This is a genomic window from Sulfitobacter sp. 1A13421 (assembly GCF_043557285.1).
Taxonomy (GTDB): Bacteria; Pseudomonadota; Alphaproteobacteria; order Rhodobacterales; family Rhodobacteraceae; genus Sulfitobacter; species Sulfitobacter faviae.
Genome location: NZ_JBIFFQ010000011.1, coordinates 1 through 55,360, shown reverse-complemented (window position 1 = coordinate 55,360; position 55,360 = coordinate 1). Strand labels below are relative to the sequence as shown.

Sequence of the window (55,360 nt, the reverse complement as noted above, 5' to 3'; positions counted from 1 at the left end):
AGACGGCGATGCGGTCGGACATCGACAGCGCCTCGGTCTGGTCGTGGGTGACGTAGATGACGGTAAAGCCAATCTGCTTGTGCAGGCGGGTGATCTCAAACTGCATCTGTTCGCGCAGGTTCTTGTCGAGCGCGCCCAGAGGTTCGTCCATCAGAATGAGCGTCGGCTGGAAGATCATCGCGCGGGCAAGCGCCACGCGCTGCCGTTGCCCGCCCGAAAGCTGCCCGGGGCGACGGTCGCCAAAGGCGGAAAGCTCGACCAGCGACAGATACTCGGCCACACGCTCTTTGATATCCGCCTTGGACATTTTCCGCACGCTCAGCGGATAGGCGAGGTTTTCGGCCACGGTCATATGCGGGAACAGCGCGTAGTTCTGGAACACCATGCCGATGTTGCGCTTGTTCGGCGCGGTCTTGTTGATCGACCGGCCATTGATGGCGATATCGCCCGAAGTGACGCTTTCAAACCCCGCCAGCATCATCAATACGGTGGTCTTGCCCGAGCCCGAGGGGCCAAGAAGGGTGATGAACTCCCCCTCCTGCACATCCATGTCGAAACCTTTGACGACGAGATTTTCCTGATCGTAGCTCTTCTTTACGTTATCGAAACGCAGAAAAGTCTCTGCTTTGGTGTCTTTCATTGTGTCGCGGCTCTCCCTGTCGCTGGGGGGAGTTAAACAGGTGCGATGATTCTAAACAATATGTTGCACCATTTAAGAGAATCGCACCCTTCCCGGCGCTTATCGCATGGGCATTTAGCCCCCGGTGATGGCAAGATCGGCGGCTTTCGCCACGTTCTGCGAGAAATCGGTGATAGAGCACCTATGTAGAAAGCTGACCACGCGGGCAGACTGTCCGGCAGGCGAAACCGATCAAAAGGAGAGGCACCGATGGGCAAGCGTATCGCAATCGTAGGGGGCGGCTATCTGGGGGCCGAACTGGCCAAGGCGATGGACCAGATCGCCGAGGTGACCTTGATCGAGCCGCGCAGTCATTTCGTCCATGCCTCCGCGATGATCCGCGCCGTGGTGCAGCCCAGTTTGGTCGAGGAATCGCTGATCCCCTATGACCGGTTGCTGAAACGGGGCCGCGTCGTCGCGGCGCGGGCGACTGCTGTCGATGGCGAGGGTGTCACGCTGGAGGACGGCACGCGGGTCGAGGCGGATTATATCGTCGTCGCCACCGGCTCGGACTATGCGACGCCGTTCAAACCCAAGGGCGCAGATATCGACGGGCTGCGGGCCGCGAACCAAGAGACGCGTGAGAAGCTGCTGGCGGCTAAGACCGTAGGCATCATCGGCGCGGGCGCTGTCGGGGTCGAGCTTGCCGGTGAGATCGCCCATGCCATGCCCGACAAAGAGATCACCCTGATCACCAAAGACGACAAGCTTTTTGCCGGAAAGCCCGACAGCCTCGGCGCGTCGTTGAGCAGGAAGCTAAAGCGCGCCGGGGTGGAGCTGATCCTTGGCAAGAAGGCCAAAGGGCTCGCCTCCATGACAGAGCCACATGCGGGCAGCCTCACCCTCGACGGCGGGGCGGAGCGGAGATTCGATCTGATCTTCCCCGTTTTGGGCGCGCGCGCCGCGTCAGAATTGTTGAAGAACCTGCCGGGGGCCGAAGTCACCGCCGCGGAGCGGATCAAGACCGATGGCTATCTGCGCCCCTCATCCCTGCCCAATGTCTTTGCCGCAGGGGATGTGGCGGACCCGGGCGACAATATGACCATCGTCGCGGTCAGCCGGCAGTTGCCATGGCTGCGAAAGACCCTCACCGGGCTGATCACGGGCCGCAAGCTGGCGGATATGAAAACCTATCGCCCTTGGGGCGCGGAGGCGCCGATTCTGCTGCCCTTGGGGCCGGTGCGCGGCAATAGCTTTTTGATGCTCTTCACCGCGGGCGATTGGGTGACGCAAAAGATGAAGGGCGCGCATCTCTTTGTATCGAAGTACCAAAAGCTGCTGAACAGGCATTAGCCGCAGCCCGAGGGTGGGGCGCTCTATACCTTAGAATAGGGCGCTTATCCCGACGCCAGCAGGCATTGGGTGGCGAGATGTGTGAAGGTTGAGGCAAGTCAACTCAGGAGCACAAGCCATGTCCATTCAGTTCAGCAACAGTTTCGACGCCGCACAAGCCGTTACCGAAATCACCCCGATCACCGCCTGCGTCAGCATGGGCAAATACGCGACCGCACAGGGGGAGCTTATCTGGCAAAGGGGTGAGATCGCCTGCGTGCGTTCCGACTCGGCGATGTTCGTCGGCAAACGCATTTAAGCATTCACGTCATATTAAGTCTCGCACCACTAGGGTGGCCCTTGGGGCGTGATTAAAGTGTAAGGCGGGGCGTGATGAACTGGAATGCTATCGTTATCGACGATTCTGAAATCGCGCGACAGTTCATCCAAGCGTCTCTCGCCGAGGTCGGGTTCTCATGCGTGGCAGATTATGGCTGCCCCGCCCAAGCTCTGGTCGCGCTGGCTCAGGAGCGGATCGCGACGGATGTGATCATCACCGATTTCATGATGCCCGCGATGGATGGGCTTGAGTTCTGTAGCCATGTCAGGGGCCTGCCGTTCTATCGGGGCATCCCGGTCGTCATGATCTCGACCCGGAAAGACGCCGATCTGCTACGCCGCGCTTTGGCGGCGGGGGCAAGCGATTGTTTGAAAAAGCCTTTCAGCTTGACCGAGCTTGCTACGCGGCTACAGCTTTGCCTGCAAAATGCGGGTGTCCGCGTCCAATAGGGCCGTGCGTGACCGGCGTGGCTAAGCGCCCCCGAAGGGGTGGTGCGTCGAGGCCGTTTAAGGCCTGATCTTTAGTCAATCATCTGTCGGGGAATATGGTGCCCAGGAGAGGACTCGAACCTCCACACCGTTGCCAGTACTAGCACCTGAAGCTAGCGCGTCTACCATTCCGCCACCTGGGCACGTATCGTGTGGGGTGCTCTAAGGCTCAGCCGGGTGACTGTCAATCGCAATTTGTGCGAAAATCGGAAAATCCTGCACCCGAGGCGCTGCAACCGGGGGTTTGGCCTTGTGACAGGGGCGGTGCGCAGGTACATCCTGTCAGAGAATTTATCTACAGGAGCGGCAGAATGTCTAAGCTGGTCACGATTTATGGCGGTTCGGGGTTTGTCGGACGCTATATCGCGTATCGCATGGCCAGAGCTGGTTGGCGGGTGCGGGTGGCAGTGCGCCATCCCAACGAGGCGCTCTTTGTGCGGACCTATGGTGTGGTCGGCCAGGTCGAACCTGTTTTGTGCAACATCCGCAACGATGGCTCCGTGGCCGACGCGCTGCGCGGCGCGGATGCGGTGGTGAACTGCGTGGGCATTCTGGTCGAGACCGGCAAGAACAGCTTTGACGCCGTGCAATCCGAAGGGGCCGAGCGTATCGCGCGCATGGCCGCCGCCGAAGGGATCGGTCATTTCGTCCATGTCTCTGCTATCGGCGCGGATATGGAGGCCGAAAGCGACTATGCCCGCACCAAAGGCGAGGGCGAGGCTGCCATTCTCAAACATATGCCCCATGCCGTGATCCTGCGCCCCTCGATCATGTTCGGGCCAGAGGACGAATTCTTTAACCGTTTTGCAGGCATGACCCGCACCGGCCCGATCCTGCCGGTCGCCGGGGCCTCGACCCGGTTCCAGCCCGTGTTCGTCGATGACGTGGCCAAGGCGGCGGAAAAAGCACTGGAGGGGCAGGTCCCTTCGGGCGTCTATGAACTCGGCGGCCCCGATGTGGATACCTTCCGCGGGTTGATGCAGCGCATGCTCAAGGTGATTCACCGCCGTCGTCTGGTGCTCAACATGCCGTGGTTCCTTGCCAAGATCGTCGCCTTTGGTTTCGACATGGTGCAGACGGCTACCTTTGGGCTGTTCACCAACAAGATGCTGACCCGCGATCAGGTCAAGAACCTGCGCAAGGACAATGTCGTAGCGGAAGACGCGCGCGGCTTTGCCGAGCTTGACATCACCCCCACCGCGATGGATGCGGTGCTCCCCGACTATCTCTGGCGGTTCCGGCCCTCGGGGCAATATGACGCCATCAAAGCATCGGCACGTAACCTGCGGCAGGGATAATGGAACAATCGACCACTCTGATCGCCGCCTTTCTGGGTTTGCTGGAGGGGCTGACAGAGTTCATCCCCGTATCTTCGACCGGGCATCTTTTGTTGGCCGGTCATTTTCTGGGTTTCGAAAGCGCCGGACGGACCTTTGAGGTCGTGATCCAATTGGGCGCGGTGCTGGCGATCCTCACGGTCTATTCCGCGCGGCTTTGGGCGGTCTTCTCGGCCGCGCCGCATGATCCGCAGGCGCGGCGGTTCATCTGGTCCGTGCTTCTGGCCTTTCTGCCAGCGGTCGTGATCGGCGTTTTGGCGCATGACTTCATCAAAACAGTCCTTTTCGAGACGCCCTTGCTGATTGCTGTCATGCTGGTGTTGGGCGGGGTGGTCCTGTTGGTCGTCGACCGCATCGCCCCTGCGCCGACCCATTCCGATGCGACCAAATTCCCGCTCTCGATGGCCTTCAAGATCGGCGTGATCCAATGCCTCGCCATGGTGCCGGGCACCTCGCGTTCGGGGGCGACAATCGTTGGCGCCCTGTTGCTGGGCGCCAGTAAGCGGGCGGCGGCGGAATTCTCCTTCTTTCTGTCGATGCCGACGATGGCGGGCGCTTTCGCCTATGACATCTATAAGAACCGCGATGTGCTGGATGCCTCGGCCATGGGCGAGATTGCCGTGGGCTTCGCCATGGCCTTTATCTCTGCCGTTTTCGTGGTGCGTTGGGTGCTCGATTACATCAGCCGCTATGGATATGCGCTTTTCGGATGGTGGCGAATCCTTGTGGGTGGGGTGGTTATCCTCGCGCTTTGGGCTGGGTTTTAGTAGGTAGGTCCGCATCGGACCTTAAATGATGCATAAAAATGATTGCCGAGCCGCTCATTTGCTCGGAAAGAAGTAAATAGGTCAGCATTGCTGGCTTTTATTTACTTTGACGCTTTCGTATACGAGCCTTCTGACGGAATTTGTCGAAGGAACGGGTATATGGCGAAGCAGGTCATGCTAAAATTTACAGACGTTGCGCGGGATATGCCCGAAAAACGCCCGCCCGATTTGCGCCGGACGGATTTCGATGAAATTTACGCCGAATATGCGGATGCAAAAGCGGCCGAGCAATCGAGCCGGTGCAGCCAATGCGGCGTGCCCTACTGCCAAACCCATTGCCCCCTGCACAACAACATCCCCGACTGGCTGCGCCTGACCGCCGAGGGGCGTCTGCAAGAAGCCTATGAGATCAGCCAGGCGACCAATACCTTCCCCGAGATCTGTGGCCGTATCTGCCCGCAGGACCGCCTCTGCGAAGGCAACTGCGTGATCGAACAGTCGGGCCATGGCACCGTCACCATCGGCTCGATCGAGAAATACATCACCGACACCGCTTGGGAGCAGGGCTGGGTCAAACCCGCCGCCCCGCGCGAAGAGCGGCCCGAAAGTGTCGGCATCATCGGCGCGGGCCCGGGCGGTCTGGCGGCGGCGGATATGCTGCGCCGCGCGGGCGTGCAGGTCACCATCTATGACCGCTACGACCGGGCGGGCGGCTTGCTGACCTATGGCATCCCCGGCTTCAAGCTTGAGAAAGACGTGGTTGAGCGCCGCAATGCGCAGCTTGCCGAAGGTGGCGTGACCTTTGAGTTGAACTGCGATGTCGGTGTCGACATCAGCTTTGGCGCGATCCGGGGCAAGCATGATGCCGTGATCATCGCGACCGGCGTCTACAAAACCCGTGAGATCGAAGCCCCCGGTGTGGGTGGTTTCGGCGTGGAACGGGCGATCGACTTCCTCACCGCCTCCAACCGCAAGAGTTTTGGCGACACGGTCGAAGAATTCGAAAACGGCCGTCTGAACGCCGCGGGCAAGAAGGTTGTCGTGATCGGCGGCGGCGACACGGCGATGGACTGCGTGCGCACCTCGATCCGTCAGGGTGCGGAAAGCGTCAAATGCCTCTACCGCCGCGACCGGGCCAATATGCCGGGCAGTCAGCGCGAAGTGCAAAACGCCGAGGAAGAGGGCGTGATCTTTGAATGGCTGAGCGCGCCCAAGGGCTTCGTCGGCGATCCGGTGACCGGTGTGATGGTCCAAAAGATGCGCCTCGGCGCGCCTGACGTGACCGGGCGCCAGTCGCCCGAGGTGATCGAAGGCGCCGACTATGTCGAAGACGCCGACATGGTGATTATGGCCCTCGGCTTTGAGCCCGAAGACCTGCCGACGCTTTGGAACGAGCCGGAGCTGCCGGTCAACCGCTGGGGCACGATCAAGGCCGATTACGTCACCGGGGCCACCGCGCTCGACGGGGTCTATGCCGTGGGCGACATCGTGCGCGGGGCGAGCCTTGTGGTTTGGGCGATCAAGGACGGGCGCGACTGCGCGCAGGCCATCCTTGACGATTTCAACGGCGCGCAGCGCATCGCGGCGGAGTGATGGTATCGGGGCGGCCCTGCCGCCCCGCGCCCTGCGGCGCTGCCCGCGACCAAGAGTGAAATAGACGTGACGCCCGACGGCCCTGCCTTTGCCAGCGCGCACGAGAACAAAACCAAGGCCCAAGTCAAAGCAGGATTTGCGGCGTTTGTGGAAGGAACCAAGCCATGACCAAATATGATGACGCCTGGGTGGCCCGCGAAGAAGCCAAACGCGCGATGATGGCCGAAAAGGGCATGTATAGTTTCGAGGAAGAGCATTCCTCCTGCGGCGTGGGCCTTGTGGTCAACATCAACGGCGAAAAGACCCGCGAGGTCGTGGTCAACGGGATCAACGCGCTCAAGGCGATCTGGCACCGCGGCGCGGTCGACGCCGACGGCATGACCGGCGACGGCGCGGGCATCCATGTTCAGATCCCCGTGCCCTTCTTCTATGAGCAAGTCCGCCGCACCGGCCACACCCCGCGCGAGGATGAGTTGATCGCGGTGGGTCAGGTTTTCCTGCCGCGCACCAATTTTGCAGCGCAAGAGACTTGCCGAACCATCGTGGAGACCGAAGTGCTCCGCATGGGCTACTACATCTATGGCTGGCGCCATGTGCCGGTCGACATCTCGGTGCTGGGTGAAAAGGCCAATGCGACCCGGCCCGAGATTGAGCAGATCCTGATCTCCAACGCCAAGGGCGTGGATGAAGAGACATTTGAGCGTGAGCTCTACGTGATCCGCCGCCGCATCGAGAAAGCCGCCATCGCGGCGCAGGTGCCGCAGATGTATATCGCTTCGATGTCCTGCCGTTCGATCATCTACAAGGGCATGATGCTGGCCGAACAGGTGGCGGAGTTCTATCCCGACCTGAAGGACGACAAATTCATCAGCGCCTTCGCGATCTATCACCAGCGCTATTCCACCAACACTTTCCCGCAGTGGTGGCTGGCGCAGCCCTTCCGCATGTTGGCCCATAATGGTGAGATCAACACCCTCAAGGGCAATATGAACTGGATGAAGAGCCATGAGATCCGCATGGCGAGCGCGACCTTTGGCGAGATGGCCGAGGACATCAAGCCGATCGTGGCCTCCGGCTCCAGCGACTCCGCGGCGCTTGATTCCGTGTTCGAAGTGCTCGTGCGCGCGGGCCGCTCCGCGCCGATGGCCAAGACGATGTTGGTGCCGGAATCCTGGTCCAAACAGGCTGTGGAACTGCCGCAGGCGTGGCGCGACATGTATTCCTACTGCAACTCCGTCATGGAGCCTTGGGACGGCCCCGCCGCCTTGGCGATGACCGATGGCCGCTGGGTCTGCGCCGGGCTTGACCGGAACGGCCTCCGCCCGATGCGCTATGTGGAGACGTCCGACGGCATGTTGATCGCCGGTTCCGAAGCCGGGATGGTGCCGCTGGACGAGGCGCGCGTCGTGGCCAAGGGCGCGCTTGGCCCCGGCCAGATCATCGCGGTGGATATGGCAGAGGGCAAACTCTTCCATGATACTGAAATCAAAGACAAACTAGCCGCCAACCAGCCCTTCGGCGAATGGGTCGGCAAGATCACCGAGATGGATGGTGTCCTTGCCGGTGTCACCGAAAAACCGCTGTTCGAAGGGGCCGAGTTGCGCCGCCGTCAGGTGGCCGCGGGCTATACCATCGAAGAGCTGGAACAGATCCTCGCGCCGATGGCCGAGGACGGCAAGGAAACGCTGGCCTCGATGGGCGACGACACGCCTTCGGCGGTGCTCAGCGGCCAGTACCGCCCACTGAGCCATTTCTTCCGCCAGAACTTCAGCCAAGTCACCAACCCGCCGATCGATTCCTTGCGCGAATTCCGGGTGATGAGCCTCAAGACACGGTTCGGCAACCTTAAGAACGTGCTCGACGAAGACAGCTCCCAGACCGAGATCATCGTGCTCGACAGCCCCTTTGTGGGCAATGCGCAGTTCGATGAGCTGATGGCCCAGTTCAAAGTGCATACCGTCACCATCGACTGCACCTTCGAGCCCGGTAACGGCAACCTGAGCGCCGGTCTGGCGCGCATCCGGGCCGAGGCGGAAGACGCCGTGCGCTCGGGCGCGGGGCATCTGGTGCTGACCGATCAGCACAGCGGTGCTGACCACGTGGCGATGCCGATGATCCTTGCCACCAGCGCGGTGCACAGCCACCTCGTGCGCAAGGGGTTGCGGACCTTTACCTCGCTCAACGTGCGCTCTGCCGAATGTGTCGATCCGCATTACTTCGCCGTGCTGGTGGGCTGCGGTGCGACCGTGGTGAACGCCTATCTGGCCGAGGATTCACTCGCCGACCGGATTGAGCGCGGTCTGCTGGACATGACCCTGACGCAGGCGGTGCAGAAATACCGTGAGGCGATTGACCAAGGTCTGCTCAAGATCATGGCGAAGATGGGGATTTCCGTGATCTCGTCCTATCGCGGCGGTCTGAACTTCGAGGCGGTCGGTCTGTCCCGTGCCATGTGTGCCGAATACTTCCCCGGTATGACCAGCCGCATCTCGGGCATCGGTGTCGTTGGCATCCAGCGCAAGGCCGAGGAAGTTCACGCCAAGGGCTGGCAGGGCGACGGTGTCGTGATGCCCATCGGTGGCTTCTACAAGCTGCGCCGCTCGGGTGAGAAACACGCTTGGGAGGCGAGCAGCATGCACATGCTGCAAATGGCCTGCAACAAAGCGTCCTACCAGATGTGGCAGCAGTATTCGAAAAAGATGCAGAGCAATCCGCCGATCCATCTGCGCGACCTTTTGGACATCAAGCCGCGCGGCAACCCGGTGCCGTTGGAGGAGGTGGAAAGCATCACCTCAATCCGCAAGCGTTTCGTAACGCCGGGCATGTCGCTGGGGGCGCTGTCGCCCGAGGCGCACAAGACGCTGAACGTGGCGATGAACCGCATCGGCGCCAAATCCGACAGCGGCGAAGGCGGCGAAGATCCGGCGCATTTCGTGCCTGAGGCCAATGGTGACAATCCCTCGGCCAAGATCAAGCAAGTCGCCTCGGGTCGCTTTGGTGTGACGGCGGAGTATCTGAACCAGTGCGAAGAGTTGGAGATCAAGGTCGCACAGGGCGCCAAACCCGGTGAGGGCGGCCAGCTTCCGGGTATGAAGGTCACCGACCTGATCGCGCGGCTGCGCCATTCGACCAAGGGCGTGACCCTGATCTCGCCCCCGCCCCACCATGACATCTACTCGATCGAAGATCTCGCGCAGCTGATCTACGACCTCAAGCAGATCAACCCGCGCTGCAAGGTGACGGTGAAGCTCGTCGCTTCGAGTGGCGTCGGCACGATCGCGGCGGGCGTGGCCAAGGCCAAGGCCGACATCATCCTGATCTCGGGCCATAACGGCGGCACTGGGGCATCGCCTGCGACCTCGATCAAATATGCGGGTCTGCCGTGGGAGATGGGCCTCACCGAAGCGCATCAGGTTCTGTCGATGAACAACCTGCGCGACCGGGTGACCCTGCGCACCGACGGCGGGCTGCGCACCGGGCGCGACATCGTCATGGCGGCGATGATGGGGGCCGAAGAATATGGCATCGGCACCGCCGCACTCATCGCCATGGGCTGCATCATGGTGCGCCAGTGCCAGTCCAACACCTGCCCCGTCGGCGTCTGCACGCAGGACGAAGCGCTGCGCGGCAAGTTCACCGGCAATGCGGATAAGGTCGTGAACCTCATCACCTTCTACGCACAGGAGGTGCGGGAAATTCTCGCCTCCATCGGGGCGCGCAGCCTTGATGAGGTCATCGGCCGTGCGGACCTGCTGACGCAGGTCAGCCGAGGCTCGGCGCACCTTGATGATCTGGATCTGAACCCGCTGTTGATCACCGTCGATGGCGCGAATGAGAACGTCTATGACCGCGACAAGCCGCGTCAGGTCGTGCTCGACACGCTGGACGCGCAGATCGTCCGCGATGCCGCGCGCTTCCTTGAGGACGGTGAGAAGATGCAACTGTCCTATGCCGTCCAAAACACGCACCGGACCGTCGGCACGCGGGTGTCGAGCCATATCGTCAAACGCTTCGGGATGCGCAATTCGCTGCAGCCGGACCACCTGACGGTGAAGCTGACCGGCTCGGCTGGGCAGTCGCTGGGGGCCTTCGCGGCGCCGGGGCTCAAGCTTGAAGTCTCGGGCGATGCGAACGACTATGTCGGCAAGGGTCTGTCGGGCGGCACGATCGTGGTGCGGCCTTCGATGGCGAGCCCGGTGGTGGCGTCGGAGAATACGATCATCGGCAACACGGTGCTCTATGGCGCGACGGGGGGATACCTCTTTGCCGCGGGCCGGGCGGGCGAGCGTTTTGCGGTGCGCAACTCGGGCGCGCATGTGGTGATCGAAGGCTGCGGCAGCAACGGGTGCGAATATATGACCGGCGGTGTGGCGGTGATCCTTGGTGAAATCGGCGCGAACTTCGCTGCCGGGATGACCGGGGGGATGGCCTATCTCTATGATCCCGAAGGCTCGGCCCATAAGTTGATGAACGCCGAAACCATCGTGACATGCCCGGTCAGCGTCGATCATTGGCTCGATCAGTTGCACGGTCTGCTGGAACGCCATGTCGCCGAGACCAAGAGCCGCAAGGCCGCCGATATCCTTCAGCATTGGGAGACCGAGAAGCACAACTTCTTGCAGGTTTGCCCGAAGGAGATGTTGGTGCATCTGCCCGCGCCGCTCAGCGTGGAAGAGGCGGCGGTTCCGGCGGAGTAACCTTTGCCCCGCGCGGCTCCGGTCGCGCGGGGAGGGCCATCGGCTTGCTTCCGGGCCGGGGTGGTAGACGGAACGGGATGCGCTACCTCCTCCGCATCGGAGGACTCCATGCATAAAATTCTGATCGCCCTCGCCCTAGTCACCGGCCTTGCCGCTTGCACCGACACCGCCCCGCGCGGCGGGGGTGACATCCTCGTCTTGGGCGATTCCATCATGGCGTGGAACGGGGGCCGCGCCATCCCTGATGTCATTGCAAACCAAACTGGCCGCATTGTCACCAGCCGCGCCGTGCCGGGCGCTCAGTTCGACAATGCCTCGACCGTGGCCTCTGCCGTCGGCTTTGACATCCAGCAGCAGTTCCCCGGCGGGCGCTGGAACTGGGTGGTGGTCAATGGCAGCGCGAATGACCTGAACGCCGATTGCGGCTGTGGCGCCTGCGGGGCCGCTGTCAATGCGTTGATCGCGCCGGATGGTCAAAGCGGCAGCATCCCTGCCTTCCTGCAACGTCTTCGCGCCCAGACCGGCGCGCAGGTCATGTGGATGGGCTATTACGCAGGCTCCGGTTCGGGCGCCTTCGCGGGCTGCCGTGATGATCTGGTCGAAATCGAATCCCGCATCGCGCGCTTCGCCGCGAACCGCCCCGGGGTCCATTTCGTCGATTCCGAAGATGTGATCGACCGGGGGGATCGCGGGCTCTTCGCTCGCGACAATGTGCACCCCTCGGCCCAAGGCTCTGCCCGGATCGGGGCCTACCTCGCGCAAGAGATCACCGCGCGTGAGAGCCGTTCACAAAATCCCGCAGACGGCCTATAGCTGATCTATGGCGACACGGAAAAAGACCGCCCCCAAGGGTAAGAAATCGAGCAAGAGCAGCCCCTCGCTCAAGAAACGCGCGCGCCGTTGGGCCTTGCGCGCCTTGGCGCTGGCCTTTCTCTTGGCGGTGCTGTTGGTGCTGCTATTCCGCTTCGTCAATCCACCCACGGGTTTCTACATGTTCTCGGAATCGCGCCGTTTGGGCGGGGTGCAGCGGGACTGGGTGCCGCTGGAACAGATCGCCCCCGTGATGGCCCGCGCCGCCGTGGCGGCGGAGGATGCGAATTTCTGCAATCATTGGGGCTTTGACATGCAGGCGATCCGGACCGCGATCGAAAACGGGTCGGCCCGCGGGGCGTCGACGATCAGCCAGCAGACGGTCAAGAACGTCTACCTCTGGCATGGCCGGTCGTGGCTGCGCAAAGCGCTTGAGGCCGGGATGACCCCGCTGGTCGAAACCCTCTGGCCCAAGCGGCGGATCATCGAGGTCTATCTGAATGTGGCCGAGTTCGACGAAGGTGTCTTTGGCGTTGGTGCGGCGGCGCCGCATTACTTTGGCGTCGCGGCGGCAGACCTGAGCGCCACGCAGGCCGCCCGCCTTGCCGCGATCCTGCCCGACCCGAAAGAGCGTTCCGCCTCGCGCCCCGGTGACTTTACCCGCAAGCGTACGGCGCAGATCATGGACGGGGCGGCGACCATCCGCGCGGACGGTCGCGCCGCCTGTTTCGAGAGTTGAAAATCCCTCCGCCAGCAGGCATGGAAGAGTGCAATCCCTTTAACCACACGGACTTTATATGACGGCTCGCTTGTTTCACGTTCCCTTGTCCCCCTTCTGTCGCAAGGTGCGGCTTAGCCTTGGGGAGAAGAAGATCGAGGTGGAACTGGTCGAGGAGCGCTATTGGGAACAAGACCCCGATTTCCTGCGCCGCAACCCGGCGGGCAAGGTGCCTGTGCTGCGGCTCGACGGGATCATGATGGCGGAAAGCGCCGCGATCTGTGAATATATCGAAGAGACCCGCCCCGAGGCGTCTTTGCTGCCCAGTGACCCGGTGCAGCGCTTGGAAGTGCGACGTTTGGTCAGTTGGTTCGACGACAAATTCCATGACGAGGTGACCTCGAAACTGCTGTATGAGCGGGTCAACAAGAAGGTCACCAAACAGGGCTACCCGGACAGCAAGAACGTCAAGGCCGGGGCCAAGGCGATCAAATATCACCTCGATTACATGGCGTGGCTGCTGGATCACCGCCGCTGGCTGGCGGGCGACGTGATGACGCTGGCCGATTTCGCCGCCGCCGCGCATCTGTCCTCGCTCGACTATATCTCGGACGTGGATTGGAACCGCTCTGACGTGGTCAAGGATTGGTACGCCAAGATCAAGTCGCGCCCGGCTTTCCGCTCGATCCTCGCCGATCAACTGCCGGGCTTCCCGCCTCCGCTGCATTACAACAACCTCGACTTCTGATGCCTGCCGCCCCCCGCGCCGAAATCGGGCCGGAGGCTCTGAAGGCGCGGGTGGTGGCCCGGGCGCTTGAGGAAGGCTTTGTCGCCTGCCGCATTTGTCGCCCCCAAGACGTGCCCGAAATGCCCGAACGGCTCGCCCGCTTTGTCGAGGCCGGGTTTCACGGACAGATGGGCTGGATGGAAGAGCGAATGCATTGGCGCGGCAATCCCGCCGCCCTCTGGCCCGAGGCGCGGTCCGTCATCATGCTGGCCGAAAGCTACACCCCCGAACATGACCCCCGCGCGGTGTTGGAGCATCCCGACAAGGGCGGGATTTCGGTCTACGCACAGGGGCGCGATTACCACGATATCGTCAAGAAACGGCTGAAGCGGCTGGCGCGGTGGCTGATGGAAGAGGCCCGCGCGCTCGATCCGGAGGTGAAGGTTTTCGTCGATACCGCCCCGGTGCCGGAAAAGGCGCTCGCGCAGGCCGCGGGGCTCGGCTGGCAGGGCAAACACACCAACCTGCTTAGCCGGAAGTTCGGCAATTGGGCTTTTTTAGGCTCTGTTTTCACCACCCTCGATCTGCCGCCCGACGACCGGGAGGTGGACCACTGCGGCTCTTGCCGGGCCTGTCTTGAGGCTTGCCCAACGGATGCCTTCCCCGCGCCCTATCAACTCGACGCACGGCGCTGCATTTCCTATCTGACGATCGAACATAAAGGGCCGGTCGATCTGGACCTGCGCGAGAAGATGGGCAACCGGATCTATGGCTGCGACGATTGCCTTGCCGCTTGCCCGTGGAACAAATTCGCCGTGGCGGCCAGCGATATGCGCTATCACGGTCCGGCGGTGCAACCCGCCGATCTGGCCGAGCTTGCGGGCCTTGATGATACCGCCTTCCGCGCGCGCTATTCCGGCTCTCCGATCAAACGGATCGGGCGGGATCGTTTCGTGCGCAACGTGCTTTATGCCATCGGCAATTCCGGGCTGGCGCGGCTGCGCCCCGTAGCGCAATCTCTGACCGAAGACGCTGACCCCACCGTGGCCGAAGCCGCGCGTTGGGCGGCAGCGCGTTTGGCATAGGAGGCACGCCCATGGCGGTGTTATTGGGCGTCGACACGGGCGGCACCTATACGGATGCGGTGCTGATCCGCGATGAGACAGAGGTGATCGCCACCGCCAAGGCGCTGACCACCCGCGCCGATCTGGCCGTGGGCGTGGGCAATGCGGTCAGCGCGGTTTTGGCACAGTCCGGCGTGGCGGCGGAAGAGATTGGCATGGCCTCCCTCTCCACCACCTTGGCGACCAATGCGCTGGTCGAGGGGCAGGGGGGACGCGTGGCGTTGATCTATGTCGGGTTTCGCGCGGCTGACCTTGAGGCGCATGGGCTGTCGGAGGCGCTGCGGGGGGACCCTTGTCTGCTGCTCTCCGGCGGGCATGATCACGCGGGGGCAGAGGTGGCGCCGCTGGACGAACCGGCCCTGATCGCCTTTTTAGAGACACATAAGGCCGAGGTCAGCGGCTTTGCCGTGGCCAGCCAATTCGCCACGCGCAACCCCGCGCATGAGCAGCGGGTCGCGGAACTGGTGGCAGAGGTCACGGGGCGTCCGGTCTCGGCCTCTCACAGTCTCTCAGCCAAGCTGAACGGGCCGAAACGGGCGCTTACGGCGCTGCTGAATGCGCGGTTGATCGGCATGATCGACCGGCTGATTGGGCACGCAGAGGATCAATTGCGCCATCTGGGTATCCACGCGCCGTTGATGGTGGTGCGCGGTGATGGCGCCCTGATGTCGAGCGCGCAGGCCCGCGAACGGCCCATCGAGACCATCCTCAGCGGCCCTGCGGCATCGCTGGTGGGCGCGCGCTGGTTGACCGGGGCAGAGACGGCGCTGGTGTCTGATATCGGCGGCACGACGACCGATGTGGCCCTATTGCGCGACGGTCGCCCAGCGATTGACCCGGCAGGCGCGCAGGTCGGTCCCTATCGAACCATGGTCGAGGCGGTCGCGATGCGCACCCACGGGCTGGGCGGCGACAGCGAGGTGCATTTCACGTCTCAGGGTCTAACCGCGGGCGTGACCCTTGGGCCGAAGCGCCTGCTGCCGATCTCTCTCATCGCGGTCGACGCGCCGGAGGTGGTGCATAACGCTTTGGACGCGCAACTGCGGCGGAGCGTCGTGGCGGAGCATGATGGCCGCTTTGTCCGCGCCGTAGAGGGGCAGGGGGCCGAAGGTTTAGCCCCGCGCGACATGGCGCTGTTGGAGCGGATCGGCAGGGATGTCTGGCCCTTGGGGGATGTGCTGCGCAATCGGGTCGATCAAAGCGCTTTGGCGCGGTTGGTGGCACGCGGGCTGGTGCAACTGGCGGGGGTGACGCCTACGGATGCGAGCCATGTGGCAGGGCATCTTTGCGCATGGGATGCCGATGCCGCGCACAAGGCGCTGACCCTGTTCGGGCGCAAGCGCGGCGGTTCGGGGCTGCGGTTCTGCGCCGATCCTGATGACCTCGCCCAGATCATCCTCGACCGTTTGACCGAACAGACGACTTTGGCCCTGTTAGAGACGGCATTCGCCGAGGAACCCCCCGGTTTCGACCTGCCGCCAGAGGTCTTGGCGCGCCATGTGTTGATGCAGCGCGGCCTGTCGGGCCATCGCGGCGTGCTGCGGATCGATGCGGGGCTGAACTTACCTGTCGTGGGATTGGGCGCCTCGGCGGCGACCTACTACCCGCCAGTGGGCAAAAGGCTGGGCAGTGAGATGATCTTGCCCAAATACGCCCATGTCGCCAATGCCATAGGCGCAGTGGTGGGCCGGGTCATCATGCGCGAAAGCGCGACCATCACCGTTCCGAAAGAGGGGGTGTTTCGCCTCCACCTCGCCAATGGCCCGCAGGATTTTCCGACCGCTGAACGGGCCTTGGCCCATGGGGAGCGCGCTTTGACCGAAGCCGCCCGCGCCCGCGCATTCGCAGCCGGGGCGGCGGAAATCGAATGCCATGTGACACGGGATATCCGTCTGGCGGATGTCGAGGGGCGAGAGGTTTTTGTCGAAGCCGCGCTGACCGTCGAAGCCTCGGGCCGCCCCCGGGTGGCGGTGGGCTAACCCCCGGCGCGGGGCCGGGGGCCGCGGTTCATTCTGCGGCGTTGCGCTTGGGCAGCACCCAATCGGCGCGCGGGAAGTGGCAGGTGTAGCCGTTCGGCAGCCGCTCCAGATAATCCTGATGCTCGGGCTCGGCCTCCCAGAAGTCGCCCACCGGCTCAACCTCGGTCACCACTTTGCCGGGCCAGAGGCCAGAGGCTTCGACATCGGCGATGGTGTCTTCGGCCACGGCTTTCTGTTCGTCGTTCACATAGTAGATCGCCGAACGGTAGCTCATCCCGATGTCGTTGCCCTGACGGTTCACCGTGGTCGGGTCGTGAATCTGAAAGAAGAATTCCAGCAACTCGCGGTAGGAGGTCTTCGCGGGGTCGTAGGTGATCTCGATCCCCTCGGCATGGGTGCCGTGGTTGCGGTAGGTCGCATTAGGCACGTCGCCGCCGGTATAGCCGACGCGGGTCGAGACCACGCCGGGGCGGCGGCGGATCAGGTCCTGCATGCCCCAGAAGCAGCCCCCGGCCAATACTGCGCGTTCGGTTGTCATGTCACATTCTCCACTTGGTTGAGATATTCGCCATAGCCTTCGGCTTCCATGTCGTCACGGTGGATGAAGCGCAGGGAGGCGGAATTGATGCAATAGCGCAGCCCGCCCCGGTCGGGCGGGCCATCGGGGAAGACGTGGCCAAGGTGGCTGTCTCCATGTTTGCTGCGCACTTCCGTGCGAACCATGCCGAGCGAGGCGTCTTCCAACTCTTCAACGTAGGCAGGCTCGATCGGTTTGGTGAAGCTCGGCCAGCCGCAGCCGCTTTCGTATTTGTCGGAGGAGGCAAAGAGCGGCTCGCCCGAAACGATGTCGACGTAGATGCCCGGTTCCTTGTTGTCGAGGTATTTGCCGGTGCCGGGGCGTTCGGTGCCGCTGCGTTGGGTGACGTGGAATTCTTCGGGGCTCAGCGCGTCAATTGCGGCGTTGGTTTTCTCGTATTGGGGCATGGCGTCCTCCGTTCATGGGCTTGGCCTATTAGATGGGGTGTGGCGGTGAAATTCAAAGGGGGGGGCGCCTCACACTGGCGTTATGCCCTGCGCTGGCGCGAGACTTGGACGGCGAGGATGCCGCCCGCGATGATCGCAACGCCAAGGATGTCGCGCGGCCCCAGCGTTTCGCCCAGCAGCAGCGCTGCGATGGCCACGCCGAAGAAGGGGTTGAGGAAGTGAAAGGTCGCCGCCCGCGTGGCGCCGATGCGGTTGACCAGCCAGAACCAGACCACAGTGGCGGCAAGGCCGGGCACGAGGCAGGTATAGGCGAAGGCGAGCGTCAGGCGCAGGCTGGGGTCGATCCGGGGCGTTTCGAACAGCGCGGTGGCGATGGAGAGGGCCACGCAACCGACGAGCATTTGCAGGCCCACGACCATCAGGAAGTTGCCGCCCGAGGTCGCGCCGCGCACCAGCAGGGTGGCGGCGGTGAGGGCCACAACGCCGATGGCGCAAAGGATGAGGCCATAGAGGTCTACTTGCCCGCCCAAGCGCGCGCCCATGATGATGGCGACGCCGATGACACCGGCAAACAGCCCGGCGATGCCTAGAGGGCGCAGTTTTTCACCCAAGAAGGCCCAAGCGGCAAAGCCGACGAGCAGCGGCATGGTCGAGGCGATGATCGCGGCGAGGGACGCCTCGATGGTCTGCATGGCGATGAAGTTAAGGCCGAGGTAGACCGCGTTTTGCAGCACGCCGAAGATGATCGTCGCCCGCCATTGCGCGGGGGTGAGCCGCCAGCTTTGTCCCAAGGCCAGCGCAATGCCGACGCCGATCAGGCCAGAGATCAGGTAGCGCAGGGAAAGGGCCAGCAGGGGCGAGGCGTCCATCACGATGATGCGGGCTGAGGTGAAGGCCGAGGACCACATCACGGCAAAGGCCAGCCCCATGAGAATTGCGCGGATGTCCATGAAATGCCCCCTGTGCTGAACTTGCTAAGGAATGGCGGGTTTGTGGGGGGAGGGCAAGGTGGGTTTGGTGGGATATGCCACCCGGCCCGGAATCAAGCCGTAGGCGATGGCCCTCCATCAATCCCCCAACAAAAAAGGGCCGCCCGAAGACGACCCTTTCGTAAACGCTCATCCCAAGGCTTACTCGTTCACGCTGTCCTTCAGTGCCTTCGCGATGGTCATCTTGACCACTTTGTCGGCGTCTTTCTTGAACTGTTCGCCAGTGGCGGGGTTGCGGACCATCCGCTCGGGGCGCTCACGGCAATAGATTTTGCCCACGCCCGGCAGGGTCACGGCACCGCCGGCGGACACTTCACGGGTGATCAGGTTGCAAACGGCGTCGAGCGCTGCGCCTGCGGATTTCTTGTCGGTGTCCATCTCTTCTGCCAGAGCAGCAACGAGCTGGGTCTTGGTCATCGGTTTTGCCATTTTATTCTCCTTAGACTGCCCGCTTTTTAGGGCCTCATGGCCGGAATGTAACGGTATGTTGTGGGATAACACAACGAATTGTGGCGCTATAAACGCGAAAACATGCGATTTTCCGCTGTTTCCAGCCCTATAGGAACGCTGTTTCGTCGAAGGATCGAAGTTTCCGGCTGTGGATCCGCTCCAGCGGCATGCGGCGCAGCAACTCCATGGCGCGGATGCCGATCATCAGATGGCGGGCGACTTGGGTTTTGTAGAAGTCCGAGGCCATGCCGGGCAGTTTCAACTCCCCATGCAGCGGTTTGTCCGACACGCATAGCAACGTGCCATAGGGCACCCGGAAGCGATAGCCATTGGCGGCGATGGTGGCGCTTTCCATATCCAGCGCCACGGCGCGGGACTGGCTCAGCCGTTGCACCGGGCCGGACTGGTCGCGCAGCTCCCAATTGCGGTTGTCGATGGTGGCGACGGTGCCGGTGCGCATGATGCGTTTCAGCTCATAGCCCTCAAGCTGGGTGACCTGCGCGACCGATTGCTCCAGCGCGATCTGGATCTCGGCCAGCGCCGGGATCGGCACCCAGACCGGCAGGTCGTCGTCGAGAACGTGATCCTCGCGCAGGTACCCATGCGCCAGCACGAAATCACCCAAAGCCTGCGTGTTGCGCAGACCGGCGCAGTGGCCGACCATCAGCCAGGCATGGGGGCGCAGCACGGCGATATGGTCGGTTGCGGTCTTGGCGTTGGAAGGCCCGACGCCGATGTTGACCAGCGTGATGCCCGACCCATCCGCCCGCTTGAGGTGATAGGTCGGCATTTGCGGCGTCTTCAGCGTCTCGGCCAAGGGCGCATCGGGGTCGGTGATCTCGGCATTGCCGGTCGAGACGAAGGCGGTATAGCCGCTTTCCGGGTCGCGCAGCATCTCGCGGGCGTATTGCTCGAACTCCGTCACATAGAACTGGTAGTTTGTGAACAGCACATGGGTCTGGAAATGCTCAGGATCCGTGGCCGTGTAATGCGCCAGCCGCGCGAGGGAGTAATCGACCCGCTGCGCGGTGAAGGGCGCCAGCGGGCGCACGTCATCCTCAGGCACATAGGTGCCATTGACGATATCGTCATTGGTGGTCGACAGATCCGGCACGTCAAAGACATCGCGCAGGGTGAAGTCCGCCGCCCCCTCCTGCGGCACGTTCAGCGCGTTGTCGCCGGACATGGCGAAATGCACCGGGATCGGCGTGGTCGAAGGGCCGACAATCACCGGCTGGTCGTGGTTTTCGATCAACAGGCCGATTTGCTGGATCAGGTAGTTCCGAAACAGATCGGGCCGGGTGATCGTCGCGGCAAAGGTGCCGGGAGAGGAGACATGCCCGAAAGACAGCCGCGTATCCACATGCGCATAGGAGGAGGTGCGAAACCGCAGCTCAGGGTAAAAGGCGCGGACGCGGGCATCGGGGGCCGAGCTCTCCATCGCCTTGGCAAAAGACTCCCGCAGGAAGGTGGTGGCTTGCTGATAGAGTTCGGTCAGACGGTCCACGGCAGCGGTCGCATCGCGGAAGCTTTCCGGGTTCGGGGTGTCCGGGGTCAGGATCGTTGTCATGTTTGCGGCTCTAACAAAGGTATGATTTCAAATTTCTGCACATCGACCAGCCCAAGGTCCGAGATCCGCAGTTCGGGGATCACCACAAGGGCCAAGAGCGAATGCTGCATATAGGCGTTGTTCAGCTTGCAGCCACAGTCGATCATCGCCTGAACGAGGGCTTCGGCATCGGCGGCGACCTCAGCGGCGGGACGGTCGGACATCAGCCCGGCGATCGGCAGGGCGACCAGCGCCATCTCCTCGCCCTCGCGGAAGATGGTGATGCCACCGCCCACCTCACGCAGACGGTTGGCCGCGCGGGCCATCTCCTCGGCATCGGTGCCGACGACGATCATATGGTGGCTGTCATGCGCCACGGTCGAGGCCATCGCCATGCGCCCCTCGTAGCCGAAGCCCGAGACGAAGGCATTGGTCACCGTGCCGGTGGCGCGGTGGCGCTCGACCAGCGCGATTTGGCAGACCTCGCCGGTGCCCTGCACGCGGCCTTCGGTCACCGGCAGTTCGAACTTCAGCGCCCGGGTCGGGGCTTGGTTCTCGACCACGCCGATGACATTGGCGGTGACGGCATTGGCGCCCTCGGGGGCGGGAATGTCGAAGTCCGCCGCCGCGAGGTCGCGTGCCATGTTTACCGTGTTCCGGGCGCTGCCGGGCCAATCGTAGTGCGGGCAGTCGACGATGCATTTGCCGCCCTCAGCCACGACCTCACCACGGGCAATCACCATCTCCACCGGGAAGGACACAAGGTCCGAGGTCAGGATCACATCGGCGCGGCGTCCGGGGGTGAGCGAGCCGATTTCGCGTTCCAGCCCGAAATGCGTGGCGGTGTTCAGCGTCGCCATCTGCAGCGCCACCAGCGGGTCGCAGCCGCAGTCGATGGCATGGCGCAGCACGCGGTTCATGTGGCCCTCGTTGGTGATCGTGCCCGAGTGGCTGTCATCGGTGCAGAGGATCATGTTGCGCGGGTCGAGCCCCTTCTCGGTGATCGCGGTGATCTGGGTCTTCACGTCGTACCACGCGCTGCCGAGCCGGATCATCGAGCGCATGCCCTGCCGCATCCGCGCCACCGCGTCGGCCTCGCAGGTGCCTTCGTGATCGTCCGCCGGGCCACCGGCCACATAGGCGGCGAAGGCGGGGCCAAGGTCGGGCGAGGCGTAATGCCCGCCCACGGTCTTGTTCGCGCGTTGCGTGGCCGCGATCTCAGCCAGCATCTGCGGATCGGCATTGCTGACACCCGGAAAGTTCATCATCTCCCCCAGACCGACAATGCCGGGCCATGTCATCGCCTCGGCCACGTCCTCGGCGGTGATCTCAAAACCCGTGGTCTCAAGCCCCGGGGCGGAGGGCGCGCAGGAGGGCATCTGCGTGAAGATGTTGATGGACTGCATCAGCGCCTCGTCATGCATCATGCGCACGCCGTCGAGACCCAGCACATTGGCGATCTCATGCGGGTCGGTGAAGGCCGAGGTCGTGCCATGCGGGATCACCGCGCGGGCGAACTCGGCGGGGGTGAGCATCGTGCTCTCGATATGCATATGTCCGTCGCAAAGGCCGGGCGCCATGTGGCGACCTTTGGCCTCAATGATACGCGTGCTCTCGCCCCGGCAATGGCTGGCGTCGGGACCGACAAAGGCGATGCGCCCGGCGGCGATGGCGATGTCATGGTCGGGCAGGCATTCGCGGGTGTGCACATTGACCCAAATGCCGCCGGTGATGATCGTGTCGGCCGCGCGCCGTCCGGCGGCGACCTCGACCAATTGCGCGGCCACATCGGGCCAAGAGGGGAACGTTTTATCTGTCATGTCCAAAGGTGACATAGGGCCGGGGGAGGTTCAAGCGATCACGCCATCGGAAAGGGCGCGCGATGTTGCCAGAGCGCGCCGCTTGCGGCTAACTGGCGCGCAAGGAATTTACGGAACGATTATATGAATTTTCTCTTTGTGCACCAGAACATGCCCGGCCAATACCGGGAATTGATACAATGGCTGGCGCAGGCGGGCGGGCATCGCATTTATTTTCTGACCCAACGTCAGAATGCGCCGCAGCTGCCGGGGGTCGAAACCCGTGTCTACCGCCCCCATCACCGACCGGACGAGAAGGCCTATGGTCTCTCGCGCATTTGGGAGGAAGCCTCAGGCAATGGGTTCGGCGCCGTCAACGCCGCCCAGCAGATCGAAACGCGAGAGGGGTTTCGCCCCGACATCATCATCGGCCACGTCGGCTGGGGGGAGTTGAGTTTCTTCAAACAGCTTTGGCCGGATGTGCCGATCATTGGTTATTTCGAGTATTACTATAACATGACCGGCGGGATGGTGGGCTTCGACCCAGCCGAGAAAATCTCGGCCCATGCGCCCTACCTCAACCATGCCCGCAACATCGTACCGCTGGCCAATATCGAAACCGTCGATCTGGGCCATTGCCCGACCTATTGGCAGCGCGACCGTTTTCCCGAGAGCTTTCACCGCAAGCTCTATGTCTGTCACGACGGCATCCGCACCGATCAGCTTTTGCCCGACCCGGATGTGAGCCTGCGTCTGGGGCGTTTGGCGCGGCCCGTGACGCGCGAGGATGAGATCATCACCTATGTCGCGCGCAATCTGGAAAAGACGCGCGGCTTTCACACGATGATGCGCGCCCTGCCGCGTATCTTGGCCGAGCGGCCCCATGCCCGGGTGGTGATCGTCGGCGGCAATGAGGTCTCCTACGGCAAGCAGAGCGATCATCCCGGCGGTCTGCGCGGAGAGATGGCGGCGGAGTTGAAGGATAGGGTCGATTGGGATCGCGTGCATTTCGTGGGCAAAGTGCCCTATCCCGACTTCAAGAAGCTGGTGCAGATCAGCCGCTGCCACATCTATCTGACGATGCCCTTCGTGCTGTCTTGGTCCCTGCTCGAGGCCATGTCGATGCAGGCCACGATCGTCGCCTCTGATGTGGCCCCGGTGCGCGAGGCCGTGACCCATGGTGAAACCGGCCTGTTGGTGGATTTCTTCGACCCCGATGCGCTGGCAGCGCAGGTGGTAGAGGTGCTCGCCCATCCGCAGGATCACGCCCATCTCGGCCCGGCGGCGCGGGCCCATGTGGTCGAGAATTATGATTTCCTGACCCGCTGCCTGCCCGAACACCTCGCGCAGATCAACGCATTGGTGCCCGAGGGCAAGCGGATCGGCTAGGGTCAGTTGCTGAGGTTTCCGGCGGTATTCACCAGTCCGAAGACCGATCCGACAAGACCCAGAATGGTGCGGGTGTCCGACAGCGGGCTTTCCGTCGCGAGCACCAGATCGCCGGATTGAATGTGGAAATTCCGCGCCGAGAACAGCCCGTCGGATGTGGTCAGGTCCAGCGTGAACACCACCCGCGTGCGGCGCGGGCCGCGCACGCCCGCACTCACCGCGCTGGCGGGGTATTCGCGCAGGATCAGGATGCCTTCGGGATCGGCGCGGGATTCGTTCACCCCGCCGATGATCGCCAATGCGTCCAGCGCCGAGACTTCGTCGCGGTTGAAGGGAAACTGTGCCTCGCGCCCGGCGGCACCCAGCGACAGGAAGTAGCGGCGGTCATTTTCGATGATCAGCTTGTCGCCCCCTATCAGCCGGGTGTCGAGGCTTGGGTTCTCATAAAGCCGGTCGATCGAGGTGGTATAGATATTGGCGCCGCGCAGCAGTTTGACCTGCGGGTTTTCGATACCGGAGAGCACGCCGCCGCCAGCTGAGATTGCAGCGAGAACGGTGAAGTTGTTGTCCGGCATCAGGATGTTGCCGGGCTTGTTCACCCCGCCCACGAGGTCCACCGAATTGCCGCGTCCTTCGGTCATCGCCAGTTGCACCTGTGCGGAAGGCACGATCCCCTCAAGCTGCCGTTGAAGCAATTGACGGGCCGAATCTGGCGTGCGGCCAGAGACTTTGATCTTGCCGATATAGGGCATGAAGATGGTCCCGCTTTCCGAGACGCGAATGCCGGGCAGGGTGGCGACTTGTTGAGCCGGGGAGGTCAGCAAGGAGTTATCGCCGCTGTCCCAGACCAAAAGGTCCAGCCGATCGCCGGGGCGGATGACTTGGGCATTTGACCCCCGGCTGGCGCCGATCCAACTATGGCGCTTACTATCGGTACGGGGCCATTGGGCGACATGGGGCAGAAAGGCATGGGTCACCGGATAGACAGCGATATCCGCATCCGGCGTCTCCGCCGCCCGTGTCACCTCTTTCTGAATGGCGGCACCGCGCGGAAGGTTTGCGCAGGCCGCGAGAGAAGATGCCAGCAGGATCGAGAGGAACAGCTTGCTGAGGTGCTTCATAAGATGCGCATCGCTTCCGAATGTTTTACCGGCAAACCGGGGTATTTGATCAATGTCTAATGTAAAATAACGGGTCTCGCAGGATACTGCCTGCACGGCCTATGATTACAATTCTAATTCGGCAGGATAATGACTGAACCTATGGCGTCAATGATTTCAATGGGCAATGCGGCTTCGGGCAGGGGGTTGGCATCTGGCGATGTGCTTTTGCTTGGCGCGACGGGGCGGCTGGGCGGCATGCTGCGCCGCCATTGGCCAGAGCCGGAGGCGCTGCGCAGCCATTCGCGGGCACCGTGCCCCGGTTTTTATGATTTCGATTTGCCAAGTGCAGAACAGAGCCCAAGCGATGCGGCCCTCGCAGCCGCGCGTGGGGCAAGGGCGATCATCTCTTTGGCGGGTGTGACACCGGCCCGCGCGGGTGCTTGTGATGCCGCTTTGGAAGACAATGCGACCCTCGCCTTAGCTGCGTTGAAACTGGCAGAGACGGCGGGGGTCCCGCGGCTTCTCGTCGCCTCATCGGCGGCGGTCTACGGTGCAGAGGACGGCCCGCTGCAAGAGGACCTGTCCTGCGCTCCGCTGTCGGATTACGGCAGGCAGAAGCTTGCGATGGAAAAGGCGGTGCAAGAGGCGAGCGGCGAGACCGAAGTCACTGCGCTACGGATCGGCAACGTAGCGGGGGCGGATGCGATCCTCGGCGGTTGGCGGCCGGGCATGCAGATTGATCGCTTCCCCGATGGCCGCACGCCAAGCCGCAGTTACATCGGGCCGGTGACCTTGGCGCGGGTGCTGTACGCGCTCTGCCGAGCAGACAAACTGCCGCCCATTCTGAACATCGCGGCCCCCGGCGCGGTGGAAATGGGCGCGTTGCTGGATGCGGCGGGGCTGTCGTGGCAGCCCAAACCCGCCCCTGCCGCTGCCATTCCCGAGGTGCGGCTGGATACGAATGCACTTGAACGCCACGTCGATTTCACGCCAGAAACTCAAACGCCCGCCGGTTTGGTGCATGAATGGCAGCAGGATATGAACAAACGATGAAGACCCATCAATGACTTGGCGCAAGCGCATTTTCGATCTGTTCTTCGCCAGCCTTCTCGTTGTCATCTTGGGGCCGATCCTGCTGGGCTTGCTGGTCTGGCTGCTGGTCAAAGAGGGGCGGCCACTTTTCCATGTGGCCGAGCGGATGAAAACGCCGGAAGAGAGTTTCAAGCTCTGGAAACTGCGCACAATGACCGTGGCAGAAGAGGATCAGGGCGTATCGGGCGGCAACAAGGCCGCGCGCATCACCCCCACGGGCGCATGGCTCAGGGCGCGTCGCTTGGATGAGTTTCCCCAGCTGTTGAACATCCTGCGCGGAGATCTGAGCTTTGTCGGCCCCCGCCCGCCGCTGCGCGAATATGTTGAGCGTTTCCCCGAGGTCTATGCCGACGTCCTGAAATCCCGGCCCGGCGTGACCGGTCTGGCCACGATCCGCTTTCACAAACATGAAGAACGGCTGCTGTCACGCTGCGAGACCGCGGCAGAGACCGATCGTGTCTATTGTCGCACCTGCGTCCCGCGCAAGGCGCAGCTTGACCTGATCTATCAGCGCCATCAAAGCATCTGTTTTGACTTTGCCCTGATGCTGCAAACCGTCCAGAACTTCTTCAGCCGTGGTTAACGTTTTCAGTCGTCGGGCGAGACGCCGCTGAGCACATGTGTTAAGAATTGGTTTTGTTAACCAAAGCGTGGCATTGTTTGCTGCATATTTAAGCAATTGTAGATTCGGATGGCGATGTATTATGCGCGTTTGGCCGTTTTCCCCCTTAGTGTGGTGCATCGGCGCCAAGGACAGAAGATGGTAGTGCGCAGGTGGGGAACGCAGTGCATTCTCGAATACAGCCGTAAACAGGGGAGCGGCGCATGTTGAGCATTATCAAGTCGCTGACCAAGCGGCAAAAGCGCGTAATCATGCTGACGCTCGATTCCTGTTTGATCCTGCTGGCTGCCATCCTCGCGCTGGCGGTGCGCGGATTGCCTGAACCCTTCCTCGATGCCTTTTTCAGCTACGCCCTCACGCTACCTCTCACCCTGATCGTCGGTATCATCGTGTCGATCCGCTTGGGGGTTTGCACAACACAACTCAACGCCTACGAGACCGCAGCGGTCGGAAGCACCGCAATACTCGGGACTATCCTTGCGGCCGTATCTCTGCTGGGCGCGACCCTTCTGGGACTGGATTTCCCAATCGGCGTACATGTGATGTTCGGGGCGATCTTTTTCTCTCTGGTGGTGCTGTCGCGGGTCATCTTGTTGCATATCGTGTTGCAAATCTACCGGACGGGCGACGCGCGGTGCCGCGTTTTGATCTACGGCGCAGGCACCACGGGGACGCAACTGGTTTCGGCCCTGCGCGGCCATGAAACGATCGAACCGATTGCTTTTGTTGATGACAATATCGCGCTTCAGGGGCTCAACGTCTCGAAGCTGCCGGTCTATTCTCCACGGGGCATCGCTGAACTTACCGTCGAAAAGCAGATCGACCGCGTGTTGCTTGCCGTGCCTTCGCTCAGCACCCCCAAACAGGCCCAGATCGCCCGGCGGTTGGAAAAGTTGGGTCTTGAGGTGCAGACCCTCCCCTCCTTCGCGCAGCTGATCGGGGAGGAGGCTTTGGTCGACAAGCTCTCCCCCGTCTCTCCGAGCCGCTTTTTGAACCGGGATGAGGTCACCCCTTTGATCAACGAAGGGAGCGAGAGCTATGCGGGTAAAGTGGTTTTCGTCTCGGGTGCAGGGGGCTCCATCGGGTCGGAACTGTGCCGCCAAGTGTTGCTTTGTCGTCCCACCAAACTGGTGCTTTTCGAGTTGAGCGAACTGGCCCTCTATAACGCCGACATGGAGATCCGCCAGTTGGCCGAGGGCAGCGATATCGAGATCGTCTCGGTCTTGGGGACAGTGACGGATACCCGGCAGCTGCGCAAAGTGCTGTCGCAACACGGGGTCAATGTGGTCCTCCATGCCGCGGCCTATAAACATGTGCCCTTGGTCGAGGCGAACCCGTTGTCGGGGCTGGTGAACAATGTCCTCGGCACCCATGCTTTGGCCGAACAGGCTGCCCGGGCGGGGGTGGAGCGTTTCATCCTCGTATCCACCGACAAGGCCGTGCGCCCGACCAACATCATGGGCGGGTCCAAGCGGCTTGCCGAACTCGTAATTCAGGATATGGAGCGCAAATATGGCGGCCCGGGCGGTGTCATCTTCTCCATGGTCCGCTTCGGCAATGTTCTGGGGTCCTCCGGGTCGGTCGTGCCACTGTTCCAAGAGCAGGTCAGCCGCGGAGGCCCGTTGACGGTGACGGACCGCGGGGTGGCGCGCTACTTCATGACGGTCGAAGAGGCCGTGCGCTTGGTCCTACAGGCCGGATCGCTGGCCCAAGGGGGCGAGGTCTTTGTTCTGGACATGGGCAAACCTGTGCCGATCCTCAAACTGGCCCGGCAGGTGATCGAGGCCGCCGGCTACACCGTGCGGGACGAAGACAACCCCGATGGCGATATCGAGATTGAGATCACCGGTCTGCGCCCCGGCGAAAAGATGACCGAAGAGCTCACGTTGAGCGGTCTGCTGATCAATACGGCCCATCCCAAAATCTATTCCGCGCGGGAAAACGGGCTGCACGAACTCGAAATCGCCTCGGCCCTGCGAGACCTGCGTGAGGCGCTGGTGGCGAATGACGAAGCGCTGGCGCGTCAAGTGGTCTACCGTTGGGTTGAGGGGTTCGCCCCGCCTGAGGCGTTGCGAAAGTCCTCTTAGCGAAGTGCATGGTAGGCGCGCTACCAACGGAGCGCCGGGGTTAATCGCGCAGGTTCTAATGATCGCAGCGGATCGACCTCCTGAAAGAGTAAATCCACCGCTTGCCGCTTGTGATCGCGGCCCAAGCGGGCCACTTTGGCGGTATGGATAAAACGCTTCTTTCCCTTGGCCATGGCTATAGCGCGCGGGCCTTGGCGGCTCGGTTGCTCCCGCAGGGCTGGCGCATCATCGGCACGACCCGCAGCCGCGAAAAACTGGATGAGATCGCCGCGACGGGGGTGGAGCCGATGCTTTGGCCCGGCAGCGATCTGTCTTCGCTTTTGCAAGAGGTGCCCAACCTATTGGTCTCTGCCGGGCCGGGGCCGGAGGGGGATCCGGTTCTGCTGGATCTGCAGGATGAAATCACCGCAGCGGCCCCCCATTTGCGGTGGGTCGGCTATCTGTCGACCACCGGTGTTTACGGCGACCATGGGGGCGATTGGGTGGATGAGACGACACCGCTCACCCCCTCCACCCGGCGCGGCGCGGCACGGGTGCAGGCCGAGGCGGCATGGAGTGCGATCCCCGGCCTGCCGCTGCATATTTTCCGGCTCGCGGGCATTTACGGCCCCGGGCGCGGACCATTCGCCAAGGTGCGCAAAGGCACGGCGCGGCGCATCATCAAGCCCGGGCAGGTCTTTTCGCGCATTCATGTGGAGGATATCGCCCAAGCCTTGGACCTGTCGCTGGCCAAACCGCAGCCGGGGGAGATCTATAACCTCTGCGATGATGATCCGGCACCGCCGCAGGATGTGATCGGCCATGCCGCCGCGCTTTTGAGCCTGCCCTTGCCCCCGGCGGTGGACTTCGACAAGGCCGAGATGACCCCCATGGCCCGCAGCTTTTACGCGGAGAGCAAGAAGGTCCGGAACGATCACGCCAAGGCGGCGTTGGGCTGGCAACCGATCTATCCCGATTACCGCTCTGGTCTGGCCGCGCTGCTGGAGGCGGAAGACTGAATCCGAGGCACCGCCAGAGGCACTGAATGCGTCAAGACGAACACACGTTGGCCCATTTGCTGGATAGCATGGAGCGCGCGGCAGAGAAGGAGACGGTGTCGATCAACGACGTGCTGCATGAGATCGGTGACCGTTCGATCACCCCTCTGATCCTGATCGTTGCCTTGCTGCTGGTCTCACCCTTGTCGGGCATTCCCGGCGTTTCGACCCTTGCGGCGGTGACGATCATCCTGCTGGCCGTGCAGGCGGTGACCGGGCGGCGCAGGCTATGGATGCCGCGATTTCTGTTGCGGCGCGAGGTGGCGGGCCATCGGTTGAGCGGCTGCGTGCGCTTTCTGCGCCGCCCTTGCGCTTTCGTCGACGGGCGTTGCAAGCCGCGCCTTCAGTTTCTCACCACCGGGCCGATGCGGTTCATCACACTGGTGGTGGTCACGATCATCCCGCTCGGCTGGCCCTTTATGGAGGTGCTGCCGATGATGTCATCGCTGGGGGCGGGCACCGTTGCCCTCTTGGTGTTTGGGCTGTTCACCCGCGACGGGCTTTTCGTGCTTTTGGGCTATGTCTGTGTCGTGATCACCTTGGTCGCGGGCGGCCTGCTGGTGCTGACCGCCGCCAGTTAGGCGCGCTGCGCGTCCAAGTCGCCGATCCCCAGCACTTCGAGCACCTTGGCAGCGATCTGTTCGGCGTTCATCCCCGCCACGGCATACATATCCGCCGGGCTGGCCTGATCGATGAAGGTATCGGGCAGCACCATGGAGCGGAATCTGAGCCCCTTGTCGAACACCGCCTCATCCGCCAGCAGCTGTGCGACATGGCTGCCGAAACCGCCCACGGCGCCCTCTTCGATGGTGATCAGCGCCTCGTGGTCATGGGCGAGCTTGAGGATCATCGCACGGTCCAGCGGCTTGGCGAAGCGGGCATCGGCGATGGTGGGGGTGATGCCGTTGGCTCGAAGCTGTTCGGCGGCCTTCTCGACCTCTTCCAAACGCGTGCCGAAGGACAAAAGCGCGACCTTGCTGCCCTCTTGGATCATCCGGCCCTTGCCGATTTCCAGCGGGGTGCCACGCTCTGGCATCTCAACCCCGCGCCCTTCGCCGCGCGGATAGCGGAAGGCGATGGGGCCGTCGTCATGGGCGGCGGCTGTGGCGACCATATGGCGCAACTCGGCCTCATCGGCGGCGGCCATGACCACGAAACCCGGCAGGTTGGCGAGGAAGGCCACGTCGAAGGCGCCCGCATGGGTCGGCCCGTCGGCGCCCACGAGCCCCGCGCGGTCGATGGCGAAACGCACCGGCAGGCGCTGGATTGCCACATCATGCACGACTTGGTCGTAGCCGCGTTGGAGGAAGGTGGAATACATCGCGCAGAAGGGTTTCATCCCCGCCGCGGCGAGACCCGCGCAGAAGGTCACGCCATGCTGCTCGGCGATGCCTACGTCGAAGCAGCGGCTGGGGTAGCGTTCGGCGAAAAGGTCGAGGCCGGTGCCATCGGGCATGGCGGCGGTCACGGCGCAGATCTTGTCGTCCTCGGCGGCCTCGGCCAGCAGGCCGTCAGCGAAAACGCGGGTGTAGCTCGGCGCGTTGGAGGGGGCTTTCTTTTGCTCGCCCGTCACCACGTTGAACTTGGCCGTGGCATGGCCGCGATCCCGCGCGGCTTCGGCGGGGCCATAGCCCTTGCCCTTTTGCGTCTGGATGTGGATCAGGATCGGCCCGGTCGCGCGTTGATGAACGGTGCGCAGCACCGGCAGCAACTGGTCCATGTCATGCCCGTTGATCGGCCCGAGGTAGGAAAACCCGAGGTTCTCAAACAGCGTGCCGCCCACGGCCATGCCTTTGAGCATATCCTTGGCCCGTTTGGCCCCCTCGCGGAAGGGCTCGGGCAGCAGGCTCACCGCGCCTTTGGCGGCGGCTTTGAAGTCCTGAAACGGCGCTTCGGCGTAGAGGCGGCTCAGGTAGCTCGACATCGCGCCGACGGGCGGGGCGATGGACATCTCGTTGTCGTTGAGGATGACGATCAGGCGTTTCTTCAGATCGCCCGCGTTGTTCAGCGCCTCATAGGCCATGCCCGCGCTCATCGCGCCGTCGCCGATCACGGCGATCGCATCGCCCAGTCCTTCGGGGATCACACCGCCCAGATCGCGGCCCACGGCAAAGCCGAGCGCGGCTGAGATCGAGGTCGAGCTATGCGCCGCGCCAAAGGGATCGTAGGGGGATTCGCTGCGTTTGGTGAATCCCGAGAGCCCGTCTTTCATGCGCAGGCTGCGGATGCGGTCGCGGCGTTCGGTCAGGATCTTATGCGGGTAGCACTGGTGGCTGACGTCCCAGATGATCTTGTCGCGCGGCGTGTCGAAGACCGCGTGCAGCGCCACGGTCAATTCCACCACGCCAAGCCCCGCGCCGAGATGCCCGCCGGTTTCCGACACGGCCGAGATCGTCTCGGCCCGCAGTTCGCGCGCGACTTGGGTCAGTTCGGCATCGGACAGGTGTTTCAGGTCCGCAGGGCGGGTGACCTGATCAAGCAGGGGTGTGGCGGGTTTGTCACTCATCGGGGCCTCTCTGGTGCCGCATTGGCGCATGTGCCGCCCGGCTAGCTGTCGCGGGCAATAACGAAGGCGGCAGCGGCTCGCAAGCTCTGCGCCTCTGGTCCATATTCAGATAGGGCGTCGCAGGCGATGTCCACCAATTCGGCGGCGCGGGTCTTGGCCCCGGCCAGCCCAAGGTGGGACACGAAAGTGGCCTTGCCCGCCGCGTCGTCCTTGCCGACCGCCTTGCCCACCGTTTCGGCGTCGCCTTCGACATCGAGGATGTCATCGGCGATCTGAAAGGCGAGGCCGAGGTGTTTGGCGTAAGCGCCGAGGGCGGTGGCATCGGCACCGGCCATCCGTGGCCCGGCCATGGCGGACCATTCGATCAAGGCACCGGTCTTGCCTGCCTGAAGCGCCGTGATCTCGGCCAGCGACAGCGGCGCGGGGGCGGTTTCGGCGGCAATGTCCAATGCCTGACCGCCGACCATGCCACCGACGCCTGCCGCTTGGGCTAGGCTGGTCATCAAGGTCAGACGCGCCTCTGCAGGGCAGGGCGCTTGACCAAGGAGTTCAAAGGCCAGCGTTTGCAGCGCGTCACCGGCCAGAACGGCAGTGGCCTCATCCCATTTGCGGTGCACTGTGGGCTGGCCCCGGCGCAGATCGTCGTCATCCATGCAGGGCAGGTCGTCATGCACCAGCGAATAGGCGTGCAGTGCCTCGATGGCTGCCGCTGCCGGGGCGGCCATGCCGGGGGCGATGCCATGCAGCCGGGCGGATTCGACCACCAGAAAGCCGCGCAGCCCCTTGCCGCCGCCGCAGGCATAGCGCATCGCCTCGGCCACCGGGCCGTCATGCGCGCCGAGTGCGGCGTCGATCTGCGCTTGCGCCAGATCGCGGGCATGGGTGAGCGCCTCTGCCAAGGGACGGGGGGTGGTCTCTTGCATGGGGGCGGTCAAAGCCCTTCGACGGGTTTCAGCCCATTCGGGTTGCCATCGCCGTCAAGCGTGATCGCGGCGACCTTCTCTTCAGCTTCTTTCAGCTTGGTCTCGCAGCGCGCCTTAAGCTTGGCCCCGCGTTCGTAAAGCGCGATGCTTTCGTCCAATGCGACATTGCCGTTTTCAAGCTGGCCCAAGACTTTCTCAAGCTCGGCCATGGCGGTCTCAAAGTTCATCTCTTCTACGGGTGTGTCGGACATTGCGCGCCTCGTTTTCGGAATTTCGCGCGACAATAGAACTTCGCGCCGCGCATTGCCAGCGGGCTTGCGTGATGAATTTTACCGGCCCGTTTCGGCAGGCGGGGCGGGGTCAGTCCGGGGCCAGCATATAGCCCGCGCCGCGCACGGTTTGCAGGTATTGCGGCTGTTTCGGATCGCTCTCGATCTTGCGGCGCAGGCGGGTGATTTGAACATCGACCGCGCGTTCCTGCGCTTGCCCCCGGTCGCGGCCCAATTCCTCGACCAATTTGGCACGGCTGAGCACGACACCGGGCTGGGCGGCGAAGATCTTCATCAGCTGCACTTCGGTCGCGGTAAGGCGCACCAGATCGTCGCCCTGCCACATCTCACCCCGCTCCATGTCATAGCGGATCACGCCGAGCGACAGCACTTTTGGCGCGGTGTCGGCGGCGCTTGTGTCGGGCATCCGCCGCAGGATGGCATTAATGCGCAGCAGCAGTTCTTTCGGCTCAAAGGGTTTGGGCAGATAGTCATCCGCCCCGGCCTCCAACCCTTCGATGCGGTTGTCGGTCTCGCCCTTGGCGGTCAGCAACAGGATCGGCGTTTGCAGGGTTTCGCGCAAAGCGCGGGTCAGGGCCATGCCGTCTTCGCCGGGCATCATCACGTCAAGCACGATGAGGTCGAACTCCAACCCCGCCAGCACCCGCCGCGCATGGGCCGCATCGCGGGCCGTGCTGACCAGAAAGCCGTTCCGCATCAGGAACTTCTTCAACAGGCTGCGAATCCGCTCATCGTCGTCGACGACCAGCAGGTGCGGGTCGAGATCGTTCATGGGGCGCTTTCGCGCAGCCGGTCAAAGCTTTGGCGCATTTCGGGGTCCATCATGGCCTCCAATACCGTTCTGAAACCGGCCACGGCTTCGGGTCCGGCGGTGCGAAAGGCCAACCGCATGCGCGCGCGCTGAGCGTCCGATAGCTCCTGTTCCAGCTTGCGACCCTCGTTGGTCAGGAACAGATGCCGCTCGCGCTTGTCATTGCGGCCAACCTTGCTCTGCACCAGACCATCGGCGATCAGCGTGCGCAAGACACGGTTGAGCGATTGTTTCGTGACCCCAAGGATATTGAGCAGGTTGTTCACCGTCGTACCGGGGGCGCGGTTGATGAAGTGGATGGCGCGGTGATGCGCGCGGCCATAGGCCATATCGGCCAGAATCCGGTCGGGATCGGCAGTGAAACCGCGATAGGCAAAGAACATCGCCTCGATCCCCTGCCGCAGTTGTTCGTCCGTCAAAAACAGCAGGCTGTCGCCGCTGCTAGGGGCCATCATGCGCCCGTCAGCCATAGTATGTCTCATTCTCTCTCGGGCCTGTTGGGTATCAGTTTACGTCAGCGTTGTTGACATTCCAATAGTGAAAGGCTATCGAATCTCGTGTTTTGCGCAATTAAATGTCTGCATCTGCCGATTGTTGCGCAATTTTTGAAAAGATAGCGCGTCATTTGGAGGGGAAACACCATGGCAGGCGGATATGACAACCGGGATGGGCACATCTGGATGGATGGCGAAATGGTGGATTGGCGCGAGGCCAATGTCCACATCCTGACCCATGCGATGCACTATGCGTCTTCGGTGTTCGAGGGCGAGCGCGCCTATAACGGCAAGATCTTCAAAAGCCGGGAGCATTCCGAGCGGCTCAAGCGCTCGGCTGAGATGATCGACTTCGAAATCCCCTACACGATTGATCAGATCGAAGCGGCCAAGGCCGAAGTCCTCGCCGCCTCTGGCCTGCAAGACGCCTATGTGCGTGCGGTCGCTTGGCGTGGTGTGGGCGAAGACATGGGTGTCGCCTCGGCCCGCAACCCGGTCCGCATGGCCATCGCGGCATGGGAATGGGGTGCCTATTACGGTGACGCCAAGATGAAGGGCGCCAAGCTCGACATCTCCAAATGGAAGCGCCCCTCGCCCGAGACGATCCCGAGCCATGCCAAAGCGGCGGGTCTCTATATGATCTGCACCATGTCCAAACATGCGGCCGAGGCGAAGGGCTGCTCGGACGCGATGATGTATGACTACCGCGGCTATGTGGCCGAGGCGACAGGCGCGAATATCTTCTTCGTCAAGGATGGCGAAGTGCACACGCCGACGCCCGATTGCTTCCTCAACGGCATCACCCGGCAGACCGTGATCGACATGCTGCGCGAGAAAAACATCAAGGTCCACGAGCGCCACATCATGCCCGAGGAACTGGAAGGTTTCGAGCAGTGCTGGCTGACCGGCACCGCCGCCGAAGTGACCCCGGTGGGTCAGATCGGCGACTGGAACTTTGAGGTCGGCGCGCTGACCCGTGAGATCGCCTTGGACTATGAAAAGCTGGTGCGCAGCTAAATGCTGCCGCTGAACTTTGCCAAAGTCACGCCGCCGTCCTGCAAACCCTTGCGGACGGCGGTTGCGATTTGAACGGCCTCTGCGGTGTCGCCATGCAGGCAGATCGTGTCGATCCGTGTTGGGATGTGCTTGCCGCTCTCGGTGATGATCGCGCCTGCCTTGACCATCTCGACCATCCGCGCCGCTGCCGTTTCCGCGTCATGGATCACCGCGCCGGGCTTGCTGCGGTCGACCAGCGTCGCGTCGTCGTTATAGGCGCGGTCGGCGAAAATCTCCCCGGCCCATTTGCAGCCCAGTGAGCGCACCGCCCGTTCCTGCGCCGTGGCAGCAAGGACCATGACGATGAGGTCGGGCGCCACGCTCAGCGCCGCCTCATAAAGGTCGCGGGCCAGTTCCTCATCCTCCGACGCCATATTCGCCAGCGCGCCGTGCAGCTTCAGGTGCCGCACTTGCGTGCCGATGCTGCGCGCCATGCCGACGCTCGCGGCGACCTGATAGCGGATCTGGTTCTGCAAGGTGCCACGCGGCACAGAGAGGCGGTTGCGGCCAAAACCGGCGAGGTCCATGAACCCCGGATGCGCGCCGATGCCGACGCCGTTTTCATGGGCCATGCGCATCGTAGCCGCCATGACATCGGCGTCGCCCGCATGCCCGCCACAGGCGATATTGGCCGAGGTCACGACGCGCAGAAGCGCCGCGTCGTCGCCCATTTTCCAAGGACCAAAGCTTTCGCCCATGTCGGCGTTGAGATCGACGGTTGTCATGTGCTCTCCTTCTCGAAGGGATCGGCCATGGCGGAAACCACGCCGGAGATCAGTTGATAGCCCAAGAGGTCGCGGATGCGCGCCGGGTCGCGCAACAGCGGCTGGCGGCGCTTGGGCAGGGCAGCGAGGTCGGCGCGGTGGCGCGTCTCGGCGGCCAGCGCCTCGTCGAGGTCGACGAACGCGAATTGCAGCGCAGCGCCCGGCCGGGCCTGCGCCACGATCGGCAGGTCGCAGGGGATCACCGTGCCGATGCGGGGGTAGCCGCCGGTGGTCTGGCATTCGCACATCAGCACGAAGGGCGCGCCGTCGCCGGTGATCTGGATGTCGCCGGGGGTGATGACTTCGGACACGATGGTCAACTGCCCGCCGGTGGCGAAACCTTCGCCGTCATGATCCATCCGTGCGCCCATCCGGTTGGCGCGCGGATCACGGCGAAAGGTCGTTTCGGTGAACCGCTGGCGGGTTGCCTCGTCGAAGGCATCGGTCTGCATGGAGGCCACGATGCGCACCTTCTCTGCCCCGAACCGGCTGTCGCGCGGGAAAGTGAGGTTCGTCTCGCCACCCTTATCGCCCCCCAGTGGCAGGGTCTCACCACTTTGCAGCAGCGCGCCGATGCCAGCGGCCAGATGGCTGGCGCGCGCGTTCATCACCGGCGCCACGTCAAACCCGCCGCCGACATGGAGGTAGCCATAGGCCCCGTCCCGCGCGCCGCCGATGGTCAGCTTCGCCCCGGCGGGTAGGAGGTGGCTGGCGTTCCACGCGACCGGCTCGCCGTCAATGCTAACCTGCATCTGCGCCCCGGTCAGGGCGATGCGGGTGTCCTGATCGACCTCGAAACTGCCGCCGCTCCCGGCCATCTCAAGCGCGGCGCTGTCGGGATCTTGCCCCAGCAGGGCGGCCCCTTCGTGCAGGGCGGTCGGGTCCGCCGCGCCGCCATGGGTTAGGCCAACGGCGCGATAGCCGGGGCGACCAAGATCTTGGATGGTCATGGCCGGACCGGCTTGAAGGATGGTCAGCGTGCCGCTCATGTCAGCGCCTCCCGCTCGGCACCGCCGGAGGGGTCGTCGGCGATGCGGTCGAACTCTTGCCGGGTGATCGACGGAAAGATCAACTCATCACCCGGCGACAGCGGAAAGGGCATGTCGCTGCCCGGGCGGAAGGTGCGAAAAGCGGTCTGGCCGATGTGCCGCCAGCCGGTGGGGGAGGCATTGGTGAAGATGATCAACTGCCGGATCGCTACGACGAGCGACCCCGGTGGCACCGATTTCGTCAGCCCCTGCTGGCGCGGGATGTCCCAATGCGGGGGCAGTTCGCCCATGTAGGGCTGGCCGGGCGCGAAGCCGATGGTCAGCACCCGCACCCGCGCCTGCGACAGTTCCGCAATGGCCGCGTCGGGGTCGAGACCAGCGGCCTCGGCGGCCTCCTCCAACTGCGGGGCCAGATCGGTGCCATAGACCGTGGGCACATGCCACAGGCTGCGCCCGGCGGGGAGGGTTTCGGCGAACCAGTCGCGGGTTTCGAGCAGTCCGCGCAGGCGGTCGGTCATCGTGGTGATGGCCTCTTGGGAGACCTCGAATTGCACGAAGGTCGACACCAGCGAGGTGCTCGTCTCGCTCACCTCGGGCCAGTCCTGTTCCTCTACCGCCGCGCGAAAGGCGAGGGCGGCGCGGTTGGCGGGTTCGGACATCTTCTCGGCAAAGGTGACCAATAGGCCAGAGAGGCCGACACTGCGGATGCGGGGCCAGTCATTCATTGCGAAGCATCCTTTCGTAAAGGCGTGGCAGCAGCACCGGGGTCAGATACATCGGCAGTTGCCAGCAGCCGATAAAGATCATCAGCGGCGCGACGACATCCGCAGGCAGCGCCACGAGAAACAGCGCGATATTGCGGTTGCCCGCGCCGATCGCCAGTGGTCCGGCCACGGCGCGCAGCGGGCCACGCCGGGTCAGCAGCAACGTGCCCGCCTGCAACAGATAGCTTAGGGCGAAGGCCAGCAGCGTCCAGCCCGCCACGGCCCATGGATCGCTGCGCAGCGCCGGGTTCAGCGCCGCCATCAACCCCACCACGATGACCGAGAAGGCGAGCACCGATGCGCCGTCCAGCGCCTCGGTCTGGCGCGGGGTGGGCCGGGGCAGGAATACGTGGCGCAGGGCAAAGCCCAGCCCAGTTGCGCCAAGGATCACGGCCAAGAGCCGCAGGGCGGCGAGGGCGATTTCCGAGGCCGGGCCGAGTTGCGGTAAGGCCGCCAGCACCGGCAGGACGGTCAGCGGAAAAGCAGCGGTGCCCAGCACCATGAGCTGCATCATCCGCCCCGCGTCGAGCCGCATCAACAGGGCGAGGTTCACGCTGCCGGTCAGGGCCGGGGCCGCCGCGGCAAGCGTCACGGCCAATGCCGCAGGGGTCTGCCCCAGCCCGGCCAGCACGAAGCCCGCCAGCAGCAACAGGGGCAGCAGCGTCTGCAAGGCCAGCACCGAGGCCAGCCCCCAGATGAGATCGCGCACTGCGCCAAGGGCCGCGCGGTGCCCGATCCTGAGCGCGGTGATCGTCAGCAGCGCCGCTACCATCTGCGGCAGCCACCCGGCCAGCGCCGCCGCAAGGCTGGGCAGGGCCAGCCCCGCCAGCAGCCCGACGATCAGGCAGGCCCGCGCATGGCGCGAGGCCAGTCTCAGCATATAGCGCATGGCCCTTCACCGCTAAACCGGTGCGCTGCGCAGGTTTTCGGGCAGCCATGTGGCCACTTCGGGGAACCAGATCAGCACGAAGACCATGAAGACCATGATCGCGAACATCGGCAGCGCGGCCTTGGTGATATAGCCCATCTCGTGGTTGGTCATGCCTTGCAGCACGAAGAGGTTAAAGCCAATCGGGGGGGTGATCTGCGCCATTTCAACGACCACGACCACGAAGATGCCGAACCAGATCAGATCGATGCCCGCGCTGCGCACCATCGGCTCCACCACGGCCATGGTCAGCACGACCGAGGAGATACCGTCGAGGAACATGCCCAGCACGATGTAGAAGACCAAGAGCGCCATCAGAAGCTCGAAGCGCGACAACTCCATCGCGGCGATCCCATCGGCCAGGGCGCGGGGCAGGCCGGTGAAACCCATCGACAGTTTCAGGAAGGCCGCGCCCGCAAGGATCAGTGCGATCATCGCAGAGGTGCGCATCGCCCCCATCAAGCTCTCGCGGAAGCTGTGCCAGTTCAGCGAGCCTTGAAACAGCGCCAGCGTGAGGGAGCCGATGACGCCGATGGCCGCCGCCTCGGTCGCCGTGGCAAAGCCGAGGTACATGGATCCGATCACGACCGTGATCAGCGCAAAGACCGGCAGCAGGAAACGCGAATTGCGCAGCTTTTCGCCAAAGCTCATCCCGGTCTCCGCATCGGGGTTCCAGTCCTTCGACAGCATGCTGGTGACGGCGACATAACCCATGAACATCAGCGCCAGCAGCAGGCCGGGCATGACGCCGGCAAAGAACAGCTTGGTGATGCTTTCATTCACCGTCACGCCATAAACGATCAGCGCCAGCGAGGGGGGGATCATCAAGCCCAGCGTAGCCGCACCCGCCAATGTGCCGATGATCATCTTCTCAGGATAGTTGCGCGCCCGAAGTTCGGGGATCGACATCTTGCCCACGGTGGTCAGCGTCGCGGCGGAAGAGCCCGAGACGGCGGCAAAGACCGTGCAGCCCACGATATTGGTATGCACCAGCCCGCCCGGCAGTTTCGCCAGCCAAGGCGACAGCCCGCGGAACATGTCTTGCGATAGCCGCGTGCGGTAGAGGATTTCGCCCATCCAGACAAAAAGCGGCAGCGCAGTCAGCGTCCAGCTTGAGGAACTGGCCCAGATCGTGGTGATCATGGCGTCGCCCACGGGGCGGGTGGTGAAAAGCTCCATCCCGACCCAAGCCACGCCCATCAGGGCGAGCCCGACCCAGACACCGGTGCCGAGCAGGAAGAAGAGAACGATCAGAAACAGGGTAATGGCATAGATCTCGGTCATGGCGTCATTCCCCGAAGCTTTGATCGACTAGGTCACGGGTGACGCGGTGGTCGCCCTTGAAGATGAGGTGCAAAAGATTGTCGGTGAGCGCGATGGCAAGGATGCCGCCGCCGATCACCATGACCGATTGCGGAATCCAAAGTGCGGTGGCGTCTTGGTCTTGGCTGACTTCGTGGAACTTCCACGACCAGTAGACGAACCAATAGGCGTAATAGGTGAAATACCACGCGACCGCCGCCGCCACGGCGAAACACCAGATATCCAGCAGCCGCTTCCCGCCCGCGCTCAGCGCGTTAAGCAGGATCGACACGCGGATATGCGAGCCGCGGTTGAGCGCATTGGCGAAGGCAAGGAAACTGGCCCCGGCCATGGCATAGCCCGCATAGCTGGCAGCGCCCGGGAAGACATTGCCAGTCCAACGGGCGACCATCTGGGCCACGATCAAGGTAAGGATGGCTACCAGACAGAGCGCGGCAAGCGCCCCCGCCCCGGTATATAGCCCGTCCAATAGTCTGCGCAGCGCCTTCATGCGGCTCTCCCTCCGTCAAATCATGCCCGGGCACGAGAACGGCGGCCCGGGTGACGGGCCGCCGCAGGTTTCGTGATTATTGCATCGCCTTGTAGTCGTCGACGATCGCCTGACCGTCTTCGCCCGCGGCTTCGAGCCACTCTTGCGTCATGGTCTCACCCACTTCGCGCAGGCCCGACATCAGCTCTTCGCTGGCCGGTTCCACGTTCATGCCGCCTTCGCGCAGCCCGTCATAGGTGAACTGAGTGTAGTCCTTGGACGCTTGCAGGCCACGCTCTTCGGCCTCGGTCGCGCAGGTGGTGATCGCCTCTTTGTTGGCGTCCGAGACTTCGGCCCAGACATCGGCGTTGACCATCACATAGTTGCGCGGCAACCATGCGTCGACTTCGTAGAAATGCGTGAGGCTCTCCCAGACCTTCTGGTCGTAGCCGGTGGCCCCCGACGAGATCATCGATTCCGCGACGCCGGTGGCGAAGGCTTGGCTGACTTCGGCAGCTTCGATGGTGACGGGCGACATGCCGGTCAATTCAGCCAGACGCGCGGTGGTGTTGTTGTAAGAGCGGAACTTCACGCCCTTCATGTCCTCGACCGAGTCGACTTCTTTTTTGAAGTAGAGCCCTTGGGGCGGCCATGGCACGTTATAAAGCAAGACGAGGTTCTGCTCTTCCAACACGGATTCAACCTTGGGCTTGGCGGCTTCCCAAAGCTGGGCGCTGGCCTCGAAAGAGGGCGCGAGGAAGGGGATGGAGTCAAAGCCGAAGACCGCGTTCTCGTTCTGGTGGCCGGAGAGCAGACGCTCGCCCAGCTGGACCTGCCCGGTCTGGATCGCGCGCTTGATGTCCGCGCCGGCAAAGAGCGCGCCGCCCGGGTGCACGGTGATCTCGATCTCGCCGCCGGTCTTCTCGCCCACGCATTCGGCGAATTGCACACCGTTCTCGGAGTGGAAGTTCGAGGCCGAATAGGCCATCGGCATGTCCCATTTCTCGGCCGCGAAGGCGGGCATGGCGGTGCCCAGCGTCAGGGCGGTCATCGCCGCGCCGGCCATCAGTCTTGCTGTCAGTGTCATGTGGTTTCTCCCTTGTTGTTGCAGTCCCACGCTTGGCGTCATCCGTCGAAGCGCTGGGGGTGATACGGGTTCAGATCCGTGTTTGGCGTCTGCCCCGTGATCAATCCGGCGATCAGTCGGCCCGTTTTCGGCCCGCCCGTCAACCCGATGTGATGGTGCCCGAAGGCAGTGTAGACCCGGCTCGTCCCGATCTGCCCGATGAGGGGCAGCGAGTCGCTGGGGGCGGGTCGGTGCCCCAGCCATTCGATCTCTTCCTTGGCGGTGAGATGCGGAAAGGCGGCCTTGGCCTGTCGGCGCAGTAGGGCGAGCGGCGCCTTGGACGCGCCCGCCTCCAACCCGCCGAACTCGACGATCCCGGCACAGCGCAGCCCTTCGGCCATGGGCGTGGCGACGAATTTGCCCGCGGCCATCATGGTGGGGCGCGATGGGCCGCCCTCGGCATCCTTGAAGACGATGTGGTAGCCGCGTTCGGATTCCAGCGGCACGTTGATCCCCAGTTTGCGCATGAGCGGTTTCGACCAGACACCAGTCGCCAGCAGCACGTCATCGCAGGGCAGGGAGCCTTGATCGGTGAGGACCGAAGTGACTTCTTCGTCGGTGATCGCCACGTCCTGCACCTCGGCCTGCCGGATGGTGCCGCCCATCCCCTCGAAAGCCTTGGCCAAAGCCCGGACATAGCCGCCGGGGTCGGCGATGAAACCGTGGTCGGCCAGCCGTGCGATGCAGGTGATCTGCGGGCCATAGGCCGGGTCGAATTCCCTGACCGCGCCGCCTTCGATGATTTCCGGCTCGAAACCCGCCTCGCGGCGCAGCGCCCATGTGTAGGCTTCAGCCTCGAAGGCCGCGCGGTTGGTATAGGCAAAGCAATAGTCACTGTCGCGGACCCAGTCCTCCAGCCCCAGATCGGCGCAGAGAGCTTTGTGCTGCGCCACGCTGTCGCTCACGATGGGCACCAACCCGGCAGAGATGCGGCGGGTATCGCGGTCATTGGCGTGGGCCATGTAGCGGCGCAGCCATGGCAGCAGGCGGGGCAGATAGGGCCAGCGCAGGAACAGCGGAAACTCAGGGTCGCGCAGCATCCCCGGTGATTTGCGCAGCAGGCCCGGGCCGGTCACCGGCGCGACGCCCGCCGCCGCCAGCACGCCACCATTGCCATGCGAGGTGCCGCGCCCCGGCTCGGCCCGGTCGACGAGCGTTACCTCCGCCCCGGCGCGGCGCAGCCAGATCGCGGCAGAGACGCCGACAATCCCGGCGCCGATAACGACGACATGCTGGCTCATGGGTGGCGGCTTTCGATTTCGCGTTGGGTCATGGCTTGTTTCCTTTGGGGCATCTTTTACACAAAAAATCACAACGTCAACAAAATGCTGATAAAATGTCATCGTTAGGGTTTCGCTTGTCTCGCCCTGCCCGCAAAGGCACCCTGCGCCCAAACGGAGGGCATATGACAAACGAGACGGGCGCGCGGCTGGGAATCCTCATGCTGGACACGCGGTTTCCCCGCATTCTGGGGGATGTCGGCCATGCGGGCAGCTGGGATTTCCCGGTGCGCTACGCCGTGGTGCCGGGGGCCACGCCCGAAGCGATCGTGTGCGACGATATCGACCCCTTCGTGCAGGCTTTCATCGCCGTGGGGCGCGACTTGATCGCCGAAGGCTGCACCGGCATCGCCACCACCTGCGGCTTCTTGGCGCTGATCCGGCCTCGCCTTGCCGAAGCGCTGGGCGTGCCCGTTGCCGCCTCGGCGTTGGAGCAGGCGGGGCAGATCGCGGCCTGCCTGCCGCCGGGGCAAAGGGTGGGCATCTTGACGATCTCCGCCGCCACGCTTTCGCCCGCCCATCTGCACGCGGCGGGCGTGCCCGAGGGCAGCCCGGTGGTGGGGATGGAGGGCAGCGGCTTCGCCCGAACGATCCTCGGCAATCTGCCCGACCTCGACGTGGCGCAGGCGCGGGCCGAGATGGTGCAGGCAGCGCAGCAGTTGGTGGAGGCCCACGCGGATGTCGGCGCGATCCTTTTGGAATGCACGAATATGGTGCCATATGCCTCCGACATCGCGGCGGCGACCGGGCGGCCCGTGCATTCGATCCACAGCTATCTCAACTGGTTTCACGCAGGGCTGCTGCCGCCCCGTTTCGGCTAATGTGGCAGGCGCAGCCAACCGTCGGTGAAGCTGATCCGGCTCACCCCGGCCAGCGGGAGGAGGCGGTGCAGCTCTGCCTCGAAGGCCGCTTGCCGGCCCTTGCCCCAGCGAACCCCGCGTTCGGGCCAGAGCGCGGTAACGCGCAAGACGTCCAGATCGCGATGCGCCTTCATATCGACCCGTCCCACCAGCCTGTCGCCCTGTAGCAGCGGAAAGACATAGTAGCCGTATTCGCGCTGCGCCTCGGGCACGAAGACCTCGATCCGGTAGTCGAAACCGAAAAGCCGGGCGGCGCGTTTGCGGTCGCGCAGCGCGGGGTCGAAGGGGCTGAGCACCCGGAGCCGTTTGGGCGGTTCGCGGGTAAGGGCGGGGTCATCGGCCCAGCCGGGGCGGGCAAAGGCGGGGCGCAGGCTGCCGTCGGCGGCCTCAATTTCGATCTCCTCCAGCCGCCCCGCGGCCTGCTCTGCCACGCACCAGCCGCGCGCCTCGGCGGGGGAGATATGGGCCCAGAAGGCGGCCAATTCCCCCGCCGTGGCGAAACCCAAGCGCGCCAGCGCCTGATCGCAGCACCAGTCGATCGTCTGCTCTATGTCGGGGGCATGCGCCGGGTCGCGCAGCGCGGCGGGGACCACCCGATCGGTCAGGTCATAGCGCTTGCGAAACCCCTCGCGCCCGGTCACAGCCAGCGCGCCGCTGCGCCACAGATACTCCAGCGCGGTTTTCGACGGATGCCATTGCCACCAGCCCCCGCTGCTGCGCGGCTCGTCGCGGCCCACGTCGGATGAGGTGACGCTGCCCTCGGCCCGGACCTGCGCTAGCACGTTTTGCATCTGTGTTTCGAAGTCGTGCCGCTGCCAATCCTTCCAGCGGCCCAGCAGCTTGGCCGCATCGCGGGTTCGGCGCAGATGCCATTGCGGGTAGAATTCCATCGGGATGACGGCGGCGTCATGGGTCCAATGCTCAAAGAGCGCCCGGTCTTTTTCATAAAGCCGCTTGAGCGCAGCGGGGCGATAGCGCGGACGGCGGGCGAACAGGATCAGATCATGCGCCCGCGCCACCGTGTTGATGCTGTCGAGTTGCACAAAAACCCAGATCATGGATCAGCTTGAGCAGTGCCGCGCCCTTGGCCGGGCCCTGCGGCGGATCGGACAGCAGGTGACGCGCCAGAAACATCCGCCGCGCGGCGGCATTGCCGAGCCTTGGGCGACTCACCCCTGACGGCGGCGGCGCAGGGTGTCGCCCAGCGACAGTGTTGGCGTCAGGGTGATCTGGGTCTGCATTTCCGGGTCCGGCTCGGGCTGGGTCTGGTTGAGGATGATCCGCGCCGCGGCCTGACCGATCTCGTTCCGGCAAGCGTCCATCGTCGCCAATTGACGCGGCAGACCTTGCAGCAGCTCGACGTTGTTGAACCCGGCAAGGCCGATCTGACCGGGAATGTCGATGCCTTGGTCGATCAGATGCAGCAGCCCGCCCGCACCGATCATGTCGTTGGAGTAATAGAGGAAATCAAGGTCGGGCGAGCGTTCGAGCATCTCTTGCGTCATCTCGCGCCCCTTGGCCAGCGCGGAGCCGCCGGAGTAAAAGGCCCGGTCTTCGATCTCGACCCCCGCTTTGGCGAGCCCTTCGGTAAAGCCCTCGAACCGTTTGCGCGCGCGGTGGTCGAGGGGCATTTTCGTGCCCATGAAGCCAATGCGCTCATAGCCCTCGCGCAGGATCGCCTGTGCCATCTCGCGCCCGGCGCGGCGGTGGGAGATCCCGACCATTGCATCGACGGGTTTGCCATCGGTGTCCATGATCTCGACCACCGGAATGCCCGCATTGCGCAGCATGGCGCGGGTGGCATCGGAATGCTCCAACCCCGCGATGATCACCCCAGAGGGCCGCCATGAGAGCATCTCATAAAGCACCCGCTCTTCCTTCTCGGGCAGGTAGTCCGTCACCCCCACGACCGGCTGCAGCGGTGTGTCTTCGAGCACTTGGTTGATGCCGTTCAGAACTTCGGGGAACACCATATTGCCCAGCGAAGGGATCACGACCGCCACAAGATTCACGCGCTGGCTGGCCAGCGATCCGGCGATCTGGTTGGGCACATAGCCAAGCGCCTTGGCGGCGGCGAGAACACGGTTGCGGGTGGCCTCCGATACGTCGCCGCGTTTGCGCAGGACGCGGCTGACCGTCATCTCGGAAACGCCGCAAGCATCGGACACATCACGCAGGGTCAACGGGCGTTTGGGGGGTGTGGTCAATTTGGTTTTCCTGTTTGCCTCACCCATAGGTAGCGCGAAGCGGGAGGCGCGATCAAGCATTGCCGCAGCCCTGCTGCGAGGCGCGGTCATTCGGTTGCCAATCTGCCGATGACATCGCCAGACGCTTGCGCTAAACCCAAGCCTGTCGGCCCCGTGGCTCAACTGGATAGAGCAGCCCCCTCCTAAGGGGCAGGTTGCAGGTTCGAATCCTGCCGGGGTCGCCATTCGGCGCGTAGGTGCCAACAAAAGCGAATGTATGCGCAAAACCAAGCAATAGCTTGCGCATAACGGCGTCCTGCACACAGTTTTTGCCGTGATTTGTCTTTTATATCAGGTTCTTATGGCTAAGCTTCTCGTATCGCTGAGGTTGTCTGTCCGGGTAGCTTTCGCGCATATTTGACACGCCGGTCGATATCCTTTCAATGAATGGCACCAACCTTATCAAGGATCCGGATCCTCTCGTTTAACCCCAGGCAGCCATTCGCTGTCGAATGCTAGTCGCCAAGTTACTGGTGAACTGACCATGAGAGGACATCAAATGCCACGCATCAAATTTGCCGACGTGAGATTCCCGGACCCGAATGCCCCGTCGGTTTTTGACATTGAACATCGGTTGAAACAGCACCTCATCAATTTCCGAGAGAAGGTAGGCAAATGCAAACCAGACAATCAAATCTCTGACCGAGATCGGCGCAATATTCTGCGGAAGATAGCAGCCTACAGGGATGCGGTTTCTCGAAGATCGGGCATGGGCCATCTTGCTGACAAAGACCGGCAGAGGCTGGAGGTGTTCAGCCACGGCGCAGAACTAATTTCTGTCGAATCCGAACACCGCGCCGATGAAATTGCTTCTGCCATCCATTCCGAGATGCCCTGGATGGCAGAAGCAACAGAGAGGATCTGGCAGGACATGCGCGCCTCTGTGCGCAATGGTGATCTAGCACCACGGTTGCAACCCCTGCTCTTGGTTGGGCCACCTGGCATTGGGAAAACCTTTTGGGCCCGCGCCTTGGCGCAGCATTTGATGGTGCCGACGTCAGTTATCGAAGCTACGGGCGAACCCGCATCATTCTCCGTTACTGGATCGCAACGTGGTTGGGGATCTGCAGGGCCAGGAAAGCCCTTGGAATCCATCATGGCCAGCGGGGTCGCGAACCCGGTTATCGTGGTCGATGAGATTGAGAAAGCAGGCACTGTCGAGTCCCTCAGAGGACAACGGTTTAATTTGTCTGAAGGTCTCTTGCCATTTTTGGAGCGCTCTACGGCCAAGCAATGGTCTTGCCCCTATTTTCGCATATCCTTTGATATGTCGTGGATTACATGGATCATGACTGCAAACAGCGTGGATGGGTTGCCAGCACCGTTTCTCAGTCGTTGCCCACCTTTGAAAATTCCTCCGCTCTCAATGGCGCATCTGCTTAGATTTGCCGATCACCTAGGCGCTAAGCGGAACCTCCCGCCCGCAGCCGTTGATGCGGTTAAGGAAGTCATTGAGGCCATCAAGGCTCCGCAGCTCATAAGCCTACGATCAGTCGCGAGAATGCTGGATTCTGTTGAGCAGGTGATCAACCGGCCACTCTCACATTGACAGAGAGAAACCAGACGCGAGCCCAGAGAGCTTGTGACGCAACCTAATTAGATACTCTCTATAGGAGGTGCTCATGCCCTTCAATGTTAGTGGAGGGATGCTTTCGCGAACCCAAGTTTCACCCCACACTCCAGCCGAAGCTGAACCATGTCCATGTAAGGTAGTTAAAGCATCGTCGCGCCACGTTGCAAAAACTTCTAAGGGTAATTCCGTTTTCTTGGGAGAACACCTAACTCCTCACTTGATGTCGGTAGCCCGATCAGTACCTCGCAAGGGGTTGACGTTGGCATCAGGCGGGTTGGAAATTCTTTCCGAATTTGCGGGTAGTGGTTCGGAGGATCATAGACCAGAGAAGCTCGAACACGAAGTCCGCAATCGAGCTGGTGGCGGACTGCCTGCGCGGCTGAAGCTGCATGCGAAGCATTCGGTGCTGCGAAAGATCTCAAAGGCCCTAAGGGTCCGAATTAACCCGAGCATGGATAAACTTGGACCGTACATAGTCATCGACGATGTGACATCTGCGGAAATTTTGACCATAGCGCAGATATTTGAGAATTGAGGACCAGGGTTTCTCACAGACGGCGGAAAGCAGAAGTTCGCTGCAATGAAGACGAATGTCTGCATTTGATAATATTACGACAGGATGGCCCTCACTCGAAACGCTGGTCTCGCTCTCGACCTTCCTCCTGCTCCGCCTGACGGATGCGATCAATTCGGGCGCGGATGTCAGGAGCCAGGCGAGAGATCGTGTGCCCAACCTCAGGCGCAGGATGGTCCTGCAAGGATTCTATCACGGCGAGACGGCGCTCCATGATAGCCGCTCTGCTACACGACCAGCTCATTGGGGCAAGATGTTGGAGATATGCTTCCACCACGTCCTCGGGGCGCGGTGCCGCCTCGAGAAACGCGAAAGCGAGCGGAGAAATCTGTCCGGTTTCACCTTCATCACCGATCCCGCGCGAGAAGGGCGAGATCTGCGGGGCCACTCGTGTCCAACGATCGGGACTTTGTCTGCACCATTCGATCAGAGCCTCAGTCGGCACGTGCGAAAATGGCCCAGGACGTCGGCCGTCTTGGAATCTTATGGAGGGTCCATCTGCTTCGTCTAAAAAGAGACGGCCGAGAAAGACTTCGGGGGCTCGCTCCGCCAGTGTGGCAAGCGCTCTTTCGACATCATATGTGCTACCGTATCGTCTTGCAGCACGATCCACGATCGCCTCCATTACGCGGCTCGCTCCCGATCCATCGTCCCCACGCAGACAAACCGACATGGCGCGCGACATACGCTCATCTTTGGTGGGGTTAAGATTTTCTGCGCTGATGATCCCAATGACCGCATCGAGGCCAACTTCCCGCAGATCTTCTGGCCAGCGATCCCGGGCGTTCCCTTCGACGTATCGGAGCATCGTCAGTGCATTGACTACTTGCTCCGGACCGCCTGATTTGGAGAGGATAGTGTGCAAAAGACGGATGCGGTCTTCATCACTCAGCTCACGCTCTTCGCGCCAAGAGACATCGCTGAGTTGCCAAGCTGAAGTCTCCGGCTCCCCTGCGATTTCGATCACATGTTCCAGCTCTTGTGTGGACAGCACACCCCTTGCGAGGAATATACCGTATTCTCGTCGCAAGGCAGGGGTGCCTCGACATTCAACGCGAATCTCGTCTGCTACGGCCGAGTTCGAGATATCGAGCTGTTGAATGAACCCTGAGAGCACGCTGGTCTGCCGTGTCCTGGAGGGGTCGATTAGGTGCAGATCTCGAAGGACTACCCATACTTCGGCGGATGCCAACAAAGAATCTCTTCGCGGGATCTGGTGATTGACATGTTCATTTAAAGCTGTAGCGTTTACTTGAGATGTATGCAAATGCATTTAGTTGATTGTAGGCGGAGAGGGTGCCTCAGCTGAATTAAAGCAATAATTTTGAATCAGAGATCGAGTGCTTTGGTGGAACTTGAAAGGTAAGGCGGATTGAAACAAATGCTTGCATTGGCGGAGCGAACTTTACTGTGGATCTCGGTAGTGACACTGATCTCTATGGCTCTTCTGACCTTTTCCGATGTTGTCGGGAGATACGTGTTTAATGCTCCTGTTGGTGGAGCATTTGAGATAATTGGGATGGGTATGGCGGTTCTCATATTCGCAGCATTGCCGGAAGTTACCGCTCGAAATGAACACGTTTCCGTCTCTCTCGTGAAGTTTCTGCCAGAAGGTTTGCAGAAATTCTTACAACTTATCATGGCGGCCATTGTGGCAGGTTCTTTGGGTGTTCTGGCATGGAGGCTGCTAGAGCATGCCAACAGACTACACGATTTTGGCGACTACGCGATGTTTACGGGGGTGCCGCTAGCCCCGGTAGCCTGGTTCATGGCGTTTTGTGCGGGACTCGCCGCGGTATTTCGTGGAGTCAGATTGGCGATGTCCCCGGATATAGATTCTGCCGAATTCAAAGCGATAGAGAAATGATTGAAACTAGTATAGCTCTTCTCCTATTATTCTCGCTCCTATTCTTAGGTCTTCCAATCGGCATAGGAATGGGAGTTGTGGGCGTCGGAGGATTCGCCTGGTTGATCGGGCTGACCCCCGCACTTTCGATGCTTGGCCAAACCTCCTATGATACTGTGGTTAGTTACAATCTCTCGGTTCTGCCACTTTTTATCCTTATGGGGCACCTGATTTCGCAAGCTGGACTATCGGAAAAGCTGTTTGTAGCAGCAAACGCTTGGGTTGGTCATTGGCGAGGTGGGTTGTCCATTGCGTCAATTTTCGCATGCGGTGGGTTCTCTGCTGTTTGCGGCTCGAGCATGGCCACCGCTGCTACAATGGGGCGAGTTGTAATACCGGCAATGCGAGAGTATAAGTATGATGCAGGTTTAGCCAGCGGATCAGTCGCGGCAGGCGGAACCTTGGGCATTCTGATCCCACCGAGCGTACTGCTCGTGGTCTATGGAATTCTCACCGAACAGAGCATTGGAGCTCTTTTCGCCGCCGGCTTGGTGCCGGGACTGCTCGGTATTGTTTTGTATAGCTGTGCGGTTTTTGTTGTCACACGTATTTCTCCAACTTTAGGGCCTGCTGGGCCCAAGAGTACCTGGCATCAGCGGTGGAATGGATTGAAGGGTGTTTCGGCAGTTGCTGCCCTATTCTTTGTGATCATGGGCGGGATATATGGAGGTATTTTCACTCCTACAGAAGCAGCTGGTATCGGTGCCGTTGGTGCATTTCTCATGGCGGTTGCTTCTCGAAAATTATCGCTCACACACTTTATCCAGGCTGGTTTTGATACTGTAAGAACTACGTCTATGATGTTCGTTTTGGTTATCGGGGCGATTGTATTTACTAATTTCATAAATGTAGCTGGGTTTCCTCAGAAAGTTAGCGAGTTTCTGACCCTATATAAGCCTGATGCTTGGGTCGTGATCGCTTCTCTGGTCATCATATATCTTATTCTCGGCTGCTTCTTAGAGAGTCTGTCAATGATGTTGTTGACAGTTCCCGTATTCTATCCTGTCGTTTCTGGTTACGGTTTCGATCTAATTTGGTTCGGTATATTTGTCGTTATTTTGGTTGAAATCAGCCTTATTACACCACCAGTAGGACTAAATATTTTTGTCCTGCAATCTGCGTTCCCAGACATCGACCTTGGCAAAATGTTCGTAGGCGTAATGCCGTTTGTTCTGGCAGATTTTATTCGTCTTGCGCTTGTTGTGTTGGTCCCTGCACTGGCTACCTTTTTGCCGAATCTGTTCTACTAGAATTCTTTACTTTAACTTTGGGAGAAATATCATGAGAAGTTTAATCATCGCAGTAGGGGTTGCGGTATCCTCTTTTGTCGCCGTCGGGGCTAGCTGGGCGGAAAATGTTACTTTAAGATTCTCGAACTGGCTTCCGCCTACACATTATATTGTCACTGAAATGATTCAGCCTTGGATGGACAGTGTTGAAGAAGCAACTCAAGGCCGTGTGTCCTTCGAAACATCCCCAGCACTGGGAGCTCCGGCTGCACATCTTGACTTAGTCTCTACTGGTGTCGCGGATATAGCCTTCGTACCGCACGGATATACTCCGGCCCGTTTTAAACTAACGGAGTTGGGAGAGTTGCCATTCACTTCTGATGATGCGGTCACTAATTCGATCGCTTATTGGAAGACCTATAACAAGTTTATGCTTGGTGCCAATGAACACCGTGGTGTCAAGCTGTTATCGTTTTGGACTACCACTCCGTCCCAAATCTTCGTTTCCGACCCTTTGACGACGTTGGACCAACTCGCGGGAAAAAAGATTAGAGTAACCAGTCCAACCTTAGAAAAGATCGCGGATACTCTCAATCTTACGTCGGTATCGGCTTCCGCTTCGGAAGCCTACGAGTTGATGTCCAGAGGCACTATTGACGGGACGTTCTTTCAAAGTGATTCAATCGTGGCGTTCCGACTAGATGAATTTACGAAAGGACAGATAAACGTGCCCGGCGGCTTCATCCACTCGAGCCAAATGCTTATAATGAATCCTGCCAAGTGGGAAGAGATCTCTGACGCGGATCAAAAGGCTATTGAAGAGCTGTCTGGTGAAAGTATGGCCCGAAAGTTTGCTTCTGTTTGGGATGCGAAAGCGCAAGAAGGTGATGATGTGCTGGCGGAAGCTGGCGTAGTCGTAACTGAGGTATCTGGGAGTGAGCTGGAGAAATTAATAGATAGTCTTCAGTATTTGCGGACTGATTGGGTGGAAGAAGCAAATAAGCGTGGCATCGACGGACAGGCTGCGCTGGAGTATTTCGAGAAGCTTCTTGACGAGAATGCCGTTGAATAAGGCTTCGCGGGTGACCTGTTATGAGGTCACCCGTTTTGACTACTCATTTTGGAGACCGCTATGAGCGATGAATATTGCCATTCCAGCAGCATCAGGGTTGATCGGCCCGCGGAAGTTGTTTTTTCGCTTATGTCGGATGGTTTGAAGCAGGGCCATTGGGCTTGGGGGAGCTTTCAGCGTGAAGCTATAGAAAACCAGACTTTTTGCGGAACTTCCGTATTCACAGGTAAAAAGACATACGTAAAGCTTTTGCCTGACTTAGAACGTATGATTGTTGACTATGAGGTAGGTGGCTCGCTGAATAAAATGCAGTTCCGTAATATGTCACGGGTGATTGAAGGACAGGTTCTCGGGCTTCCAGCCGATAGCTGTGTCGTTAGCCTATTAACGTGGCGGTTGGCATCTCAGGATGATTATCAATGGAAGCAAATGTCCACCGTACATGAAGCCGAGATGTACTTAATTCGGGGACTTGCAGAGCGGGGTCTGCCATAAAGCTTTCGCATTGAGACGTAAGGGAATTAATCAAAGATTTGTCGGTCGATTTCTTGAGGCCGAATCTCATCGATAGTTTTTTTATCCCCAGGTTCAAAGTGCGCGTCTATTACGGTTTCACTGAGGAAAAGGTCTATGTCTTCCCACTGTATAAGAAGTTCCCGGGCCTACTGCGACGCGGCCTTCCGCAACATCCAGTTGCTGCCATGATCGGGGCGGAGACTGAGACGGTCTACGCGGCCTTTGCGGACACCGCCGCGCGGCATCCCGAACGGGGCTTTCTGAATGTCCTGCCGGAAACGGCGGAAATCTACGGCATCGCGGCGGGGGAGGTGAGTTATGCCCAAGCCGCGCGCGAGGTTGCCGCCCTGCGCAAGTGCATTTCGGCGGCGGGCTATCTGCCCGGGCAACGTGTGATGCTGCTGATGGAGAACCGCCCGGCCTTCTTCCTCTGGTGGCTGGCGCTGAACGGTCTGGGCCTGTCGGTCGTGCCGGTGAACCCCGATCTGCGTGCGGCGGAGCTGAGCTATATGATCGACCATGCCGAGCCGGTCTTGGCCGTGGCGATCCCCGCGCGCGGCGAAGGGCTGCGCGCGGCGGCACGGCAAGCGGGGCGCGACATGCCGGTGATCGCACCGGGGGATCCCTTGCCCGCACCCGCGACGCTTGAGAGCATCGCAGCACGGCAAGGCGGGGCAGAAAAGGCCGAGGCCGCATTGCTCTACACCTCGGGCACCACCGGCCAGCCCAAAGGTTGCATCCTGAAGAACACCTATTTCCTCGACGCCGGGCGGTGGTACGCTGACACCGGCGGGCTTTGCGCGCTGTCGGAGCACGGCGAGCGCATGATCACGCCCCTGCCGATCTTCCACATGAACGCGATGGCCTATTCCTTCATGGCGATGATCGCCGTGGGCGGTTGTCTGACTGCGCTTGATCGCTTCCACCCCCGCAGTTGGTGGGCCTCGGTCCGCGCCTCGGGGGCGACCTGTCTGCACTACCTCGGCGTGATGCCGTCGATGCTCATGGGGGCCGAGGCAAGCGAAGCCGACCGCGACCATGCCGTGCGCTTTGGCTTCGGCGCGGGGGTGGACCCGAAACTGCACGCCGCCTTCGAGGCGCGTTTCGGTTTTCCATTGGTCGAGGCTTGGGCCATGACCGAAACCGGCGCGGGCGCGGTGATCTGCGCCAACCGCGAACCGCGCCGCGTGGGCGAAAGCTGCCTCGGCGCGCCCGAAGGGGGGCTGGAGGTCCGGCTGCTCAACGATGCCGGGCAAGAGGCCGATCAAGGCGAACTGCTAGTGCGCCGCGCCGGTGCCGACCCGCGGCGTGGGTTCTTTGCGGGCTACTTCAAAAATACCGAAGCCACGGATGAGGCTTGGGCGGGCGGTTGGTTCCACACCGGCGACATCGTGAGCCGCGCGCCGGATGGCGCGATGTATTTCGTCGACCGCAAAAAAAACGTGATCCGCCGCTCGGGCGAGAACATCGCGGCGGTCGAGGTGGAATCGACCCTGATGCGCCACCCCGCCGTGGCCAGCGCCGCCGTCGCCGCCGTGCCGGACGCGGTGCGGGGGGATGAGGTTTTCGCCTGTATCGTGCCGAAGGACGCCGGTGCTGACCCCCCCGTCTTAGCCCGTGAAATCACCGAATGGTGCCTGACCCAGCTTGCTTATTACAAAGCCCCCGGCTTCATCGCCTTTGTCGAGGCGCTGCCGCTGACGGCGACGCAGAAACTGCAACGCGGGGTGCTGAAAACGCTGGCCGCCGACCTGCTGGACGATCCCGCCACGCAAGACCTGCGCGGGCTAAAGAAACGGACGGCAGCATGAGGCGCAGGGGCTATGACGGCGTCGTGCTCGCGGCGCCTACCTCGGTGCCCTATGCGCGCTATAGCAATGAGACCGCCCATTGGTGGATCGCCCGCGCGCTGCGCGCGATGTTGGGCAAGGCTGGGATCGCGCCGGGCGAACTGGACGGGTTCTCGGTCTCCAGCTTCTCGCTCGCGCCGGACACGCCGGTCGGGCTGACCCAGCATTTGGGGCTCAGC

Annotated in this window: 50 protein-coding genes, 2 tRNA genes and 2 pseudogenes (1 of these 54 cut by a window edge); 29 read left to right on the top strand and 25 right to left on the bottom strand. The window is 62.1% G+C overall.

Annotated features, from left to right (window positions below; genetic code table 11):
- Positions 1–640: the 5' portion of an ABC transporter ATP-binding protein gene (locus ACGYLI_RS15960; RefSeq protein ID WP_209219605.1), read on the bottom strand. 452 nt of this gene lie to the left of the window's left edge; the window shows 640 of its 1,092 coding nt (coding positions 1–640); it begins with the start codon at positions 638–640; its stop codon lies beyond the left edge, outside the window.
- 249 nt (positions 641–889) lie between these two features.
- Between ACGYLI_RS15960 and ACGYLI_RS15955 the strand changes: the two genes are divergently transcribed.
- The 3 genes from ACGYLI_RS15955 to ACGYLI_RS15945 all read left to right on the top strand — a co-directional run bounded on the left by ACGYLI_RS15955 (position 890) and on the right by ACGYLI_RS15945 (position 2,740).
- On the top strand, positions 890–1,972 hold the full coding sequence (locus tag ACGYLI_RS15955) for an NAD(P)/FAD-dependent oxidoreductase (RefSeq protein ID WP_394419866.1): 1,083 nt from the start codon (positions 890–892) through the stop codon (positions 1,970–1,972).
- 118 nt (positions 1,973–2,090) lie between these two features.
- Positions 2,091–2,270: a hypothetical protein gene (locus tag ACGYLI_RS15950; protein WP_168613435.1), complete on the top strand. Its 180-nt coding sequence runs from the start codon at positions 2,091–2,093 to the stop codon at positions 2,268–2,270.
- Positions 2,271–2,344: 74 nt separating this feature from the next.
- On the top strand, positions 2,345–2,740 hold the full coding sequence (locus ACGYLI_RS15945) for a PleD family two-component system response regulator (protein ID WP_394419865.1): 396 nt from the start codon (positions 2,345–2,347) through the stop codon (positions 2,738–2,740).
- 96 nt (positions 2,741–2,836) lie between these two features.
- On the opposite strand, the gene ACGYLI_RS15940 is transcribed toward ACGYLI_RS15945, so the two are convergent.
- A tRNA-Leu gene (locus ACGYLI_RS15940) sits at positions 2,837–2,922 on the bottom strand.
- Positions 2,923–3,090: 168 nt separating this feature from the next.
- Here ACGYLI_RS15940 and ACGYLI_RS15935 point away from each other — a divergent pair.
- From ACGYLI_RS15935 to ACGYLI_RS15895, 9 genes are all read left to right on the top strand, one after another.
- Positions 3,091–4,077 carry a complex I NDUFA9 subunit family protein gene (locus tag ACGYLI_RS15935; RefSeq protein ID WP_394419864.1) on the top strand — a complete coding sequence of 329 codons (987 nt, stop codon included), beginning with the start codon at positions 3,091–3,093 and terminating at the stop codon, positions 4,075–4,077.
- The gene (locus ACGYLI_RS15930; RefSeq protein ID WP_271688732.1) at positions 4,077–4,883 is read left to right on the top strand and encodes an undecaprenyl-diphosphate phosphatase; all 807 of its coding nucleotides are present in this window, start codon (positions 4,077–4,079) and stop codon (positions 4,881–4,883) included. The genes ACGYLI_RS15935 and ACGYLI_RS15930 overlap by 1 nt, the downstream gene beginning before the upstream one ends.
- A 159-nt stretch (positions 4,884–5,042) precedes the next feature.
- Positions 5,043–6,476 (top strand): NAD(P)-dependent oxidoreductase, encoded by a 1,434-nt coding sequence (locus ACGYLI_RS15925; protein ID WP_394419863.1) that lies wholly within the window; start codon positions 5,043–5,045, stop codon positions 6,474–6,476.
- 164 nt (positions 6,477–6,640) lie between these two features.
- Entirely contained in the window at positions 6,641–11,173 is a 4,533-nt protein-coding gene (gene gltB, locus ACGYLI_RS15920) for a glutamate synthase large subunit (protein ID WP_394419862.1), read from the top strand.
- 108 nt (positions 11,174–11,281) lie between these two features.
- A complete protein-coding gene (locus tag ACGYLI_RS15915; protein ID WP_394419861.1) occupies positions 11,282–11,986 on the top strand; it encodes an SGNH/GDSL hydrolase family protein in 705 nt (234 codons plus the stop codon).
- A 7-nt stretch (positions 11,987–11,993) separates the two neighbouring features.
- Entirely contained in the window at positions 11,994–12,722 is a 729-nt protein-coding gene (mtgA, locus tag ACGYLI_RS15910; protein WP_168612441.1) for a monofunctional biosynthetic peptidoglycan transglycosylase, read from the top strand.
- Between the two features lie 58 nt (positions 12,723–12,780).
- Positions 12,781–13,449, top strand: coding sequence for a glutathione S-transferase family protein (locus tag ACGYLI_RS15905; protein ID WP_067263858.1), 669 nt, complete (start codon positions 12,781–12,783; stop codon positions 13,447–13,449).
- The gene (queG, locus tag ACGYLI_RS15900; RefSeq protein WP_394419860.1) at positions 13,449–14,513 is read left to right on the top strand and encodes a tRNA epoxyqueuosine(34) reductase QueG; all 1,065 of its coding nucleotides are present in this window, start codon (positions 13,449–13,451) and stop codon (positions 14,511–14,513) included. Before ACGYLI_RS15905 ends, queG begins: the two co-directional genes overlap by 1 nt.
- Positions 14,514–14,524: 11 nt before the next feature.
- Entirely contained in the window at positions 14,525–16,531 is a 2,007-nt protein-coding gene (locus ACGYLI_RS15895; RefSeq protein ID WP_394419859.1) for a hydantoinase/oxoprolinase N-terminal domain-containing protein, read from the top strand.
- 28 nt (positions 16,532–16,559) lie between these two features.
- On the opposite strand, the gene msrA is transcribed toward ACGYLI_RS15895, so the two are convergent.
- From msrA to ade, 6 genes are all read right to left on the bottom strand, one after another.
- The gene (gene msrA, locus ACGYLI_RS15890) at positions 16,560–17,069 is read right to left on the bottom strand and encodes a peptide-methionine (S)-S-oxide reductase MsrA (RefSeq protein ID WP_394419858.1); all 510 of its coding nucleotides are present in this window, start codon (positions 17,067–17,069) and stop codon (positions 16,560–16,562) included.
- Positions 17,066–17,515 carry a peptide-methionine (R)-S-oxide reductase MsrB gene (msrB, locus tag ACGYLI_RS15885; protein WP_067263849.1) on the bottom strand — a complete coding sequence of 150 codons (450 nt, stop codon included), beginning with the start codon at positions 17,513–17,515 and terminating at the stop codon, positions 17,066–17,068. Before msrB ends, msrA begins: the two co-directional genes overlap by 4 nt.
- Before the next feature lie 80 nt (positions 17,516–17,595).
- Positions 17,596–18,465, bottom strand: a complete 870-nt coding sequence (locus tag ACGYLI_RS15880; protein ID WP_168612445.1) for a DMT family transporter — start codon at positions 18,463–18,465, stop codon at positions 17,596–17,598.
- Between the two features lie 180 nt (positions 18,466–18,645).
- On the bottom strand, positions 18,646–18,933 hold the full coding sequence (locus ACGYLI_RS15875) for an HU family DNA-binding protein (protein WP_007118569.1): 288 nt from the start codon (positions 18,931–18,933) through the stop codon (positions 18,646–18,648).
- 127 nt (positions 18,934–19,060) lie between these two features.
- Positions 19,061–20,524 carry an AMP nucleosidase gene (locus ACGYLI_RS15870; RefSeq protein WP_067262140.1) on the bottom strand — a complete coding sequence of 488 codons (1,464 nt, stop codon included), beginning with the start codon at positions 20,522–20,524 and terminating at the stop codon, positions 19,061–19,063.
- The gene (gene ade / locus ACGYLI_RS15865; RefSeq protein ID WP_394419857.1) at positions 20,521–22,323 is read right to left on the bottom strand and encodes an adenine deaminase; all 1,803 of its coding nucleotides are present in this window, start codon (positions 22,321–22,323) and stop codon (positions 20,521–20,523) included. The genes ACGYLI_RS15870 and ade overlap by 4 nt, the downstream gene beginning before the upstream one ends.
- A 123-nt stretch (positions 22,324–22,446) precedes the next feature.
- Between ade and ACGYLI_RS15860 the strand changes: the two genes are divergently transcribed.
- Positions 22,447–23,691 carry a glycosyltransferase family 4 protein gene (locus ACGYLI_RS15860; protein ID WP_394419856.1) on the top strand — a complete coding sequence of 415 codons (1,245 nt, stop codon included), beginning with the start codon at positions 22,447–22,449 and terminating at the stop codon, positions 23,689–23,691.
- A gap of 2 nt (positions 23,692–23,693) precedes the next feature.
- Here ACGYLI_RS15860 and ACGYLI_RS15855 read toward each other — a convergent pair whose 3' ends face one another.
- On the bottom strand, positions 23,694–24,812 hold the full coding sequence (locus ACGYLI_RS15855; protein ID WP_394419855.1) for a polysaccharide biosynthesis/export family protein: 1,119 nt from the start codon (positions 24,810–24,812) through the stop codon (positions 23,694–23,696).
- A 129-nt stretch (positions 24,813–24,941) separates the two neighbouring features.
- Here ACGYLI_RS15855 and ACGYLI_RS15850 point away from each other — a divergent pair, with 129 nt between their 5' ends.
- From ACGYLI_RS15850 to ACGYLI_RS15830, 5 genes are all read left to right on the top strand, one after another.
- Positions 24,942–25,847 carry an NAD-dependent epimerase/dehydratase family protein gene (locus ACGYLI_RS15850; RefSeq protein WP_394419854.1) on the top strand — a complete coding sequence of 302 codons (906 nt, stop codon included), beginning with the start codon at positions 24,942–24,944 and terminating at the stop codon, positions 25,845–25,847.
- A 10-nt stretch (positions 25,848–25,857) separates the two neighbouring features.
- The gene (locus ACGYLI_RS15845; RefSeq protein WP_394419853.1) at positions 25,858–26,469 is read left to right on the top strand and encodes a sugar transferase; all 612 of its coding nucleotides are present in this window, start codon (positions 25,858–25,860) and stop codon (positions 26,467–26,469) included.
- 242 nt (positions 26,470–26,711) lie between these two features.
- Complete coding sequence (locus ACGYLI_RS15840; RefSeq protein ID WP_394419852.1) at positions 26,712–28,595, top strand: polysaccharide biosynthesis protein; 1,884 nt, start codon at positions 26,712–26,714, stop codon at positions 28,593–28,595.
- Between the two features lie 143 nt (positions 28,596–28,738).
- Positions 28,739–29,593: an SDR family oxidoreductase gene (locus ACGYLI_RS15835; RefSeq protein ID WP_394419851.1), complete on the top strand. Its 855-nt coding sequence runs from the start codon at positions 28,739–28,741 to the stop codon at positions 29,591–29,593.
- Between the two features lie 26 nt (positions 29,594–29,619).
- Positions 29,620–30,213, top strand: coding sequence for an exopolysaccharide biosynthesis protein (locus ACGYLI_RS15830; protein WP_394419850.1), 594 nt, complete (start codon positions 29,620–29,622; stop codon positions 30,211–30,213).
- Here ACGYLI_RS15830 and dxs read toward each other — a convergent pair.
- The 5 genes from dxs to ACGYLI_RS15805 all read right to left on the bottom strand — a co-directional run bounded on the left by dxs (position 30,210) and on the right by ACGYLI_RS15805 (position 34,632).
- A complete protein-coding gene (gene dxs / locus ACGYLI_RS15825) occupies positions 30,210–32,138 on the bottom strand; it encodes a 1-deoxy-D-xylulose-5-phosphate synthase (protein WP_394419849.1) in 1,929 nt (642 codons plus the stop codon). The genes ACGYLI_RS15830 and dxs overlap by 4 nt on opposite strands.
- Positions 32,139–32,179: 41 nt before the next feature.
- Positions 32,180–33,061 carry a polyprenyl synthetase family protein gene (locus ACGYLI_RS15820; RefSeq protein WP_394419848.1) on the bottom strand — a complete coding sequence of 294 codons (882 nt, stop codon included), beginning with the start codon at positions 33,059–33,061 and terminating at the stop codon, positions 32,180–32,182.
- Between the two features lie 8 nt (positions 33,062–33,069).
- Complete coding sequence (locus ACGYLI_RS15815; protein WP_067264990.1) at positions 33,070–33,312, bottom strand: exodeoxyribonuclease VII small subunit; 243 nt, start codon at positions 33,310–33,312, stop codon at positions 33,070–33,072.
- 109 nt (positions 33,313–33,421) lie between these two features.
- Positions 33,422–34,123, bottom strand: coding sequence for a response regulator (locus ACGYLI_RS15810; protein WP_394419847.1), 702 nt, complete (start codon positions 34,121–34,123; stop codon positions 33,422–33,424).
- On the bottom strand, positions 34,120–34,632 hold the full coding sequence (locus tag ACGYLI_RS15805; protein WP_394419846.1) for a MarR family winged helix-turn-helix transcriptional regulator: 513 nt from the start codon (positions 34,630–34,632) through the stop codon (positions 34,120–34,122). The genes ACGYLI_RS15810 and ACGYLI_RS15805 overlap by 4 nt, the downstream gene beginning before the upstream one ends.
- 171 nt (positions 34,633–34,803) lie before the next feature.
- On the opposite strand from ACGYLI_RS15805, the gene ACGYLI_RS15800 reads away from it, so the two are divergent.
- The gene (locus tag ACGYLI_RS15800; protein WP_394419845.1) at positions 34,804–35,673 is read left to right on the top strand and encodes a branched-chain amino acid aminotransferase; all 870 of its coding nucleotides are present in this window, start codon (positions 34,804–34,806) and stop codon (positions 35,671–35,673) included.
- Here ACGYLI_RS15800 and ACGYLI_RS15795 read toward each other — a convergent pair.
- From ACGYLI_RS15795 to ACGYLI_RS15760, 8 genes are all read right to left on the bottom strand, one after another.
- Entirely contained in the window at positions 35,670–36,437 is a 768-nt protein-coding gene (locus ACGYLI_RS15795) for a LamB/YcsF family protein (protein WP_394419844.1), read from the bottom strand. The two genes, ACGYLI_RS15800 and ACGYLI_RS15795, sit on opposite strands and share 4 nt — an antisense overlap.
- Positions 36,434–37,465, bottom strand: coding sequence for a biotin-dependent carboxyltransferase family protein (locus ACGYLI_RS15790; protein WP_394419843.1), 1,032 nt, complete (start codon positions 37,463–37,465; stop codon positions 36,434–36,436). Before ACGYLI_RS15790 ends, ACGYLI_RS15795 begins: the two co-directional genes overlap by 4 nt.
- The gene (locus ACGYLI_RS15785) at positions 37,462–38,190 is read right to left on the bottom strand and encodes an allophanate hydrolase subunit 1 (RefSeq protein ID WP_394419842.1); all 729 of its coding nucleotides are present in this window, start codon (positions 38,188–38,190) and stop codon (positions 37,462–37,464) included. Before ACGYLI_RS15785 ends, ACGYLI_RS15790 begins: the two co-directional genes overlap by 4 nt.
- A complete protein-coding gene (locus ACGYLI_RS15780) occupies positions 38,183–39,118 on the bottom strand; it encodes a hypothetical protein (protein ID WP_394419841.1) in 936 nt (311 codons plus the stop codon). The genes ACGYLI_RS15785 and ACGYLI_RS15780 overlap by 8 nt, the downstream gene beginning before the upstream one ends.
- Positions 39,119–39,130: 12 nt before the next feature.
- Complete coding sequence (locus ACGYLI_RS15775) at positions 39,131–40,441, bottom strand: TRAP transporter large permease (protein ID WP_394419840.1); 1,311 nt, start codon at positions 40,439–40,441, stop codon at positions 39,131–39,133.
- 4 nt (positions 40,442–40,445) lie between these two features.
- Positions 40,446–40,970 carry a TRAP transporter small permease gene (locus tag ACGYLI_RS15770; RefSeq protein WP_067264971.1) on the bottom strand — a complete coding sequence of 175 codons (525 nt, stop codon included), beginning with the start codon at positions 40,968–40,970 and terminating at the stop codon, positions 40,446–40,448.
- A 76-nt stretch (positions 40,971–41,046) separates the two neighbouring features.
- Positions 41,047–42,036: a TRAP transporter substrate-binding protein gene (locus tag ACGYLI_RS15765; protein ID WP_394419839.1), complete on the bottom strand. Its 990-nt coding sequence runs from the start codon at positions 42,034–42,036 to the stop codon at positions 41,047–41,049.
- 38 nt (positions 42,037–42,074) lie between these two features.
- Positions 42,075–43,316 (bottom strand): NAD(P)/FAD-dependent oxidoreductase, encoded by a 1,242-nt coding sequence (locus ACGYLI_RS15760; protein WP_394419838.1) that lies wholly within the window; start codon positions 43,314–43,316, stop codon positions 42,075–42,077.
- Between the two features lie 164 nt (positions 43,317–43,480).
- Here ACGYLI_RS15760 and ACGYLI_RS15755 point away from each other — a divergent pair, with 164 nt between their 5' ends.
- Entirely contained in the window at positions 43,481–44,176 is a 696-nt protein-coding gene (locus ACGYLI_RS15755; protein WP_394419837.1) for an aspartate/glutamate racemase family protein, read from the top strand.
- Here ACGYLI_RS15755 and ACGYLI_RS15750 read toward each other — a convergent pair.
- Positions 44,173–45,328, bottom strand: a pseudogene (locus tag ACGYLI_RS15750) (winged helix-turn-helix domain-containing protein). The gene ACGYLI_RS15755 and the pseudogene ACGYLI_RS15750 overlap by 4 nt on opposite strands.
- Between ACGYLI_RS15750 and ACGYLI_RS15745 the strand changes: the two are divergent.
- Positions 45,272–45,394: a hypothetical protein gene (locus tag ACGYLI_RS15745; RefSeq protein ID WP_394419902.1), complete on the top strand. Its 123-nt coding sequence runs from the start codon at positions 45,272–45,274 to the stop codon at positions 45,392–45,394. The pseudogene ACGYLI_RS15750 and the gene ACGYLI_RS15745 sit on opposite strands and share 57 nt — an antisense overlap.
- On the opposite strand, the gene ACGYLI_RS15740 is transcribed toward ACGYLI_RS15745, so the two are convergent.
- Positions 45,385–46,422 (bottom strand): LacI family DNA-binding transcriptional regulator, encoded by a 1,038-nt coding sequence (locus ACGYLI_RS15740; RefSeq protein WP_120349930.1) that lies wholly within the window; start codon positions 46,420–46,422, stop codon positions 45,385–45,387. The two genes, ACGYLI_RS15745 and ACGYLI_RS15740, sit on opposite strands and share 10 nt — an antisense overlap.
- Positions 46,423–46,569: 147 nt before the next feature.
- Between ACGYLI_RS15740 and ACGYLI_RS15735 the strand changes: the two genes are divergently transcribed.
- Positions 46,570–46,646 (top strand) — tRNA-Arg (locus tag ACGYLI_RS15735).
- Between the two features lie 314 nt (positions 46,647–46,960).
- Positions 46,961–48,010, top strand: coding sequence for an AAA family ATPase (locus ACGYLI_RS15730; protein ID WP_394419836.1), 1,050 nt, complete (start codon positions 46,961–46,963; stop codon positions 48,008–48,010).
- Positions 48,011–48,660: 650 nt separating this feature from the next.
- On the opposite strand, the gene ACGYLI_RS15725 is transcribed toward ACGYLI_RS15730, so the two are convergent.
- Positions 48,661–49,602: a hypothetical protein gene (locus ACGYLI_RS15725; RefSeq protein WP_394419835.1), complete on the bottom strand. Its 942-nt coding sequence runs from the start codon at positions 49,600–49,602 to the stop codon at positions 48,661–48,663.
- Between the two features lie 387 nt (positions 49,603–49,989).
- Between ACGYLI_RS15725 and ACGYLI_RS15720 the strand changes: the two genes are divergently transcribed.
- The 6 genes and pseudogenes from ACGYLI_RS15720 to ACGYLI_RS15695 form a co-directional block, all read left to right on the top strand.
- Positions 49,990–50,475, top strand: a complete 486-nt coding sequence (locus tag ACGYLI_RS15720) for a TRAP transporter small permease (protein WP_394419900.1) — start codon at positions 49,990–49,992, stop codon at positions 50,473–50,475.
- Complete coding sequence (locus ACGYLI_RS15715) at positions 50,472–51,764, top strand: TRAP transporter large permease (RefSeq protein WP_394419834.1); 1,293 nt, start codon at positions 50,472–50,474, stop codon at positions 51,762–51,764. Before ACGYLI_RS15720 ends, ACGYLI_RS15715 begins: the two co-directional genes overlap by 4 nt.
- A gap of 31 nt (positions 51,765–51,795) precedes the next feature.
- On the top strand, positions 51,796–52,815 hold the full coding sequence (locus ACGYLI_RS15710) for a TRAP transporter substrate-binding protein (RefSeq protein ID WP_394419833.1): 1,020 nt from the start codon (positions 51,796–51,798) through the stop codon (positions 52,813–52,815).
- A 60-nt stretch (positions 52,816–52,875) separates the two neighbouring features.
- Entirely contained in the window at positions 52,876–53,310 is a 435-nt protein-coding gene (locus ACGYLI_RS15705) for a hypothetical protein (RefSeq protein WP_394419832.1), read from the top strand.
- A 206-nt stretch (positions 53,311–53,516) separates the two neighbouring features.
- Positions 53,517–55,142: an AMP-binding protein gene (locus ACGYLI_RS15700; protein ID WP_394419831.1), complete on the top strand. Its 1,626-nt coding sequence runs from the start codon at positions 53,517–53,519 to the stop codon at positions 55,140–55,142.
- Positions 55,139–55,360, top strand: a pseudogene (locus ACGYLI_RS15695) (thiolase family protein); the annotation flags it as partial. The gene ACGYLI_RS15700 and the pseudogene ACGYLI_RS15695, both read left to right, overlap by 4 nt.

What these genes read in the sequence shown, in the direction of transcription:
- ACGYLI_RS15955 (WP_394419866.1), top strand. Translation starts at nt 890, where the DNA reads ATGGGCAAGCGTATCGCAATCGTAGGGGGCGGCTATCTGGGGGCCGAA.
- ACGYLI_RS15950 (WP_168613435.1), top strand. Translation starts at nt 2,091, where the DNA reads ATGTCCATTCAGTTCAGCAACAGTTTCGACGCCGCACAAGCCGTTACC.
- ACGYLI_RS15945 (WP_394419865.1), top strand. Translation starts at nt 2,345, where the DNA reads ATGAACTGGAATGCTATCGTTATCGACGATTCTGAAATCGCGCGACAG.
- ACGYLI_RS15935 (WP_394419864.1), top strand. Translation starts at nt 3,091, where the DNA reads ATGTCTAAGCTGGTCACGATTTATGGCGGTTCGGGGTTTGTCGGACGC.
- ACGYLI_RS15930 (WP_271688732.1), top strand. Translation starts at nt 4,077, where the DNA reads ATGGAACAATCGACCACTCTGATCGCCGCCTTTCTGGGTTTGCTGGAG.
- ACGYLI_RS15925 (WP_394419863.1), top strand. Translation starts at nt 5,043, where the DNA reads ATGGCGAAGCAGGTCATGCTAAAATTTACAGACGTTGCGCGGGATATG.
- gltB (WP_394419862.1), top strand. Translation starts at nt 6,641, where the DNA reads ATGACCAAATATGATGACGCCTGGGTGGCCCGCGAAGAAGCCAAACGC.
- ACGYLI_RS15915 (WP_394419861.1), top strand. Translation starts at nt 11,282, where the DNA reads ATGCATAAAATTCTGATCGCCCTCGCCCTAGTCACCGGCCTTGCCGCT.
- mtgA (WP_168612441.1), top strand. Translation starts at nt 11,994, where the DNA reads ATGGCGACACGGAAAAAGACCGCCCCCAAGGGTAAGAAATCGAGCAAG.
- ACGYLI_RS15905 (WP_067263858.1), top strand. Translation starts at nt 12,781, where the DNA reads ATGACGGCTCGCTTGTTTCACGTTCCCTTGTCCCCCTTCTGTCGCAAG.
- queG (WP_394419860.1), top strand. Translation starts at nt 13,449, where the DNA reads ATGCCTGCCGCCCCCCGCGCCGAAATCGGGCCGGAGGCTCTGAAGGCG.
- ACGYLI_RS15895 (WP_394419859.1), top strand. Translation starts at nt 14,525, where the DNA reads ATGGCGGTGTTATTGGGCGTCGACACGGGCGGCACCTATACGGATGCG.
- msrA (WP_394419858.1), bottom strand. Translation starts at nt 17,069, where the DNA reads ATGACAACCGAACGCGCAGTATTGGCCGGGGGCTGCTTCTGGGGCATG.
- msrB (WP_067263849.1), bottom strand. Translation starts at nt 17,515, where the DNA reads ATGCCCCAATACGAGAAAACCAACGCCGCAATTGACGCGCTGAGCCCC.
- ACGYLI_RS15880 (WP_168612445.1), bottom strand. Translation starts at nt 18,465, where the DNA reads ATGGACATCCGCGCAATTCTCATGGGGCTGGCCTTTGCCGTGATGTGG.
- ACGYLI_RS15875 (WP_007118569.1), bottom strand. Translation starts at nt 18,933, where the DNA reads ATGGCAAAACCGATGACCAAGACCCAGCTCGTTGCTGCTCTGGCAGAA.
- ACGYLI_RS15870 (WP_067262140.1), bottom strand. Translation starts at nt 20,524, where the DNA reads ATGACAACGATCCTGACCCCGGACACCCCGAACCCGGAAAGCTTCCGC.
- ade (WP_394419857.1), bottom strand. Translation starts at nt 22,323, where the DNA reads ATGACAGATAAAACGTTCCCCTCTTGGCCCGATGTGGCCGCGCAATTG.
- ACGYLI_RS15860 (WP_394419856.1), top strand. Translation starts at nt 22,447, where the DNA reads ATGAATTTTCTCTTTGTGCACCAGAACATGCCCGGCCAATACCGGGAA.
- ACGYLI_RS15855 (WP_394419855.1), bottom strand. Translation starts at nt 24,812, where the DNA reads ATGAAGCACCTCAGCAAGCTGTTCCTCTCGATCCTGCTGGCATCTTCT.
- ACGYLI_RS15850 (WP_394419854.1), top strand. Translation starts at nt 24,942, where the DNA reads ATGACTGAACCTATGGCGTCAATGATTTCAATGGGCAATGCGGCTTCG.
- ACGYLI_RS15845 (WP_394419853.1), top strand. Translation starts at nt 25,858, where the DNA reads ATGACTTGGCGCAAGCGCATTTTCGATCTGTTCTTCGCCAGCCTTCTC.
- ACGYLI_RS15840 (WP_394419852.1), top strand. Translation starts at nt 26,712, where the DNA reads ATGTTGAGCATTATCAAGTCGCTGACCAAGCGGCAAAAGCGCGTAATC.
- ACGYLI_RS15835 (WP_394419851.1), top strand. Translation starts at nt 28,739, where the DNA reads ATGGATAAAACGCTTCTTTCCCTTGGCCATGGCTATAGCGCGCGGGCC.
- ACGYLI_RS15830 (WP_394419850.1), top strand. Translation starts at nt 29,620, where the DNA reads ATGCGTCAAGACGAACACACGTTGGCCCATTTGCTGGATAGCATGGAG.
- dxs (WP_394419849.1), bottom strand. Translation starts at nt 32,138, where the DNA reads ATGAGTGACAAACCCGCCACACCCCTGCTTGATCAGGTCACCCGCCCT.
- ACGYLI_RS15820 (WP_394419848.1), bottom strand. Translation starts at nt 33,061, where the DNA reads ATGCAAGAGACCACCCCCCGTCCCTTGGCAGAGGCGCTCACCCATGCC.
- ACGYLI_RS15815 (WP_067264990.1), bottom strand. Translation starts at nt 33,312, where the DNA reads ATGTCCGACACACCCGTAGAAGAGATGAACTTTGAGACCGCCATGGCC.
- ACGYLI_RS15810 (WP_394419847.1), bottom strand. Translation starts at nt 34,123, where the DNA reads ATGAACGATCTCGACCCGCACCTGCTGGTCGTCGACGACGATGAGCGG.
- ACGYLI_RS15805 (WP_394419846.1), bottom strand. Translation starts at nt 34,632, where the DNA reads ATGGCTGACGGGCGCATGATGGCCCCTAGCAGCGGCGACAGCCTGCTG.
- ACGYLI_RS15800 (WP_394419845.1), top strand. Translation starts at nt 34,804, where the DNA reads ATGGCAGGCGGATATGACAACCGGGATGGGCACATCTGGATGGATGGC.
- ACGYLI_RS15795 (WP_394419844.1), bottom strand. Translation starts at nt 36,437, where the DNA reads ATGACAACCGTCGATCTCAACGCCGACATGGGCGAAAGCTTTGGTCCT.
- ACGYLI_RS15790 (WP_394419843.1), bottom strand. Translation starts at nt 37,465, where the DNA reads ATGAGCGGCACGCTGACCATCCTTCAAGCCGGTCCGGCCATGACCATC.
- ACGYLI_RS15785 (WP_394419842.1), bottom strand. Translation starts at nt 38,190, where the DNA reads ATGAATGACTGGCCCCGCATCCGCAGTGTCGGCCTCTCTGGCCTATTG.
- ACGYLI_RS15780 (WP_394419841.1), bottom strand. Translation starts at nt 39,118, where the DNA reads ATGCGCTATATGCTGAGACTGGCCTCGCGCCATGCGCGGGCCTGCCTG.
- ACGYLI_RS15775 (WP_394419840.1), bottom strand. Translation starts at nt 40,441, where the DNA reads ATGACCGAGATCTATGCCATTACCCTGTTTCTGATCGTTCTCTTCTTC.
- ACGYLI_RS15770 (WP_067264971.1), bottom strand. Translation starts at nt 40,970, where the DNA reads ATGAAGGCGCTGCGCAGACTATTGGACGGGCTATATACCGGGGCGGGG.
- ACGYLI_RS15765 (WP_394419839.1), bottom strand. Translation starts at nt 42,036, where the DNA reads ATGACACTGACAGCAAGACTGATGGCCGGCGCGGCGATGACCGCCCTG.
- ACGYLI_RS15760 (WP_394419838.1), bottom strand. Translation starts at nt 43,316, where the DNA reads ATGAGCCAGCATGTCGTCGTTATCGGCGCCGGGATTGTCGGCGTCTCT.
- ACGYLI_RS15755 (WP_394419837.1), top strand. Translation starts at nt 43,481, where the DNA reads ATGACAAACGAGACGGGCGCGCGGCTGGGAATCCTCATGCTGGACACG.
- ACGYLI_RS15745 (WP_394419902.1), top strand. Translation starts at nt 45,272, where the DNA reads ATGGATCAGCTTGAGCAGTGCCGCGCCCTTGGCCGGGCCCTGCGGCGG.
- ACGYLI_RS15730 (WP_394419836.1), top strand. Translation starts at nt 46,961, where the DNA reads ATGCCACGCATCAAATTTGCCGACGTGAGATTCCCGGACCCGAATGCC.
- ACGYLI_RS15720 (WP_394419900.1), top strand. Translation starts at nt 49,990, where the DNA reads ATGCTTGCATTGGCGGAGCGAACTTTACTGTGGATCTCGGTAGTGACA.
- ACGYLI_RS15715 (WP_394419834.1), top strand. Translation starts at nt 50,472, where the DNA reads ATGATTGAAACTAGTATAGCTCTTCTCCTATTATTCTCGCTCCTATTC.
- ACGYLI_RS15710 (WP_394419833.1), top strand. Translation starts at nt 51,796, where the DNA reads ATGAGAAGTTTAATCATCGCAGTAGGGGTTGCGGTATCCTCTTTTGTC.
- ACGYLI_RS15705 (WP_394419832.1), top strand. Translation starts at nt 52,876, where the DNA reads ATGAGCGATGAATATTGCCATTCCAGCAGCATCAGGGTTGATCGGCCC.
- ACGYLI_RS15700 (WP_394419831.1), top strand. Translation starts at nt 53,517, where the DNA reads ATGATCGGGGCGGAGACTGAGACGGTCTACGCGGCCTTTGCGGACACC.